We start from the raw sequence: 57,671 nt of genomic DNA, 5'->3' as shown, positions 1-57,671 counted from the left end.
CGTTGACCACGATGTAGCCGCTCTTCGTCGCGACCAGCCCGGAGAGCTCCCGGAGCCGCTCGTCGGTGACCGAGCAACGCTTCTCGCCGGCCGCCGGGGCGTTCGAGGCGTCGGGGGCCGGGGCGGCGACCGCCGCCCCGGCGATCCCCACGGTCACCGTGAGCAGGCCGAAGGCAACCGTGATCGAGGAAACCGCGCGCCGCATGGGCTCAGTGTCGCATGTTCCGCTCACCGTTCGGACGACCCGGCGGCCCCTTACGGACGACGTGCGGCGACGGCGTTCTCCGCCGTCTCGAACGGCGCCAGCTCGGCGGCGAGCGCCGCACCGACCCGGACGTGCAGCAACGTGCCCTCGGCCAGATGGGCCGTGCTGAGCACCTCGCCCTGCCGGTGCACCCGCGCGACCAGGTCGCCCCGGTCGTACGGCAGCACCGCGCGGACCTCGACCGCCGGGCGGGGCAGGCGTGCCTCGACGGCGGCCCGCAAATCCTCGATCCCGCGCCCCGAGTGCGCGGAGACGAAGATCGCGTCCGGCCAGGCACGCTTGAGCCGCAGCAGCGTCTCCTCATCGGCGGCGTCGATCTTGTTGACCGCCAGCAGTTCGGGCAGCCGGTCGGCGCCGACCTCGGCGAGCACCTCGCGGACTGCCCGCACCTGCTCCTCCGGGTCGGGGTGGGTGCCGTCGACCACGTGCACCACCAGGTCGGCGTCGGCCACCTCCTCCAGCGTCGACCGGAACGCCTCGACGATCTGGTGCGGCAGGTGCCGGACGAAGCCGACCGTGTCGGAGAGGGTGTAGAGGCGACCGTCGGCGGCGGTGGCCCGCCGGGTGGTCGGGTCGAGGGTGGCGAAGAGCGCGTCCTCAACCAGCACGCCCGCGCCGGTCAGCCGGTTCAGCAGGCTGGACTTGCCGGCGTTGGTGTAGCCGGCGATGGCCACCGCGGGCACCGCGTTGCGGGAGCGGCGGGCGCGCTTGGTCTGGCGTACCGTCCGCATGGCCTTGATCTCGCGGCGCAGCCGGGAGATCCGGTGGCGGATGCGCCGCCGGTCGGTCTCCAGCTTGGTCTCACCGGGACCACGCACGCCCACGCCGCCGCCGGCGCCGCCGCCGCGACCGCTACCACCGGTCTGCCGGGAGAGGGTCTCACCCCACCCACGCAGCCGGGGCAGGAGGTATTCGAGCTGGGCCAGTTCGACCTGCGCCCGGCCCTCCCGGCTCTTGGCGTGCTGGGCGAAGATGTCGAGGATCAGCGCGGTCCGGTCGACCACCTTGACCTTGGTGCGCTGTTCCAGGTTGCGCAACTGGGACGGGGAGAGCTCCCCGTCGCAGATCACCGTGTCGGCGCCGGTGGAGAGGACCACCGCGCCCAGGTCGTCGACCTTGCCCCGACCGATGTAGGTGGCCGGGTCCGGGCGGCTGCGCCGCTGGATCAGCCCCTCCAGCACCTGCGAGCCGGCGGTCTCGGCGAGCGCGGCCAGTTCGGTGAGGGAGTTCTCCGCGTCGGTCACCGTGCCCTCGGTCCAGACCCCGACCAGCACGACCCGTTCCAGCCGGAGTTGGCGGTACTCGACCTCGGTGATGTCGGTGAGTTCGGTGGAGAGACCGGGCACCCGACGCAGCGCCTGACGCTCCTCCAGTTCCAGCTCGCCGGTGGTGGCGTCGAGTTCCTCGTCCTCGACCGGGACGAAGCCCTGCTGCTCTCGCAAACCGCTCTCCTGTCCGTTTTGGTAGGTACGAAGCAATCGTGACACGCGTACGGCCCCGCCGCACCTGCTATTTTCCCGTCCGCCGATGGATCACGCGCGGCCCGTGTCACCCTTCTCCGGGCCGAGTGTCGGTCCGATCCGGCGAACCGGTAGAAATGCGGGGTCGGCGGCACCGGGGCCGTCGAGCCGTTACCGGAGGAACCCTGTGGCCATCACCCGACTGCCGAGCGCCGGATTCTCGATCACCATCCGGATCGCCGTGCCCGCCGACGCGTCGTCGATCGGCCGGCTCACCACCTGTGTCGGGGAGGCCGGGGCCATCGTCACCGCGCTGGACGTGGTCGACTCCGACCCGAACCACGTGGTGGTCGACCTGACCTGCGACACCGCCGACGCCGGCCACGCCGACCAGGTGGTCCAGGCGTTGACCGAGCTGGACGGCGTGGACGTCCGCAAGGTCTCCGACCGGACCTTCCTGCTGCACCTGGGCGGCAAGATCGAGGTCAGCCCGAAGGTGGCGCTGCGCAACCGGGACGAGCTGTCCCGCGCGTACACGCCGGGGGTGGCCCGGGTCTGCCAGGCGATCGCGGAGAACCCGGCCGACGCCCGCCGGCTGACCATCAAGCGCAACACGGTGGCCGTGGTCAGCGACGGCTCGGCCGTGCTCGGCCTCGGCAACCTGGGCCCGGCCGCCTCGCTGCCGGTGATGGAGGGCAAGGCGGCCCTGTTCAAGCGGTTCGGCGGGGTGGACGCCTGGCCGGTGGTGCTGGACACCCAGGACACCGACGAGATCGTCAACATCGTCCGGGCGATCGCGCCGGCGTACGGCGGGATCAACCTGGAGGACATCGCCGCGCCGCGCTGCTTCGAGATCGAGGCCCGGCTGCGGGACCTGCTGGACATCCCGGTCTTCCACGACGACCAGCACGGCACCGCGATCTGCGTGCTCGCCGCGCTGACCAACGCGCTGCGCGTGGTGGGCAAGAACCTGTCGGACGTCCGGGTGGTGGTCTCCGGCGCGGGCGCGGCCGGCACGGCGATCATGAAGCTGCTGCTGCGCCAGGGCGTGGGCGACATCATCGCGTACGACCGGCAGGGCGCGCTGCACCGTGGGCTGTCCGACCTCAACCCGGCGTGGCAGTGGCTGGCCGAGAACACCAACCGGGAGAACTACTCCGGTGACCTGCGCGGGGCGGTGGCCGGCGCGGACGTCTTCATCGGGGTGAGCGCGCCGAACCTGCTCACCGGCGAGGACGTCGCCACCATGGCCAAGGACGCGATCGTCTTCGCGCTGGCGAACCCGGACCCGGAGGTCGACCCCCGGGAGGCGCGCAAGCACGCCGCGGTGGTCGCCACCGGCCGCTCCGACCAGCCGAACCAGATCAACAACGTGCTCGCCTTCCCCGGCGTCTTCCGGGGCATGCTGGACGCGCACGCCGAGGAGTTCACCGAGGAGATGGCGATCGCCGCCGCCCGCGCCATCGCGGACGTGGTCGGCGAGGACAAGATCAACCCGACGGTGATCGTCCCCAGCGTGTTCGACTCCCGGGTGGCCCCCGCGGTGGCCGCCGCCGTCCGGGCCGCCGCCCAGAACCCCGGCGCCACGGCTCCCCCGGCCGCCGATTCCGGCCCGGCCGACCTTCCCGAGATCGCCGCCGCCTCCTCCGCCACCCCCTGACCGGTCCGGCTCCACCCGGGCTCCAGGTGTTTGTGTGTCTGCAGGGGACCCTTCCTCGTCGAAAACGAGTAACAGGGGTCCCCTGCAGAGGTCCTGGTCGCCCCCGGCGGTCCGCGCGGTGGATCAGAGGAGCGTGCCGGTGGCCACCAGGAGGGCGGGGCCGGCGAGCCAGCAGGAGTGCGGCTCGATCGTGACCGTCAGCCGGCCACCGGGGACGTCGACCGCCACCACACCGGTCTCCCGGCCGGCGTCCCGCAGCGCCACGGCCGCCACCGCGCAGGCCCCCGTGCCGCAGGAGAGCGTCTCGGCCGATCCGCGCTCGTACACCCGCATCAACACGTGCCCGTCGGTGCCGTCGACCGGCTCGCCCGGACTGGTGAACTCGACGTTCACCCCGGCCGGGAAGAGCGCCGGGTCGACCCCGGGCGGACGGGTGAGGTCGAGGGTGGCCAGGTCCAGCCCGGCCGGCAGCGCGCAGACCAGGTGCGGGTTGCCGACGTCGACGGCGGTGCCGGGCAGGGTCAGCCCGCCGAGTGTGGCCACCCCGGCGTCGTAAAGGTCCGGGCGGCGCATCTCGACGGCGATGGACTCCCCGTCCAGGCGGGCGCGGACCACGCCGGCCCGGGTCGCCACCGGCAGCAGGCCGTCGGCCGGGGCGGCCAGCCCGCTGGCGACGAGGTAACGGACGAACACCCGGGCGCCGTTGCCGCACATCTCGGCGAAGGAGCCGTCCGCGTTCCAGTAGTCCATGAACCACTCGGCCTCGCCGGCCTGCCCGGCGCCGTCCGGGTGTTTCGCGGCCCGGACCACCCGCAGCACGCCGTCACCGCCGACGCCGCGTCGCCGGTCGCAGAGCGCGGCGACCCGCTCGGGGGTCAGCGTCAGACGCCCGTCCGGGTCGGGCAGGATCACGAAGTCGTTGCCGGTGCCATGGCCCTTGGTGAACTCCACGCCCCCATCATTCCGCAGCGGCCCACGGCGTCCGGCGGGTGCTCACTCCGCCGAGGCCCGCACCACCGCACACGCCGCCCCGACCAGGTCCGGGGCGGCGGCGTCCAGCCAGTGCACCCGGGGGTCACGACGGAACCAGGAGCGCTGCCGGCGGACGAACCGGCGGGTCGCCCGGATCGTCTCGTCGTGTGCCTCGGTCTCGGTCGACTCGCCGGCCAGGAAGCGCAGCACCTGCTGGTAGCCGAGCGCCCGGCTGGCCGTACGTCCCTCGGGCAGGCCGTGGCCGACCAGCTCGCGGGTCTCGGCGACCAGCCCGTCGGCCCACATCCGGTCCACCCGGCGGGCGATCCGCTCGTCCAGGACGGCGGTGTCCAGGTCGACGCCGAGCTGCACGGACGGGTAGAACGGGGTCGGCTCGGGCAGCGAGGCGGCGAAGGGCGCGCCGGTCAGCTCGACGACCTCCAGCGCCCGGACGATCCGTCGCCCGTTCCCGGGCAGGATGGTCGCGGCGGCGGCCGGGTCGGCGGCGCGCAGCCGCTCGTACAGCGGGGCCGGGCCGACGGCGGCCAGCTCGGCCTCCAGGCGTCCGCGCAGCTCCGGGTCGGTGCCGGGGAACTCGAACCGTTCCAGCACCGCCCGGACGTAGAGGCCCGAGCCGCCGACCAGCAGCGGGACCTTTCCCCGGGCGAGGATGTCGTCGACCGCCGCGCGGGCGAGCCGCTGGTACTCGGCGACGCTCGCCGGTTCGGTGACCGGCCAGATGTCGAGCAGGTGGTGCGGGACGCCCTCGCGTTCGGCCGGGGTCAGCTTGGCGGTGCCGATGTCCATGCCCCGGTAGAGCTGCATCGAGTCGGCGTTGACCACCTCACCGTCGAGCGCGTGGGCCAGGGCGATGCTCAGCGCGGACTTCCCGGCGGCGGTCGGCCCGACCACCGCGACGACGCTCACGCCCGCTCCCAGTCCGCCACGAGGTAGGCCACGCCGTAGGGGGCGGTGTGGTGGGTCAGCTCGCCCCGCCAGTCGCCGCCGGCCGCGCGCACCGCGCCGGCCAGCACCTGCCAGGGCGCCCGGCCGGCGACCCGCAGCTGCGCCGAGAGCCCCGGGTCCAGGCCGCCCAGGGCGGCGGTGTCCGCGCCGGCCAGGGCCAGGGCGACCCCGTCGTCGTACGGCTGGGCCCGCGGGTCGTCGTAGCCGGGCGCCTTCTGCCCCCGGCAGGCCGACCCGTCCCCGAGCACCAGCAGCGCGGTGCGCGCCCCGTCGGCGTCGGACAGCTCCGCCCCGAGCCGGGCGCACTCGTCGGGCGTGGCGTCGACGGCGACGGAGTGGGCGAACCGGGGCAGGTCCGTGCCGGAGCGACCGACCAGCCACGCGCCGATGGTCAGGCTGAGCGGGAGGTGGGGGCCGCCGGCACAGTTGACCTTCCACAACCGGATGTACCGGTCGACACCGTACGGACGGAGCGAACCGTGGTCGGCGGGCCGGAACCGGGTCGTCCGGGGCCCGGAGCCGATCAGCAGGAGCTGCTCCGGCCGGGCGTCGAGCAGCCGGGCGACCGCCGCGTCGCAGGCCGCGCGGAGGTCGTCGAGTTCACCGGCGGCCGCGCCGGCGACCTCGGGCACGAGCAGCGGCGGATGCGGGCAGACGGCGGCGGCGACCAGGGACACGGGGCAACCGTATCGGCCGGGCGCGGCCGACGCCCCGGGGCCCACGGGGAACACCGGCCGCGCCCGGGTCCGGTGGGCTGCCGGCCTGGTCGCCCCCGCTGTCCGCCGGGCCGTTCCGGTACGCCGTACCGTACGGGGTACGTCAACAACCGAGAAGCCGACCGTCGAAAGACGACGGTCCGGGGTAGGACACCGTATGGTCACGGTCGGCGATAGGCGCTCGACGCGGACCCGGTGGGACCTGTGACAATGCCGGGGGAGAAACTTGCTGCGCCGTGGCGGCGATCACGGGACTGTCCCCGTCGACGCCGGGAGAACGAGGATGGGCACATGAGCGACTGGACTGCCTTCGGACGGGTGGACGCGGACGGCACCGTGTACGTCAAGACCGCCGAGGGCGAGCGGGTGGTCGGATCCTGGCAGGCCGGAGCACCGGAGGAGGGGCTGGCCCACTTCGCCCGCCGCTTCGCCGACCTGGTCACCGAGGTCGACCTGGCCGAGGCCCGACTCAACTCGGGGGCGGCCGACGCCAGCGGATCACTGACCACGGTCCGCCGGCTGCGGGATTCGCTGGCCGAGGCGCACGTCGTCGGGGACATCGACGCGCTCGCCGCCCGGCTGGACAAGCTCGCCGCGCTCGCGGAGGAGAAGGCCGGCGAGGCGCGGGCGGCCCGCGACGCCGCGCGGGTCGAGGCCGTGGCCCGTAAGACCGCCCTGGTGGAGGAGGCCGAGAAGCTCGCCGCCGAGTCCACCGGGTGGAAGACCGCAGGCGACCGCCTCAAGGAGATCCTCGACGAGTGGAAGACCATTCGTGGGGTCGACAAGAAGACCGACGGTGAGCTGTGGAAGCGGTTCGCCGCCGCCCGGGACGGGTTCACCCGGCGTCGGGGCGCGCACTTCGCCTCCCTGGACTCGCAGCGCAAGCAGGCGCAGTCCGCCAAGGAGCAGCTGGTCGCCGAGGCCGAGTCGGTCAAGGGCTCGACCGAGTGGGCGGCCACCGCCAACCGGCTCAAGGAACTGATGGCCGAGTGGAAGGCCGCGCCGCGCGCCTCGAAGGAGGCCGAGCAGAAGCTCTGGGAACGGTTCCGGGCGGCTCAGGACGAGTTCTTCACCCGGCGGAGCGAGGTCTTCTCGGCACGGGACAACGAGCAGCGCGCCAACCTGGAGCGCAAGCAGGCCCTGCTGGCCGAGGCCGAGGCGCTGGACGTCGACGCCGACCCGCGCGGCACGCAGGCGAAGCTGCGGGAGATCCAGGCGCAGTGGCACGAGGCCGGGCGGGTGCCCCGGGACGCGGCGGCCGGCCTGGAGCGGCGGATGCGGGCGGTGGACGACCGGGTCCGTGAGGCGATGGACTCCGCGTGGCGGCGTACCGCGCCGCAGGACAACCCGCTGCTGGCCCAGATGCGCGCGCAGGTCGCCGAGGCCGAGGAGCGGCTGAGCCGTGCCCAGGCCGCCGGGGACGCCAAGCGGATCCGGGAGGCCGAGCAGGCGCTCGCGTCCAAGCGGCAGTTCCTCCAGCTCGCCGAGCAGGCTGGCTGACCAACCGTCGACCGCCCCCGTGTGCCCCGGAGTCCGGGGCACACGGGGGCTTCGTCGTTCGCCGGCTCCGGCACCGGGCCGGTAGGCCCCCGCCCGCCGTAATGTTGACGGCCGCAGCGTCGGCGGCGCGACGTTGACGGGCGCGATCGGCGGCGACCAGAATGAGCGTGGAGCCAGGGCACCCCGCCACGCACACGTGGCCATCTTCCGCACGGCAGGTCCGGGCACGGATCCCTCGGAATGGAGCTCTGGCAATGTCCCGTACCCTCCGTCGCGGCATGCTCGGCGGCGTTCTCGCCGCCGTGGTGACCGCGACCGTCGGCGTGCTCGTCGCCGCCGCCCCCACCCCCGCGCCGGCCGTCACCGCGAACGCCGGCACCGGCACCGGTTACCTGCACACCGACGGCAACCGGATCGTCGACGCCACCGGCGCCACGGTGCGGATCACCGGCATCAACTGGTTCGGCATGGAGACCGACAACAAGACCTTCCACGGTCTCTGGTCCACCAACCCGTGGCGCAACCAGATCGACACCATGGCCCGCCTCGGCTACAACACCCTGCGGGTGCCGTACTCGAACGACGCGCTGAAGCCGGGCGCGACCGCCAGCGGCATCAACGACTTCGTCAACCCCGACCTGGTCGGGCTCTCCCCGTTGCAGATCCTCGACCGGGTGATCGAGTACGCCGGTGGCAAGGGGATGCGGATCATCCTGGACCGGCACCGGCCGACCGCCGGTGGCCAGTCGGCGCTCTGGTACACCTCGACGGTCTCCGAGCAGACCTGGATCGACGACTGGAAGATGCTCGCCCGCCGGTACGCCGGCAACACCACCGTCATCGGCGCCGACCTGCACAACGAGCCGCACGCCGAGGGGACCAACCCGAACGCCACCGGTGCCTGTTGGGGCTGTGGCGTCCCGGCCCGGGACTGGCGACTGGCCGCCGAGCGGGCCGGCAACGCGATCCTCGGCGTACAGCCGAACTGGCTGATCTTCGTGGAGGGGGTGAGCTGCCCGAGCGGCGGCCTCTCCAACGTCTGGGACGGCGACCCCAGCAACGACGAGGACTGCGGCTGGTGGGGTGGCAACCTGTCGAAGGCCGGCGAGTTCCCGGTCCGGCTGAGCGTGCCGAACCGGCTGGTCTACTCGCCGCACGAGTACGCCACCTCGGTCTACGAGCAGGCCTGGTTCGACGCGCCCGACTTCCCGGCGAACCTGCCCGGGATCTGGGACAGGTACTGGGGTTACCTGTACAAGCAGAACATTGCTCCGATCATGATGGGCGAGTTCGGCAGCACGCTCGCCGACCCCCGGGACAAGGTCTGGCTGGAGCGGCTGATGGCCTACACCGGCACCGGGGTCAACGGGATGTCCTTCACCTACTGGTCGTGGAACCCGAACTCGGGGGACACCGGCGGCATCGCCCTGGACGACTGGACCACCATCAACACCACCAAGCAGGCGATCCTCCAGCCGTACCTGATCGCCCCGGTCGGTGGCGGCCCCTCCCCCACCCCGACCGGCGGCCCGTCGTCCCCGCCGCCGGGCGGCGGGTGCACGGTCGCGTACCGGACGACCAACACCTGGCAGGGCGGCTTCCAGGGTGAGCTGACCGTCACCAACACCGGTGGCGCGGCGGTCAACCCGTGGCGGGTCACCTGGTCCTGGCCGAGCGGGGTCACCGTCGCCAGTGGCTGGAACGCCACGGTGACCCAGAGCGGTGGCACGGTGACCGCTGCGGCGCCCACCTGGACCCCGTCGCTGGGTGCCGGCGCCTCGGTGACGATCGGCTTCACCGCCAACGGCCCGACCAGCACGCCGAGCGCGGTCACGCTCAACGGCACCGCCTGCTGACCGTTCCTCCGGCGGCGGCCGTCACCGGCTCCCGGTGACGGCCGCCGTCGCGCGTTCCCCGGCGGGACCGACCGGCGGGTGGGCCCGGGCCAGGGCCAGGGCCAGGGCCACCGCGCCGACGACCCATGGAATCGACACCAATCGGTGATCGACTTGTGACGCGGTGTTTACATCGGGGGGCGGTTGTGTTTGTATCGGGAAAGCGCTTACCTGACCGGTCGAAGCGTAGTGCGGGAGCTGGAAACGTTCGTTCAGCACGAGGACAACCGTCCCCCCGGTCACCGGCCGACCCCCGACGTCGCCTTGGGCACGACGTCCCACCGGTCCGCCGGGCCGGGTGTCCACCGCTCCAAGAAGGGAAGCAACCATGCTCGCAGGACGGCGTCGCCTGACGCTGCTCGCCACCACCGCCGGTGCCACCGCGGCGCTGGTCACCGCCGGTATGCTCACCTCCGTCACCGCCCAGGCCAGCCCCACCGCCGGCACCGAGTCGGTGCCGCAGCCAGCCTCGACCGCCCTGGTCGGCTGGGCCACCCAGAACGGCGGCACCACCGGCGGCGGCAGCGCCCCGACGACCACGGTCACCAGCGCCTCGGCGCTGACCAGCGCGCTCGGTTCCAGCAGCGCGGCGGTGATCCGGGTCTCCGGCACCATCTCCTGCTCCGGCATGCTGCGGGTCCGGTCGAACAAGACCATCCTCGGCAACGCCGGTGCGACCATCTCGGGCTGCGGTTTCAACATCAACGGCGACCGCAACGTCATCATCCGGAACCTGACCTTCCGGGGCTGGAACGACGACGCGATCAACGTCCAGGAGTCCGCCACCAACCTCTGGATCGACCACAACACCTTCACCGGCGGCAGCGACGGCGCGGTCGACATCAAGCGCGGCTCGGACTTCATCACGGTGTCCTGGAACCGGGTCTACGGCCACGACAAGTCGATGCTGCTCGGGCACAGCGACGACAACGCCAGCCAGGACCGGGGGCACCTCCGGGTGACCTACCACCACAACTGGTTCGACGGCAGCGGCCAGCGCCACCCGCGGGTCCGCTTCGGCAACCCGGTGCACGTCTACAACAACTACTACTACAACAACGGCGGCTACGGGGTGGCGTCCACCGAGGGCGCCGGTGTGCTCGTCGAGGGCAACTACTTCGAGAACGTCGACGACCCGTACCACCTCGGGGAGGGCAGCTCCGGGCCGGGCACCCTGGTCGCCCGGAACAACCACTTCGTGAACTCGGGCAGCGGGCAGGCCGGCGGCAGCGTCGCCAGCATCCCGTACGCGTACACGCTGGACACCCCGAGCAGCGTCAAGTCGATCGTGACCGCCGGCGCGGGCGCCGGCCGGATCTCGGTCTGATCCACCCGGAAGGATCGGGGCCCCGCCGAGCGGCGGGGCCCCGGTCGCGTCGGCTCAGTGCGCGGCGCAGCCGGTGGCCGGCGCGGGCGACGCGGCCGGCGCGCCGACCGTGGGCAGGCCGAGCAGCACCCCGGGGGTACGCGGCGCGAGCCCCGCCTCGGCGGCGTCGCCGGCCCGGGTGCGCCGGTGCGACACCGGCTCGCCGTCGGCGTTGAGATGGTGCGGGGCGGCGTAGGTGACCGTGGTGTGCACGATGTCGCCGGGACGGACCGTACCGGCCAGCGACCCCGCGTCGAAGTGCACCAGCCGACCGTCGCGGGCCCGGCCGGACATCCGGCCGGTGCGCTCGTCCTTGCGGCCCTCACCGACGGCGACCAGCACCTCGACGGTCTCCCCGACCAGCTTGCGGTTCTCCGCCCAGGTGATCTCCTCGACGCAGGCGATCAGCCGCTCGTAACGCTCCTGCACGACCTCCTTGGGCAGTTGCCCGTCCATCGTGGCGGCCGGGGTGCCGGGGCGCTTGGAGTACTGGAACGTGAACGCCGAGGCGAACCGGGACTCGCGGACCACGTCGAGGGTGCGCTGGAAGTCCGCCTCGGTCTCGCCGGGGAAGCCGACGATGATGTCGGTGGTGATGGCCGCGTCCGGCATCGCCGCACGCACCTTGGCGATGATGCCGAGGTAGCGCTCGGCCCGGTACGACCGGCGCATCGCCTTCAGCACGTCGTCCGACCCGGACTGCAACGGCATGTGCAGCGAGTGGCAGACGTTCGGGGTCTCGGCCATCGCGGCGATCACGTCGTCGGTGAAGTCCTTCGGGTGCGGGCTGGTGAACCGGACCCGCTCCAGGCCCTCGACGTCACCGCAGGCGCGCAGCAGCTTGCCGAAGGCGTACCGGTCGCCGAACTCGACGCCGTAGGAGTTGACGTTCTGCCCGAGCAGGGTCACCTCCAGCACGCCGGAGTCGACCAGGGTGCGGACCTCGGCGAGGACGTCGCCGGGGCGGCGGTCCTTCTCCCGGCCGCGCAGCGAGGGCACGATGCAGAACGTGCAGGTGTTGTTGCAGCCCACCGAGATGGAGACCCAGCCGGCGTACGTCGACTCGCGCCGGGTGGGCAGCGTCGAGGGGAAGACGTCGAGGGACTCCAGGATCTCCACCTCGGCGGCGGCGTTGTGCCGGGCCCGCTCCAGCAGCACCGGCAGGGAGCCGATGTTGTGGGTGCCGAAGACCACGTCCACCCAGGGGGCGCGGCGGACGATGTCACCGCGGTCCTTCTGGGCCAGGCAGCCACCGACCGCGATCTGCATCCCCGGGTTCCGGGTCTTGACCGGACGCAGGTGACCCAGGTTGCCGTAGAGGCGGTTGTCGGCGTTCTCCCGGACCGCGCAGGTGTTGAAGACGACCACGTCGGGGTGGTCGTCGGCCTCCGGGGCGCGCACGTAGCCCGCCTGCTCCAGCAGACCGGAAATGCGTTCGGAGTCGTGCACGTTCATCTGGCAGCCGTACGTACGCACCTGGTAGGTGCGCGGGCTGCCCACGGCTGCGGTAGTCATGACGGTGACAGCGTATCCGGGCCGGACCGACCGGCCCGAACCGAGGAGGAACCATGTGCCGGAGCATCAAGACCCTGCGGGAGCCGTACGTCCCGACGGTCACCGACGCGGACGTGCACGCCGCGGCGTTGCAGTACGTCCGGAAGATCTCCGGTTTCCGCGCGCCCGCCGCGCACAACGCCGCCGCGTTCGAGGCGGCGGTGACCGCCGTCGCCGCCGCCACCCAGACGCTGCTCGACCAGCTCGTGGTCCGGGGCGCCAGCCGTTCCGGACCGTCCCCCGCCACCGACTGACCCCGGTCGCCCGCCACGGCCGCCCGGTGCTCCGGGCCACCCGGGGCTCGGGCCGTCCCCGTCCCGGGTGTTCCTCGGCGATCCGCCGCGACGACGCCGGGGCGGCCTCCGGTCAGGCCGCCGCGAGCGCGGGCACCACCGAGTCGGGGGCCCACCGCGAGCGGTGACACTGGGACCAGCCCCGGCAGCCCGGGTGGGACAGGGTGCACAGCCGCTGGTCGGTGAGTTCCTCGCCGTCGTCGGTCTCGCGGACCTCGAAGTGCACCGGACGGATCGTGCCGTCCGGGGTGACCAGCAGGTGCCGCCCGGCGTCGAGGGTGTCGTCGCGCAGCACGCAGGGGCGGTCCAGCAGGCGGGCGAGCGCCGCCACGGTGGTGTGCTCACCGACCCCCTCGGGCACCCCGTAGCAGTCCACGACGGTGGCGAACTCCCCCGGCGCCTGCCACACGTCGCAGATCACCGCGTACACCGGGAGCCGACCGGGGTCGGCCGCGGCGAGCGGCATCACCACCCGACCGAGCGCCTCCGCCAACGCCGGGTAGACCTCCACCGGTCGTACCCGGTCAATTCTCCAGCTCCACAGCTCGGTCATGCCGCCTCCGCACTGTGCTCGTCCCCAGGGGCCTCCGGTTCGGGCCTTACTGACGATGGTGGAGGTGATTTGGCCCGAGGCGGGGGCAAGTTACCGGTCTGTGACCATTCCGGGCAAAATTTCCACGCCCCCGCCCACGGGAGATGACAGAAACCTGACATTCCATCAGGTATGGTGCCGCGTCCGCACCCCACACTGCACGCCGGCCACGGTTACGCCCCACCCGCGGTCACCGGCGGTCGCCAGGTGTCAGCGGAGGACGATCCGGTGGTCGCCCCCGGGGAGGAGTTCGCCGATCACGGTGGCGCCGGGCAACTCGCCGGCGACCAGCAGGCCGCCGGAGGTCTGGGCGTCGGCCAGCAACAGCCGGTCCTCCTCGCCGACCCGGCCGAAGTCCGTCCACGGGGTCACCCACTCCAGGTTTCGGCGGCTGCCGCCGCTGACGTAGCCGTCCCGCACCGCCTCCCGCGCCCCGGGGAGGTAGGGCACCCGGGCGGCGTCCAGCGCCACGGTCAGCCCGCTGGCCCGGGCGAGCTTGCTGGCGTGGCCGAGCAGCCCGAATCCGGTCACGTCGGTGCCGCAGCGCACCCCCGCCGCGACCGCGGCCCGGGCGGCGTCCCGGTTCAGGGTGGTCATCGTCGCCACCGCCTCGGGGAAGCTCTCCCCGGTGGCCTTGTGCCGGGTGTTGAGCACCCCGACCCCGAGCGGCTTGGTCAGCGACAGGGGCAGTCCGGCCCGCCCGGCGTCCAGGGTGATCAACTCCTCGGGGCGAACCACCCCGGTCACCGCGAGACCGTACTTGGGGCCGTCGTCGTCGACGCTGTGCCCACCGGCGAGGTGGCAGCCGGCCGCTCGGGCCACGTCCTGCCCGCCGCGCAGCACCTCCCGGGCCAGCTCGATCGGCAGCGCCTCCCGAGGCCAGCAGAGCAGGTTGAGCGCGAGCAGCGGGGTGCCGCCCATGGCGTAGACGTCGGAGAGGGCGTTGGTGGCGGCGATCCGGCCCCAGTCGTACGCGTCGTCGACCACCGGGGTGAAGAAGTCGGCGGTGCTGACCACGCCGGTCCGCTCGTCGAGCCGGACCACGGCCGCGTCGTCCCCGTGGTCCAGGCCGACCAGCAGTTCGGCGGTGCCGCCGGTCGGGCCGAGACCGGACACCATCCGCTCCAGCTCGCCCGGCGGAATCTTGCACGCACAGCCACCGCCACGGGCGTACTCGGTCAACCGGACCGGTTCCATCCCTGCCTCGCCTTCCCCCGGCCGAACCGGGCATTGCCCCGACCCCACGCGCCTGCCGCGCTGGTCGGGGGCCCTTTGCCCGGTTCGGACCCGTCCGCCCGGACGCCAATGTGCCGGATCTCCGACTTCGCGCCACGATAGCTGCCGGTGTTACCGCTCCGTGACCCGCTGAGTTGCGTTCTGCCATGCCGGCCCGCCTAGAGTTGCCCCACCGGAGGTCGCCCGATCTCCGCGCCCAGGCGATGACGAGGGACGGTGGACGACGGTGACGACGGGCGAACCGCTCATCGTGCTCGATTCGGTCAACAAGTGGTTCGGTCCGCTGCACGTGCTGAACGACGTCTCGCTCTCGGTCGGCCGGGGCGAGGTGGTCGTGGTCATCGGCCCGTCCGGCTCCGGCAAGTCGACGCTGTGCCGCGCGATCAACCGGCTCGAACCGATCACCTCCGGCACGATCACCTTCGACGGGCAGCCGCTGCCCGCCGAGGGCAAGGCACTGGCGAAGCTGCGCAGCGAGGTCGGCATGGTCTTCCAGTCGTTCAACCTCTTCGCGCACAAGACGATCCTGGAGAACGTCACCCTCGGTCCGGTGAAGGTCCGCAAGGAGAAGCCGGCGGCCGTCCGGGAACGGGCGATGGCGTTGCTCGACCGGGTCGGCATCGCCAACCAGGCGGACAAGTTCCCGGCCCAGCTCTCCGGCGGCCAGCAGCAGCGCGCGGCGATCGCCCGCGCCCTCGCCATGCAGCCCAAGGCGATGCTCTTCGACGAGCCCACCAGCGCGCTGGACCCGGAGATGGTCGGTGAGGTGCTGGAGGTGATGACCTCACTGGCCCGCGACGGCATGACCATGGTCGTGGTCACCCACGAGATGGGCTTCGCCCGGCACGCGGCCAACCGGGTCATCTTCATGGCCGACGGCCAGCTCGTCGAGGACGCCTCCCCGAACGAGTTCTTCGCCAACCCGCGCAGCGAGCGGGCCAAGGACTTCCTCTCCAAGATCCTCACGCACTAGGCGTCCGTCCGGAGCGCGCCGTTCCCCCGGCAAGCTCAGTCGAAGAAGGAGAAGATCATGCGGTTCAAGCGCGTGGCGGCGGCAGCCATGATGGCGTCGCTCGCCCTCTCGGTCGCGGCCTGCGGCAAGGAGGGCACCCCGACGCCGAGCGGCGACGGCAACTCCCCCGGTGCCGGCAACGCCGACACCTGCCAGACCTCGGGTGTGACCTTCACCCCGAAGACCGACGCCGCCGTCGCCGGCAGCCCGACGTTCGACAAGATCAAGAGCGCCGGCAAGGTCGTCGTCGGCGTCAAGTTCGACCAGCCGTTCCTCGGCTACAAGGACGCCCAGGGCACCCGGTGCGGCTTCGACATCGAGATCGCCCAGTACGTCGCGAGCACGCTCGGCGTCGACCCGGCGAAAATCGAGTACAAGGAGATCGCCTCCGCCAACCGGGAGACCGCGATCAAGGGTGGCGAGGTCGACTACTACGTCGGCACCTACTCCATCACCGACAAGCGCAAGAACGACATCTCGTTCGCCGGCCCGTACTTCGTCGCCGGCCAGGACCTGCTGGTCCGCAAGGACGAGACCGCGATCACCGGCAAGGACACCCTCAAGGGCAAGAAGGTCTGCTCGGCGACCGGTTCCACCCCGATCCAGAAGGTCCGGGACGAGGGGCTGACCGAGCCGGAGAACATCGTCGAGTTCAAGACCTACTCCGAGTGCGTCTCGCAGCTGCTCGACAAGAAGGTCGATGCGGTCACCACCGACGACGCCATCCTCAAGGGCTACGCGGCGCAGGCCAGCGGCGAGCTGAAGGTCATCGGCCAGCCGTTCAGCACCGAGAAGTACGGCATCGGCCTGCCCAAGGACGACAAGGCGTTCCGCGACTACGTCAACGACCAGATCCAGGCCGCCTTCACCGACGGCACTTGGCAGAAGGTCTACGACGGCACGCTGGGCAAGTCCGGCTCGCCGGCCAGCCCGCCCACCCTCGAGCGGTACTGACCTGCGTTCGTGACGCGGTGACGGGCGGGAAACTCCCCGCCCGTCACCCGCGCTGAGGACTGAGAGCGAGAGGCATGGGCGAGTTCTTCCGCGTCCTGACGGACAACAAGGACCTGTTCGTCGACGGCTTCACCAACACCGTCAAACTGTTCCTGATCGCCGCCGTGGGCAGCCTCGTCCTCGGCATGCTGCTCGGCGCGATGCGGGTCTCTCCGGTCCCCGCGCTCCGGGCCTTCGGCGCCACCTACGTCAACCTGATCCGGAACACCCCGTTGACCCTGGTCTTCGCGTTCCTCGTCTTCGCGGCGCCGAAGCTCGACGTCAACATCGACTACTTCGAGAGCGCCACCATCGCGCTGACCGTCTACACTGCGGCCTTCGTCTGTGAGGTGGTCCGCTCCGGCGTGAACACCGTCGCTCCGGGCCAGGCCGAGGCGGCGCGGGCACTGGGCATGACCTTCGGTCAGGTACTGACCCTGATCGTGATGCCGCAGGCGCTGCGGGCGATGGTGCCGCCGATGATGAGCGTGCTGATCGCGATGCTGAAGAACACCACCATCGCCGCCGGTTTCTCGGTGCTGGAGGCGGGCGCGATCCCGGCGTACATGTCCGAACGCGGTGAGCCGCAGTTCGCCGTGCTGCTCTGGATCACCATCGGCTTCCTGATCCTGATCCTGCCGCTGGTGGCCCTGCAACGATTCCTCGAGCGCAAGTGGGCGGTAGCGCGATGACGTCGGTGCTCTACGACCTGCCCGGGCCGAAGGCCCGCCGGCGCAACGCGATCCTCGGCGTCGTCTCGACGGTCGGCATCGTCGCGCTCGTCGCGTTCGTGATCTTCCGGTTCAACGAGACCGGCCAGTTCGAGGCGCGCAAGTGGGAACAGCTCCAGTACGCCTCGGTGCAGCGGGAACTCCTCGCCGGCCTCTGGGCCACCCTCAAGGCGGCTGGTCTCGCGACCGTACTGGCGCTGCTTTTCGGTGCGGTCTTCGCCAGCGCCCGGCTCAGCGACAGGTGGCTCCTGCGGTCTCCGGCAACCTTCGTGGTGGAGCTGTTCCGGGCCATCCCGCTGCTGATCCTGATCTTCTTCGGCTACTACGTGCCGTTGCAGTACGGCTGGCCGATCGACAAGCTCTGGGCGCTGGTCATCGGGCTGACGCTCTACAACGGCTCGGTGCTGGCGGAGATCTTCCGCGCCGGCATCAACGCCGTGCCGCACGGGCAGTCCGAGGGCGCGTACGCGATCGGGATGCGCAAGAACCAGGTGCTGCGGCTGATCCTGCTGCCGCAGGCGTTCCGCTCGATGCTGCCGGCGATCGTCAGTCAGCTCGTGGTGCTGCTCAAGGACACCGCGCTCGGGTTCATCATCACGTACCCGGAGCTGCTCTTCGTCGGCAAGCAGGTCGGTGGGCGACTGTCGTTCGGCCTGCCCTACGTGCCGACGTACCTCGTGGTCGCCGCGATCTACATCAGCATCTGCGGCCTGCTCTCCTTCTTCGCCTGGTGGTTGCAGCGCCGGCTGAGCCGGATGCCCCGTACGGCCGGCAAGGTGCTGCCCGCCCAGGACGCCGGAGCGGAATCAGCCCGCGCCGTCTGAGGGACGTGCCTGCGGAAGGGGCGGACGGCGGCTGCCGTCCGCCCCTTCCGTGTCGGCGCTCCCGTCCACCATGATCTGCCCGCCCGACCCGACCCATGGCGACCCGCCGACGCCGCCGGATCGCACCCGAGCCGGCACCGCATTCGCCAATCAGTCACGGATCGTGTCGACAATCTGACACTCTGCTAGTGCCATCGATGGAACTTCCACCAAGATGGTCGCTGACATTCAAGTTTGTCGATGGATTGTCGCCGGCGTCGTTCGCCGACGTTCGGAACGTGACCGGACCCGGCGGACGGACGACCAGAACGGGGTGGCACATGACACGCGTCAGGAAACTCGGGATGTCGGCGGCGGCGTTCGCCATGACCGCCGGGGCCCTGTTGGCCCCCGGCTCGCCGGCGCAGGCGGCGAGCTGCTCCGTGGGCGGGAACATCGGGGTGAACGGCGGCTCGGGTTGGGCGACCTGCACCGGCGTGACCAGCGCCCGAGTCTAGGTCCGCTGCGAGGAGAACAGCGGCGCCCAGTACACCGCGTACGGTCCCTGGGTCGGTGCGGGCGTGCAGTCCCGCGCCCGGTGCCACGAGTACGCCTGGGTCGTGACGGTCGGGGCGCAGTACACCTGATGCCGCGGCCCCGGCGTCACGCGCCGGACGACCTCCCGGTCGCGATCGGCTGACGGGGCGCCGGCCACGGGGCGTCGCCACCGTCCACCGCCACGATGGGGCACCCGTTCCTCGGGTGCCCCATCCGCGCGTCCCCGTCGAATCGGCCTGCCGCCGTCAGCCGCCGGGCCGAACCCCCGGTCAGCGGGCGATCTCGGTGACCCGGGACTCGCGGACCACGGTCACCCGGATCTGCCCCGGGTAGGTCAGCTCCTCCTCGATCTGCTTGGCCACGTCCCGGGCCAGCACCGCCGCGCCGATGTCGTCCACGTCGTCCGGCTTGACCATCACCCGGATCTCCCGGCCGGCCTGCATCGCGAAGACCTTCTCCACGCCGAGCTTGCCGGCGGCGATCTCCTCGATCCGCTCCAGCCGCTTGACGTACGCCTCCAGGCTCTCCCGCCGGGCCCCCGGCCGCCCGCCCGAGCAGGCGTCCGACGCCTGGGTCAGCACGGCCTCGATGGTCTGCGGGGGCACCTCGTTGTGGTGCGCCTCGATGGCGTGGACGACCTCCTCGCTCTCGCCGTACTTGCGGGCCACGTCCGCGCCGATCAGCGCGTGGCTGCCCTCCACCTCGTGGGTGAGCGCCTTGCCGATGTCGTGCAGGAAGGCGCACCGCTTGATGGTCGGCACGTCCAGCCGCAGTTCGGCGGCCATGATCCCGGCGATGTGCGCGGTCTCCACCAGGTGCTTGAGCACGTTCTGCCCGTACGACGTCCGGTAGCGCAGCCGGCCGAGGAGGGTGGCCAGTTCCGGATGGATGTCGGTGATGCCGACCTCGACCAGGGCGTCCTCGGCGGCCCGCTGGCAGAGCTCGTCCACCTCCTGCCGGGCCAGGTCGTGCACCTCCTCGATCCGGTGCGGGTGGATCCGCCCGTCCAGGACCAGCTTCTCCAGGGTGAGTCGGCCGACCTCCCGGCGGACCGGGTCGAAGCAGGAGAGCAGCACCGCCTCGGGGGTGTCGTCGATGATCAGGTTGACCCCGGTGACCGACTCGAAGGCGCGGATGTTGCGTCCCTCCCGGCCGATGATCCGCCCCTTCATCTCGTCACCGGGCAGGTGCAGGACGCTGACCACGCTCTCCGCGGTCTGCTCGCTGGCGACGCGCTGGATCGCGTCCACCACGATGTGCCGGGCGCGCTGGTCGGCGGTGTTGCGGGCGTCCGACTCGATGTCCCGGACCAGCAGCGCCGCCTCCCGCTTGGCAGACGTCTCGATCGCCTCGATCAGCTCCGCACGGGCCGCCTCGACGGTCAGCCCGGCGACCCGCTCCAGTTCCCGGCGCCGCTGCTCCTCCGCCTCGACGAGGGCCTGTTCCCGGTCGACCAGTGCGGCCTCCCGGGCAGCCAGGGCGGCGCTGGCGGCGGCCAGCTGACGTTCCCGCTCGGCGAGCCGTTCCACCTCCTCGGTGTGCAGCCGCTCCCGCTCGTCCATCCGGGCCGCCCGCCGCTCGACCTCGGCGGCCTGCTCCCGGGTGGTGGAGGCGAGCACCGCCACCTCCCGCTCGCCGCTGCGTCGGGCCGCTGCCCGCAACTGCTCGGCGTCGGTCTCGGCCTGCTTGTGGGCGCGTTCCAGGACGGTGTCCGCCTCCAGCCGGGCCGCCTCCAGCACCCGGCGCGCCTCGTCCCGGGCGGCGGTCGCCTCGGCCTTGGCTCCGGCGGCCTCGGCCCGGGCCGCCGCTGCGGCGGACTTCGCCACGTCGGCGGTGGAGTGGGCCTCGTCGGCGGCGGTACGCAGCGCCGCCAGCGACTGTTCCTGGCGGTCCTTCTCGGCGGCGAAGGCCGGGTCCTCGGGAGCGGGCGCCGCGCCGAGCCGGCGCAGGGTCCGGGCACCGAGGACGACCGCGCCGGCCACCACGAGGGTCAGGAGCACGACCACCCCGAGCAGGACGACGTCGAAGGCACTCATGCCGGCACCCCGTGGGGACCACCGCTGATCCTCTGCCGCCCCGTCATGGCCGCCTCCCCTGAACCGTCGACGCCGCAGCGGTCACGTGCCGGTGGGCACGCACCTGCGGCTCCTAGACGCCCGACCGGAGCGACTGGCCATGGGTAGGTCTCCGTCGGCGGTGACCCCCCTTGGTCATCGCCGACGGCCGGGTGCAGTTGTCTCGCCGACGTCGGACCGGGCGGTCCGACGCCGTCGTATGGCCAGACGAGCTGGCCGAAGTGATGCTGTTCTGTTACACGATCTATGTTGTGCGCTTAGCCTGCGCTGGTCGGGCAATGTGAGCCTGTAAGGCGAGGCTAGGTGCCGAGAGGCCTTCCGGTCAAGGACTCATGATCAAAATAGGCGGACAGAGGGCAGTCGAATGGTCACGCCACGCTCATCCATTATCGGGCATAGCGCAGCGAAGCGGGCAGCAGTCCCGACCGGGGACCGCCATCACGACTACTGATCGCACATGCCACATCACGCAAGCCATCCAGTCGTCCTCGATCCCGTCGTCGGGCACCCTGAGCCTTCCATCCCCATGGCGATCATGACGATGGCGGGACCGGAAACCGGTTGCCGCTGCCGAACATCATGATCAGCCAAGCGAAGGATCGGCGTCGGGATCGGGCGTGAGGGCGTCGGGGTCGATCTGGTCGGCGAACTCGGCGGCCTCCGCGCTCTGCGCGGCCAGGGCATCCTTCACCGCCCGGATCGCCAGACCCGGCGGGTAGCCCTTGCGGGCGAGCATGCCGACCAGCCGTCGGAAGACCGCGTCCGGCTCGCCCCGGGCAGACCGCAGCTTACGGTCCACCAGGGCGCGCGCCGTCTCCGCCTCGGTGGCCTCGTCCAGTTCGCCGAGCGCCGCACCGGCGACCTCGTTGTCCACCCCGCGCTGACGCAACTCGTTGGCGAGCGCCCGCCGGGACAGTCCCCGCCCGGCGTGCCGACTCGACACCCAGGCCCGGGCGAACGCGGCGTCGTCGATGATGCCGACCTCGTCGTACCGGTCGAGCACCTCGGCGGCGGCCTCCGGGGAGATGCCCCGGCGGGCCAGCGCCCCGGCCAGTTCCGCCCGGGTCCGGGGCCGGACCGCGAGCTGGCGGAGGCAGATCTCCCGGGCCGCCTCCGCCTCGTTGCGCGGCTCGGCGCGGGGCGGGTCGTCGGACGAGGAGGATTCGTCCGACAGGTCAGCCGGCCAGGTGCCGTCGTCGACCGGGTCGGCGGCCGCGTCCGGTCCGGAACGACCCCGGCGTCCCCGCCGGGGCCGTGCGGGGAGGTCACCCGTCCGGGGAGGGATGGCGTCCCAGCCCCGCCCCGAACGGGCCCGTCGTCCCACCACGCGGCCGGTCAGAAGTCGACCGGCGGCAGCTCGGGGCCACCGGCCGCGTCGCCGGCCCCGACACCCACGCCGAGCTTCTCCAGGATCTTCTTCTCGATCTCGGCCGCCACGTCCGGGTTCTCCCGGAGGAACTCGCGGGCCTTCTCCTTGCCCTGGCCGAGCTGGTCACCGTCGTAGGTGTACCAGGCACCGGACTTGCGGATGATCGACTGCTCGACGCCGACGTCGATCAGCGAGCCCTCCCGGGAGATGCCCTTGCCGTACATGATGTCGAACTCGGCCTGCTTGAACGGGGCGGCGACCTTGTTCTTCACGACCTTGACCCGGGTGCGGTTACCGACCACGTCGGTGCCGTCCTTCAGGCTCTCGATCCGACGGACGTCCAGCCGGACCGACGCGTAGAACTTCAGCGCCCGACCACCCGTGGTGGTCTCCGGCGAGCCGAACATGACACCGATCTTCTCGCGGAGCTGGTTGATGAAGATCGCCGTGGTGCCGGTGTTGTTGAGCACACCGGTGATCTTCCGCAGCGCCTGGCTCATCAGCCGCGCCTGGAGACCGACGTGGCTGTCGCCCATCTCGCCCTCGATCTCGGCGCGCGGCACCAGGGCGGCGACCGAGTCGATCACGATGATGTCGAGCGCGCCGGAGCGGACCAGCATGTCGGCGATCTCGAGGGCCTGCTCACCGGTGTCGGGCTGGGAGACCAGCAGCGCGTCGGTGTCGACGCCGAGGGCCTTGGCGTACTCCGGGTCGAGCGCGTGCTCGGCGTCGACGAAGGCGGCGATGCCGCCGGCCCGCTGCGCGTTGGCGACCGCGTGCAGGGCGACCGTGGTCTTACCGCTGGACTCGGGACCGTAGATCTCGACGACCCGACCCCGGGGCAGACCGCCCACGCCGAGCGCCACGTCGAGCGCGATCGAGCCGGTGGGGATGACCGCGGTCTGGATGACCGGCCGCTCCCCCAGACGCATCACCGAACCCTTGCCGAACTGCTTGTCGATCTGCGCGAGAGCAAGGTCGAGTGCCTTCTCCCGGTCGGGCGTTGCCGCCATGGTTACCCCTGCCTTCGCCGGCGTCTTTCCTGAGCTTCTCGTCACGCGGACACGCTAGGCGCTGGGTCCGACAAGAACCAGCCGACCGGCCGTGGCCTGTGGACGAGCACCCCGCTGTGGACAATAGCCGAACACCTGTACGAGACGGCAAGCGACACACCCACGTGACGAAAGGGCAGCTCAGCGCAGTCGCGCGGGCACCCGGTCCGGGTACGCGGCGCACACGGCCCGCCACACCACGTGGGTCTGCTCACCCGAGGCGAGCGCCTCGTCGATGGTCCGCCCGCCGAGCTGGGCGAGGACCTGGTCCCGGGCGATGCTGCCCGCGTAGCCGGCCCCGAACGCCTCCTCGAGGCGGCTCCAGAAGTCGGTCAGCCGCACCGCGTTCCCCCGTTCCGCATGTCAGTCCTCCTCGGGCGCGGACACCGTCGCCGGCCGCAACGCTAGCGCCACCAACGGCACGACCGCGACCGCCGCGAGCAGGGTCAGGACCGGATAGCCGGCCACCTGCACGACAAACCCGCTGGCCGCGCCGGCCGCCGCACCGGCCAGTCCCATGGTCAGGTCGGACAGGCCCTGGACGGTGGGGCGTTCGGCCACCGGCACCGACTCCGACAGCAGCGTGGAGCCGGCGACCATGGTGGCCGACCAGCCCAGCCCCAGCAGGACCAGGCCGACGGAGAGCAGCACGGTGTGGTGCCCGGCGGTGCCGGCCACCGCGCAGGCGGCCAGCAGCAGGGCGGTGCCGGCGAGGATCACCGGTCGCCGGCCGACCCGGTCGGTGAGCCAGCCCACCAGCGGGGCGAGCGCGTACATCCCGGCGATGTGCAGGCTGAGCACGATGCCCACCACGTGCAGCACGTCGGCGTCGGCGTGCGACTCGCCGATGTGCACCGGGGTCATCGCCATCACCCCGACCATGACCAGGTGACCCATGGCGACCGCGGCGATGCCCAGCCGGGCGGCCGGTCGCTGCCGCACGACCCGCCAGGCCGACCACATGCCGGCGGCGCGGCGGGTCGCCGGCGTCGGCGGCGCGACCACGGCGCCGGCGGTCGGAGCCGCCTCGGCCACCGCGAGCCGGCGGGCGGTGAGCAGCGGGTCGGGACGGAGCAACGCGAAGATCACCACGGCGGCGCACCCGAAGGCGACGGCGCTGAACGCGAACGGCCCGGCCAGCGCGGGCAGCCCCCAGCGGCTGGTGGTGCTGTCGGCGAGATCGGCGAAGTTCGGCGCGGCCACCGCCCCGATCGTGGTGGCCCAGACGATCAGGGAGAGTTGGCGGCCCCGGCGGGCCGGTTCGGCGAGGTCGACGGCGGTGTAGCGGGCCTGGAGGTTGGCGGCGCTGCCACCGCCGAAGAGGAGCATGCCGAGGAAGAGCAGCGGCACCGAGCGGGTGGTCGCGGCGGCCACCACCAGCAGCCCGCCGAGCGCGCCGGTCAGGTACGCCAGGACCAGGCCGGGCCGCCTGCCGTACCCGGTCATGATGCGGGTGATCGGGACGGCGAGCAGCGCGCCGCCGACCACTCCGGCGCTCTGCGCCAGGCCGGCCACGGCGGCGCCCGCGATCCGCTCGGCGAGCAGCGCGCCGACGGAGATGCCGATGGTGACCCCGACGCCGCCGATGATCTGGGTGACGAAGAGCAGCCGCAGGGTTCGTCGCTGGATCGGGGCGACGTCCGGGCGCAGGGCGACCGGGGCGGTGAGGTCGGTGGTCATCGCGACTCCTCGGGAGGGGGCGGTCCCCATCCTGGCCTACCCGTCGGGGCGTCCCGCCCCCGCCGTCCCGCTACCGGTCGAGGCTACGGCCGATGATCTCCTTCAGGACAGCGGTCGGCGACCCGGTTCTGCAGCTCGGTCGTCCACCATCTGGCCTTCGACGTCAACCGGTCAGGGCGCGGGCGGCGACGGTGAGGTCGGCGACCAGTCCCTGGTAGGCGATCTCCTGGTTGTCGGCACGCAGCACGGCGGAGGGGTGGATGGTGGCGAGGAGCCGGGCCGGCGGCGCGTCGGCGACCCGGCCGGCGGAGTCGACCGGCACCCGGGTGAAGTCCTCGGGATGCTGCGCCGAGGCGGGCCAGGGCAGCAGTTCGCCGCGCTGGCGGGTGACCCGGAACGCCGGACCGAGCAGGGCCTTCGCGGCGGTGGCCCCGAGCGCCACCACGATCTCCGGGCGGAGCCGGGCGAACTCGGCGACCAGCCAGGGCCGGCAGGCGGTGATGTGCACCCGGTCGGGCGTCTGGTGGATGCGCCGCTGGCCGCGTAGCTCGAAGCGGAAGTGCTTCACGGTGTTCGTGAGGTACAGCCCGGTGGGGTCGAGGCCGGCGTCGTCGACCGCCCGACGGAGCACCCGCCCGGCCGGCCCGACGAACGGGAGACCCTTCTGGTCCTCCAGGTCGCCGGGCTGCTCGCCGACGAGGACCACCCGGGCGTCCGCACCGCCCCGGCCGAAGACGGTCTGCGAGGCGTCCCGGTACAGCTCACAGCCCTGGCATGCGGCTGCGGCGGTCCGCAACTCGTCGATCGTGTCAGCGCGGGGCGGAATGAACCGCTGGGCACCCGGGGCGGTCTCGGTCTGCTCGGACATGGCGACTGTTGTACCCGGAGGCGCCTCGGTCACGCGGTGATCCCCTGGTCGGCCCGGCGCGTCGCGCCCGCAGCGGCCCGGGTGACCCGACGGCCGGCCGGGTGACCCGACGGCCGGCCCGGACGGCCGCGCGGTGGTCGACCCCGCCGGTCAGGCGGTGAAACCGGCCGGACGGGCGGGTCGGAGCGCGTGGGCGACCGCGTCGGCGAGCGTCGGGATCTCCGTGTCGTCGAGTGGGCTGACGGTCAGCCGGACGGCCGGCGGCGCGCCGATCCGGAACAGCCCACCGGGTGCGACCGCCCATCCGGCGTCCCGCAGGGCGGTCACCGCGCTGGTCTCGTCGGGAACCGGCAACCAGACGTTGATGCCGCTGCGGCCGTGGGCGGTGAGGCCGTGCCCGGCGAGCGCGGCGATCAGGGCGTCACGCCGCCGCTGGTAACTCTCCTCCGCCCGGGTGACCAGCTCGGTGGTCGCCGGGTCGGTCCAGAGGGCCAGCACCAGCCGTTGCAGCAGGGTGGAGACCCAGCCGGGGCCGACGCTCATCCGGCCGGCCACCCGGGCCACGGTCGTCTCGTCCCCGGCGAGCAGGGCGAGCCGGAGATCCGGGCCGTAGGGCTTGCTCACCGAGCGGACGAAGGCCCAGGACGGGGTCGCCCCGGCCAGGGGGTGCAGCGGCAGCCGGGCCAGCTCGGCGGCGTGGTCGTCCTCGACGAGCAGCACGTCGGGGCGACCGGCGAGCAGGGCACGCAACGCCGCGGCCCGGTCGGCCGAGACGGCGGCGCCGGTGGGGTTCTGCGCCCGGCTGGTGACGATCAGGGCCCGCGCGCCGAGGGCCAGCGCGTCCCGGACCCCGGCCTCGGTCGGGCCGTCGTCGTCGACCGGTACGGCGACCGGCCGCAGGCCCAGCGCGGCGACCAGGTCGAGCAGGTTGGCCCAGCCCGGGTCCTCCACGGCCACCGGGTCGCCGGGTCGCAGGTAGGCGTCGAGCAGGCGCTCGATGCCGTCGAGCGCCCCGCCGGTGACGGTGAGTCCGTCGACCGGGACCCCGTCGGCAGTGAGCCGCTCGCGTGCGGCCTCGGCCAGTTCGGGCAGGACGCCGGCCGGCGCGTATCCGGTGGGTGGGCCGATCCGGTCGGCGAGCCGGGCCAGGTGCGGGCCGAGCGGCGGCAGCAGCCGGAGGTCGGGCTGGCCCCGGGAGAGGTCCCGGACGCCGGGGCCGGGGGTCGGGTACCGGGCGGCCCGGCGGGTGGCGACCGGTGGACGGGGGCGGACCCGGGTGCCGTGCCGGCCGGCGGTCGCGACCAGGCCGCGTTGCCGCAGCTCCTGGTAGGCGCGGGCGACGGTGGCCGGGCTGACCGCGAGGGCGGCGGCGAGGGCGCGGACCGGGGGCAGGGCGCTGTCGGGAGGAAGCGCTCCGCTGCGGACACCCGACTCGACGCTCGCCGAGATCTCGGCCGCCGTGCCACCGGTGATCTGATAACGTACTGCCACAGTCTTCAGATCGTACTAGCACAAAGGCGGGATGTCACATGTACACGCCGACCGCCCGGACCACCCCCCACCGCTCGCGGGAGCGGATGAGCTACGACCGCGCCGCCGCCCACGCCGTGCTCGACGAGGCGTACCACTGCACGCTCGGCTTCGTCGTCGACGGCGAGCCGCGCCTGCTGCCCACCCTCCACGTCCGTGTCGGCGACACCCTCTACCTGCACGGCTCCACCGGCAGTCGGCCCCTGCTGGCCGCCCGGGGCCCGGACGGGCTGCCGGTCTGCGTCGGTGTCACCCTGCTCGACGGGCTGGTCTACGCACGCTCCCAGTTCCACCACAGCGCCAACTACCGCTCCGTGGTCGCGCACGGGGTCGCCCGCCTGGTCACCGACGCCGCAGAGCGGTCCACGATGCTGACCGCGCTGATGGAGAAGGTCGGCACCGGCCGCAGCGCGGAGAGCCGCCCGCCGAGCCGGAAGGAACTGGCCGAGACCGCCGTCCTGGCGTTGCCCCTGCGCGAGGTGTCGGTCCGCTCCCGCACCGGCGGGGTCCGCGACGACCCGGCCGACCTGGCCCTGCCGTACTGGGCCGGGGTCGTGCCGCTGCGGCTGACCCCGGGGCTCGCCGAGCCGGACGCCGGGGTCACCGCGCCAATCCCGGCGTACCTTCGCCCGTCCCGCTCACCGTGGCTCGAACCGGCACCGATGCGCGGCGCACACGTGGTGCTGGAGGCTCTCGACGGGTCCCACGCCGACGAGTTGTTCGACGCCACCGACGACCCGGAGGTCTGGCAGCACCTGACCGTCCCCCGGCCCACCGACCCCACCGGGGTGCGCGAACTGGTCTCGGACGCCCTGTCGGCTCACCACCGGGGCGAGCGGGTGCCCTGGGTGCAGCGCTGCGCGGTGACCGGGGCGGTGGTCGGCACCACCTCGTACTACGAGATCGACCCGGATCGTGGGGCGGTGGCGATCGGCCACACCTTCCTCGGTCGCCCCTGGTGGCGCACCGCCGTCAACACGGAGGCGAAACTGCTGTTGCTCGCCCGGGCGTTCGAGGAACTGGGGGCGCGCCGGGTGGTCTGGCACACCGACAGCCGGAACACGCGTTCCCAGCGGGCCGTCGAACGGCTCGGCGCGACCCGGGAGGGTGTGCTCCGGATGCACCGGCAGCGCCCCGACGGTTCCTGGCGGGACACCGTCCAGTATTCGATGGTCGTCGACGAGTGGCCGGAAGCACAGCGCCGCCTGTGGGAAAGGCTTCGCGCGGGGGCAGCGGTGGCGTGATGATGGCCGGCGTGCTGGGCATCACCGACTTCTGGACGTTTGTGCTGGGTACCGTGGCGATCGTTCTGCTCCCCGGGCCCAATTCGCTCTTCGTGCTCTCGGCCGCCGCGAGGCGCGGCGTGGGCACCGGTTACCGGGCCGCCGCCGGGGTGTTCGTCGGCGACGCCGTGCTCATGGTTCTCTCCGCAGCCGGGGTGGCCTCGCTGCTCACCGCGTACCCACCGCTCTTTCTGGTGATCAAGTACGCCGGGGCGGCGTACCTGGGCTACGTGGGGTTGACCATGCTGCGCGGCGCCTGGCGGCGCTGGCGCACCCGCCACGACCCGGCCGCACCGCGCCTGGTGGACGTCCCGGAGCCGGCGGCGATCCGCGCGCCGTTCCGCCGGGCCCTGGTGGTCAGCCTGGTCAACCCGAAGGCGATCCTCTTCTTCGTCTCCTTTTTCATCCAGTTCGTCGACCCGACCTACCCCTGGCCAGCGCTCTCCTTCCTGGCGCTCGGCCTGGTCGTGCAGGTGACCAGCGTGCTGTACCTGACCGCGCTGATCTTCGCCGGCACCTTCCTGGCCAGCCAGTTCCGGACACGTCGCCGGCTGGCTGCCACCGCCACCACCGGCGTCGCGGCGCTCTTCCTCGGCTTCAGCTTCAAACTCGCCACCGCCACCGCCAGCTGAGGTCAGGGCGGTCACCGCCGGCCGGTGTCCGGCAGGGTGACCACCGAGCGAGGTCCGGCGCGGTGACCACCGAGCGAGGTCCGGCGCGTTCACCGCCGGCCGAGGTCCGGCGCGTTCACCGCCGGCCGAGGACAGAGCGGCACTGCGGGCCGAGGGCAGAGCGGCACCGCCGGCCAGATCAGGTGCCGTCGCCGGATCCGCCGCCGATGCCGGGGCCGCCGGCGGTGCCGCCCAGCCCCTCCCCCGGGGCCACCGGGCGGTCGGGTGGGCGGCTGACGTGGGCCGACCCGGTGATCCGGGCCGACCAGTGGGCGTTCGCCGCCGCCTCGGCGTGCCGGTCGATGGCCTTCCGGAGCCAGCCGTCCACCACGCTGGTCCAGTCCTGCTGGCCGGCGTCGACGTGCCACGCCTTGAACCGGCTGATGCTCTGGTGGGTCACGCCGGCCAGGGCGAGCCGGCGGTCCATCCAGAGGATCACCTCCAGGGTCGCCGGATCCGCCACGAAGATCAGCTCCAACTCGGTGACGGGGCCGGCGTAGAGCGGCCCCACCCAGAAGTTGATCCGCTGGTGGACGGGGAGGGTCTGGGTCACCCCGGGCAACCGGCCGGCCTGGAGTCCGGCCTGGCGCAGGGTGAAACCGAGGGTGTCGAGGGCGGCCAGCACGTGTTGCTGGGTGGGGAGGGGATGGACGAAGACCGGCACCATCGCGCCCTGGTCCAGCAGGCCGTCCAGCGCCACCTCGGTGCGCAGCCCGGTACGGAGACTGAGCAACGGCACCCCGCCGAAGATGGTCACCGGTGTCTCCCACGGCAACGGCAACGCGAACGCCACCGACCGCCGCTGCCCGGCCGGCAGGACGAAACCGCCGGCCACCGCCGCCTGGTGGAACTGCACCAGACGGCGGGGCTGACCCGGATCCTCCGGCTCGACCGTGGCGACGAGCCCCAGCCGGATGTGCCCGACCGGCACGTCGGCCGACCCGGCGGTGAGCGTCACCCGCCCCGGCAGGCGCAGGCCAGGGCGGGTGCTGGGGTTGGTCACGGAGGTGTGCACGGTCAGCCCGGTCCCGCCGGACGCCGATGACACCCCCGTGAACCGCACCGTGGCCCTACCGCATCCGCCGCCCACGGGGCACCGGGTCGGTCTCGTCGTCGAACTCGCCGATGACCTCCTCCAGGAGGTCCTCCAACGCCACGAACCCGATCGGGCGGGTCGGGCCGCCACCGTTGCGCACCAGCGCGAGCTGCGCCTGCACACCACGCATCGCGGCCACCGCCTCGGTGACCGAGGCGGTGGCGGGCAGGGTGAACGCGTCGGTCATCAGTTCACCGGCGGTCGCCGACCGCCCGGTGGTGGTGACCCGGACGGCCTCCCGGACGTGTACCAGTCCCACCACGTCACCGTCGGGGTCGACCACCGCGAGACGGGACCGGCCGCTGTCCCGGGAGACCTCCTCGATCCGTTCGGCGGGGTCGTCCCGGCGGACCGTGACGATCTCCCCGAAGGGCTCCATCACGTCGGCCACCTTGGTGCCCTGCAACTCCAGCATGCTGGTGAGCATCTGGTGCTGCTCGGCGCCGAGCAGCCCGTGTTCCCGGGACTGCTCCAGCAGCATGCGCAGCTCCTCCGGGCCGTGCACCTGGGCGAGCTGGTCCTGCGGGTTGACCCGGACCAGCCGGAGCATGGCGTTGGCCACCGCGTTGAGCGCGGAGAGCACCGGCCGGGCCACCCGGGCGAAGGCCCGGAACGGCAGCGCCAGCAGCAGTGCCGACCGCTCCGCGTCGGTGATCGCCCACGACTTCGGTGCCATCTCGCCGACCACCAGGTGCAGGAAGGTGACCAGGCTCAGCGCGAAGACCAACGCGACGACGTGGCTCGCCGTCGTCGGCAGGCCGACCGCGTGCAGCAACGGGCTGAGCAGGTGCTCGATCGCCGGTTCGGCGAGCGCGCCCAGGCCCAGCGTGCAGAGGGTGATGCCGAGCTGCGCGCCGGCCAGCATCAGGGACAGCTCGCGGACGCCGTCGAGCGCCGCGCGGGCCGCCCGGCCGCCGCCGGCCGCGGCCTGTTCCAGCCGGTACCGCTTGCTGGCCACCAGGGCGAACTCGGCGGCCACGAAGAAGGCGTTCAACGCCAGCAGCACCACCGAGGTGATCAGCGCGAGTCCGGTGCTCATGCCGCCACCTCGCTCGTGCCGATGACCCGCAGCCGGACGGAGTCGGCGACGTGCCGGTCCACCGCGAGCACCTCCACCAGGGCCCGGGGAGCGGGCTCGCCGTCCTCGGCGGGCAGCCCGATCTCCAACAGGTCACCCACCTCGGGCACCCGGCCGAGTTCCCGCATGACCAGCCCGGAGACGGTGTCGTACTCCGGGCCCTCGGGCAGCGCGATGCCGGTGCTGTCGGCCACCTCGTCGATCCGCCAGCGGGCCGGGACCACCCAGGACCCGTCGTCCTGCCGGGCCGGGGCCCGCTCGGGCGGGTCGTCCTCGTCCCGGATCGGACCGACCAGTTCCTCGGCGATGTCCTCCAGCGAGATCACGCCGGCGAACCCGCCGTACTCGTCGACCACGCAGGCGAGCTGCCGGTGTCCGACCCGCAGCCGGTCGAGCACCGTCGGCAGCGGCAGCGTCTCCGGCACCAGCAGCGGCGGTACGGCCACCGCGCTCACCGGCGTCGTCCCGCGTTCCGCCGGGGGTACGCCGAGCACGTCGGCGATCCCGACCACGCCGACCAGGTCGTCGACGCCCTCGGCGCCCCGCACCGGGAACCGGGAGTGACCGGTGTCGAGCAGCTCGACCACCCGTCTGACCGGCTCGTCGGCCCGGACGGTGTGCACGTCGACCCGGGGGACCATGGCCTCCCCGGCGGTCAGCTCCCGGAAGTCCAGCCCGCGGTCGAGCAGGTCGGACATGGCCGCGTCGAGGTGTCCCTCCTCGCGGGACTCGGCGATGATCTGCTCCAGGTCCTGCGGGGTCGCCCCGCTGGGCAGTTCCTCGATCGGCTCGATGCCGACCCGCCGGAGCAGTCGTACCGCGGACCGGTCGAAGAGCTTGATCAGCGGACCGGCCACGGCGAGGTAGATCAGGGTGGAACGGCTCAGGGCCCGGGCCAGTGGCTCGGGCCGGGCGATGGCGAGGTTCTTCGGGGCCAGCTCACCGAGAACCATCTGCACGACGGTCGCGATGACCAGGGCCAGCGCCACCGACAGCGGCAGGCTGACCGCCGTGGAGACGCCGGCCACGCCGAGCAGTTCGGCCAGTCCGGCACCGAGGAACGGCTCGGCGACGTAACCGACGAGCAGGGCGGTGACGGTGATGCCGAGCTGGGCGCCGGAGAGCATGAAGGAGAGCCGGCTGGTGACCTGCAGGGCTCGGGCGGCGGCGGGATCGCCGTCGTCGGCCATCTGCCGCAGCTTGCCGCGGTCGACGGCGACGTAGCCGAACTCCTGGGCCACGAAGTAGCCGGTGGCGGCGGTGAGAACGATGATCAGGATGAGTCCGACGACGATCAACACGGGAGGCTCAGGGCTCCCGACGTCGCGGGCAGGGGAAGCCGGGTCGTACCCGGCTGGCTACTGCTGCCCTCCTGGGCAGAAGAGTCGATCATGCGAGTCATTTTATCGGCCCGGGGTGTGCGCTGCCCGGATGTCGGGGGAAGCGTTTTCACCGGTTGGCGAGTTCGTCGACGTCGAGCAGGTCCCGATCGACCCGGCCGGACCGGTAGACGGCCCGGCTGATCATCTGCGCGGTGACCGGTGCGGTGGTCAGCTGAAAGAGCCCGACCAGCAGGATCATGCCGAGGTCGGTGGGGCTGCGCAGGCGGAGCGCCAGACCCAGCAGGATCAGCAGCACCCCCAGCACCTGCGGTTTGGTCACCGTGTGCATCCGGTCGAGGGCGTTCGGCAGGCGCAGCACCCCGACCCCGGAGGCCAGGCTGAACAGCGCGCCGGCCAGCAGGCAGACGGTGGCGAGCAGGTCGGCCAGGTCGGTGGCGCTCACGACTCCTCCCCGACGGCGAACCGGACCAGGGCCACCGAGCCGAGGAACGCCAGCAGCGACAGCACCACCAGCACCGGCAGGGTGGTGGTCTGCCGGTGCACCGCCGCCTCGGCGCCCACCGCGGCGATCATCGTGGCCAGCAGCAGTTCCGTGGCGACCAGCCGGTCGAGCAGGGACGGGCCGCGCACGATCCGGACCAGCGCGAGCAGCGCGGTGACGGAGAGCAGGACGGTCAGGACGACGATCATGGTCAGGTTCACGTGGCGGTTCCCTTCTCGGCGGGGGCGTCCAGCAGCCGGACCTCGGCGGGAGAGCCGACGGCACGGACGAGGCGGCACTCGACGTCCTCGATCCGCCGACGGGTACGGCACAGGTCCTCCGGTCCACGGACGTCGAAGACGTGGACGTAGAGCAGGCCGGTGTGCCGGTCGACGTCGACGATCAGGCTTCCCGGCACCAGGGAGAGCACCTCGGCGGTGAGGGCCAGGTTCAGGTCGGTACGCACCCGCAGCCGGACCGCGATGATCGCGCTACGCGGCCGGTAGCCGGGGCGGACGGCGATCCAGGCGACGTGGATGCTGGCCCCGACCAGTTGGACGACGAACCGCGCGCCGAAGCGCAGCAGCGGGCCGGGGCGGAGCCGGCTGTCCAGGGTGACCGGCGGCAGCGGGAAGAACACCAGCACCACCGCCGCGACGGCCACCCCACCGACCAGGTTGCCGAGGGTGAACCGCCCCCAGAACAGGTTCCAGATGAGCACCATCCAACCGGCGGCGATCAGCCGTTCCCGCCAGCGGGCGGCGCGGGCACGGCCGGGCGTCGCCCCGGGGATCATCGGCCGGTGGGGGCCGGGCGCGGGAACCGACGGGTCCGGGTTCACGGGGTGCCTTCGGGGAAGACGGCCCGGACGTACGGGGTGCGCCGGTAGAGGTCGTCCGCCGCGTCCGCGGTCACCGCGAAGATCGGCCCGGCGGCGAGGGTGAGCGTCACGCCGAGCGTCACCAGCGCCACCGTCGAGCCGACCATCAGGCGGGGCAGTGACGGAGCCTCGGCGGCCAGCCGGGGCGACCGCCAGAACGCGATGTTCCACACCCGGGAGGCGGCGTAGAGGGTGCAGAGACTGGTCACCGCCCCGGCGGCCACCACCGTCCAGGGCAGCGCGCCGCCCACCGCCGCGCCCGCCTGGAAGAGGCCGAGCTTGCCGAGGAAACCCGGGAACGGCGGGATCCCGGCGAGGTTCATGGCCGGGACGAAGAACAGCACGGCGATCAGTGGGGTGATCCGGGCCAGACCACCGAGGCGGCGCAGGTCGGTGCTGCCGGCGCGCACCTCGATCAGGCCGGCGACGAGGAAGAGCGTGGTCTGGACGGTGATGTGGTGCAGCACGTAGAAGATCGCGCCGGTGAGCCCGGCCACGGTGCTCAACGCGACCCCGAAGATCATGTAGCCGATGTGGCTGACCAGGGTGAAGGAGAGCATCCGTTTCAGGTCGGACTGGGCCACCGCGCCCAGGATGCCGACCAGCATGGTCAGCCCGGCCACCACCATCAGCAACGCGTCGGCCCGCCCGTCGGGGAAGAGCAGCGTCTCGGTGCGAATGATCGCGTAGACGCCGACCTTGGTGAGCAGGCCGGCGAAGACCGCGGTGACCGGGGCGGGCGCGGTCGGGTAGCTGTCCGGCAGCCACGCCGCCAGGGGGAAGACGGCGGCCTTGATGCCGAAGGCGAGCAGCAGCATCAGTTGCAGCGCCAGCCGCAGGTCCGCCGGCAGGGTGTCGAGGCGGCCGGCGAGCTGGGCCAGGTTGAGCGTGCCGGTCGCCGCGTACACAAGGCCCACCCCGCTCAGGAAGACCATCGACGCGAGGATGTTGACCACCACGTACGTCGAGCCGGTGCGGATCCGGACGTCGCTGCCCCCCAGGGTGATCAGCACGTAGCTCGCGGTCAGCAGCATCTCGAACCCGACGAACAGGTTGAACAGGTCACCGGCGAGGAAGGAGTTGGTGACTCCGGCGGTCAGCACCAGGTAGGTGGGGTGGAAGATGCTCACCGGGGTGCCCTCGTCGAGGTCGGACTGACCCTGACCGATGGAGTACAGCAGCACGCAGAGCGTCACCGCCGCCGAGACGGTCAGCATCAGGGCGGCCAACTGGTCGGCGACCAGCACGATGCCGGCCGGTGGCGGCCAGCCGCCGATCCGGACCACCAGCGGTCCTTCGGCGTACGCCCGGACGAGCAGCACCGCCGACACGGCGAGGGTGGCGGTGAGGACGACCACGCTGACCGCGCGCTGTGCCCGTGCCCATGGCAGCACCAGGGTCAGGGCGGCACCCAGCAGCGGCATCACCACCGGCAGCGGCACCAGGGCGGTCATCGGCGGCCTCCTGGACCGACGGCCCCGTCGTCGTCGGGTGGGCCGTCCCCGGCCGCGCGCTGCGGGCGGGGAGCGTGTTCCTCGGCCACGTGGCGGGGGCCGGACGCATCCGCCCCGACGGGGTGGGACGGCTCGGGCGCGTTCGGCGAGCGGTCCACCTGCTCGGCGTCGTCCCCCGGCCCCTCCCCGCCCGGGTCCCCCGGGGGCGGGGCGTCCCGGTCGGCGAGCCCGACGATCTGCCGGTCCTCCGGGTCGTCCCGCACCTCGTCGTGCGAGGTGAGCAGCCAACTCCGGTACGCCACGGCCAGCAGGAACGCGGACAGCCCCAGGGTGATCACGATGGCGGTGAGGATCATCGCCTGGGGCAGCGGGTCGCTCATCTGGTCCGCCGGGGTGGTGCCGGCCAGCGGGGCCTCCTCCGCCGGGCCGCTGAGCAGGATGAGCACGTTGACCCCGTTGCTGAAGAGGATCACGCCGAGCAGGATCCGGGTGATGTTGCGCTCCAGCAGCAGGGTGACGCCGGTCGCGACGAGCACGGCGACGATGACCGCCAGCACCAGCGTGGGGCCGTCTCCCGAGGCGGTCACCGTTGCCCGCCCCCCTGGTCGGCCGCCAGGCCCCGGGCCGCCTGGCCACCGGTCTGGATCTGGCGGTCCACCTCCGCGCCGAGCGTGCGCAGGACGTCCAGCGCCAGGCCGATGACGATGAGGTACACACCGATGTCGAAGAAGAGCGAGGTGACCAGGTAGAAGTCGCCGATACCGGGGACGCTCAGGTTGATCCGGCTGCTCTCCAACAGGTTCCCCGTGGTCAGCAACGCGACCACTCCGCTGCCCACGGCGGTCCCCAGCCCGACGCCCAGCACCGAGCCGGCTCCCACCGGCGCGGCGTCCTCCAGTTCGTACCGGCCGCCGGCCAGGTAGCGCAGGGTCAGCGCCAGCGCCGCCACCAGTCCGCCGACGAAGCCGCCACCGGGCGCGTTGTGCCCGGAGAAGAGCAGGAAGAGGGAGAAGAGCACGACACTGTGGAAGATCAGCCGGGTGACCACCTCGAAGACCAGCGAACGGCGACGTTCGTGCAGGGTCGGGCCGCCCCGGAGCCAGACCCGTTGACCCGGCCGGTTGCGGGCGGCGGACGGGCCCCGGCGACGCGGGCGGGGCCCGGTCCGGGAGCGCTCGAAGATCAGACTGGCCACCCCGGTGGCCGCCACCACGAGGACCGAGATCTCGCCGACGGTGTCCCAGACACGGATGTCGACCAGGATCACGTTGACCACGTTGTCGCCGTAGGCCTGCTCGACGGCGAGTCGGGGGAAGTCCGCCGAGACCGGCGGCAGGCGACGGCTGCCGGCCGCCACGACGGCCAGGCCGGCGAGGACCACGCCGACGGCCACCCCGATCCCTGCGCGGACCCACCGGCTGCGCCGCAGGGGACGAACCGAGAAGCGGGGCGGCAGCCGGCGCAGCGCCAGCACGAAGAGCGTGATCGTCGCGGTCTCGACGAGGATCTGGGTGAGCGCCAGGTCGGGCGCGCCGTGCACCACGAAGATCATCGCGGTGCCGTACCCGGTCACCCCGACCAGCAGCATGGCGGTCAGCCGGGTCCGGGCGGCCACGGCGAGCACCGCCGCCACCGTGACGATCAGGCCGACCAGTGGCTGCACCGGGCTGTCCCAGATCCGGGTGGGCACCGGCCAGGGCCGGACCAGCAGCATCGCCCCGCCCGGGAGCACCACCAGCACCACCAGGATGGTGCCGAGGTACTGCGGCAGCGAGCCGCGCTGGATCCGGCTGGTCAGCTCGATCGCGACCCGGTCGAAGACATGGGTGGCCCCCTCGTAGAACTCCGGTCCGGCGATCGGGGCCCGGACCCGGGCCAGCACCGGGGCGAGCGGGCCGCGCAGCAGGAAGATCAGCCCACCCGCCGCCAGCACCAGAAGGGACAGCCACAGGGCGGGCTGGGGGCCGGACCAGAGCGCCAGCGGATGGTCGCTGCCGGGAAACGCCGCGGCGTACGGCGCGAGCAGGGTGCCGACCGGTCCGGCGAGCGGCCCGAGGAGAAGCCCGGCCCCGGCCAGCAGCGCCGGAGGTAGCACGAGCGCGCCGGCCGGCCGCCCGACCGGCACCGGGTCGACGCCGGGCTTCGTACCGAAGGCGCCCCACAGGAACCGGGCGCTGTAGGCGACGGTGAGGGCCGAGCCGACCACCGCGACGCCGAGGGCGAGCGGGTCGTGGAGGAACGCGTACAGCACGGCTTCCTTGGCGACGAACCCGACCAGCGGCGGAGCCCCGGCCATCGACGCGGCGGCGAGGAGCGCGACGATCCAGAGCAGCGGCAGCCGACGTCGCAGCCCGGTCAGTTCGCGCAGGTCCCGGGTGCCGGCGACGTGGTCGACGGCCCCGACGACCAGGAACAGCGCCGCCTTGAACAGGGCGTGCGCCAGCAGCAGCGCCAGCGCGGCCAGCGCCGCCTCCCGGGTGCCCGCTCCGGTCACCGCCATGAGCAGGCCGAGCTGGCTCAGGGTCCCGAACGCCAGCAGCAGTTTCAGGTCGGTCTGACGCAAGGCCGCCCAGCCGCCGACGACCAGGGTCGCGAGTCCGGCCACGGTGGTGACCGGCCGCCAGGGTGGGGTGTGGGCCAGCACCGGGGCCAGCAGGCCGACGAGGTAGACACCGGCCTTCACCATGGCCGCCGCGTGCAGGTAGGCGCTGACCGGCGTGGGTGCGGCCATGGCCGCGGGCAACCAGGCGGTGAACGGCAGGACGGCCGACTTCGTCAGCGCCCCCACCAGCACGAGCAGGGCGGCGACGGTCAGGTACCCGCCACCGGGCGGCGCGGCCGCGATCTCCGACCAGCGGTACGTGCCGGCCGACTGCCCGATCACGACGAACCCGACGAGCATCGCCAGTCCACCCAGGGTGGTCACGGTCAGCGCCTGGGCGGCGGCCCAGCGGCTGGCCCGCCGCTCCGGGTGGTGCCCGATCAGCAGGTACGAGAAGACCGTGGTGAGTTCCCAGCAGACGTAGAGCAGGAGCAGGTTGTCGGCGAGGACCAGACCGAGCATCGCCCCGGCGAAGGCGACGAGGACACCGGCGAACCGGCCGAGGTCCGGCTCGTCCGGAGCGAGGTAGCCGGCGCAGTACACCAGCACCAGCGCGCCGACGCCGCCGACCAGCAGGGTCATCAGCCAGGACAGGGTGGTCGTCCGCAAGGCCAGGTCGAGCTGGAGCTGGCGGATCCAGGGGTGGTACTCGACCAGCGTGCCCCCGTCACGGACCGCCGGGGTCCGCGCGAGCGCCCAGACGAAGGCGGCGGCGGGCGCCAGGGCGAGCGGATAGCAGGCCCGGGGCCCCCACCACCGGACCAGCAGCGGCGCGAGCAGGGCCGCCACGAGATGGAGGATCAGCAGTACGAACACGCGTCCTCCCGGTAGGTGGCAGCGCCCGGCGGGGCACTCTCCGGCTACCAGGGATCACACGTCAGATGACGGGGCCTATGGGGGCTTTTGCGAAAAAAGCCCGGTTTACCACCCGGTCGGTGACTGCGGACCGGGCCGCTCGGCGGGGCGGGTGCCGGCCGCCACGGGCGACTCGCGCAGCACACGGTCCCGGCGGGACTCCACCAGCAGGTCCGGACGGCCGAGCTGGAGAGCCACCTTGTTGACCACGCGCTGCGCCGCCGCGAGGGAACGCACGCTACGCAACTGCCCCCGGCTCTCCCGGCGCAGGACGAAGTAGTGCACGGCGGCCCGCACCTGGGCACGGTCGGCGGCGCTGGCCTGCGCGGTCTGCACGACCAGCTCCCGCAGGCACCGGGCGAGCCGTTCGGCCAACTCCAACTCGGGGCCGTGCAGGCCGACCCGGACGGTGGCGAGATGACTGTCGACCTTGCGGATGAGCACGTCGGTGCCGGGTTCCGAGCCTCGCTCCACGGCCATCCGGCTCCCCTCCCCGACCCGGCGATGCGGGAGAAGTTACTGTATGTTTCCGTGGCCTAGCAAGCAGTTAAGTAAGACTTAACGCGCAAGAAGCCCATCTTGTCCCGTAAGAAGCCCAGCCGGACACCGTCCCGGCCCCGGGCGACGCGTGGGCGGGTCGTTGTCGCACCCACGCGGCAGGATGGGAGACGTGACGGAGATGCTGGCGGGGTTCGGCGCGCCGACCCGGGAGTGGTTCACCGCCGCCTTCGCCGCACCCACGCCCGCCCAGGCGGGTGCCTGGCGGTCGGTCGCGGCCGGACGGCACGCCCTGGTCGTCGCCCCCACCGGTTCCGGCAAGACGCTCGCCGCGTTCCTGTGGTCCCTGGACCGACTGGCCCGGGAACCGGCCCCGGACGACCGACGACGACGCTGCCGGGTGCTCTACGTCAGCCCGCTCAAGGCCCTGGCGGTGGACGTCGAGCGGAACCTGCGCACCCCGCTCGCCGGGATCCGGCAGGCGGCCACCCGTCTCGGGGTCACGCCCCCCGACGTCACCGTCGGAATGCGCACCGGAGACACCCCCGCCGACGAGCGCCGGGCCTTCGCGCGCACCCCGCCGGACATCCTCATCACCACCCCGGAGTCGCTGTTCCTGCTGCTCACCTCCGCCGCGCGGGACTCCCTGCGCGGGGTCGAGACGGTGATCGTCGACGAGGTGCACGCGGTGGCCGGCACGAAGCGCGGCGCGCACCTGGCGCTCTCCCTGGAACGCCTCGACGAGCTCCTCCCCCGGCCGGCGCAACGGATCGGCCTGTCCGCCACGGTCCGCCCGATCGACGCCTGCGCGCGGTTCCTGGGCGGCTCCCGGCCGGTCGACGTGGTGCAGCCACCGGCCGCCAAGACCATCGAGCTCAGCGTCCAGGTGCCGGTGGCGGACATGGCCCGCCTCGACGAGGTCGAGCCGACCGGGGACGACCTCGACGGTCCCGGTCCCCGGCGGGCGTCGATCTGGCCGGCCGTGGAGGAACGGGTCCTCGCCCTGGTCCGGGCGCACCGCTCGACGATCGTCTTCACCAACTCGCGGCGCAGCGCCGAGCGGCTCTGCGCCCGCCTCAACGAACTGGCCGCCGAACCCCCGCCGGCCGACGGCGTGGCGACCGGGGCGACGTCCGACCCGACCGTCGGGCCGGCTCCCGCGCCGTCCGCCCGACGGCTGCCCGCCGAGATCGTCGCCCAGTCCGGCGTCGCCGAGGGGGCCGCGCCGGTGATCGCCCGGGCCCACCACGGCAGCGTCTCCCGGGAGGAGCGCAAGCACATCGAGGAGGCGCTCAAGTCCGGGCAGCTGCCCTGCGTGGTGGCCACCTCCAGTCTGGAGCTGGGCATCGACATGGGCGCCGTCGACCTGGTGGTGCAGATCGAGGCGCCGCCGAGCGTGGCCGCCGGCCTGCAACGGGTCGGCCGGGCGGGGCACCAGGTGGGCGCGGTCTCCCGGGGCGTGGTCTTCCCCAAGCACCGGGGCGACCTGCTCTCCTGCGCCGTGGTGGCGGACCGGATGGCCGCCGGGGCGATCGAGGAGCTGCACCATCCGCGCAACCCGCTCGACGTGCTCGCCCAGCAGGTCGTCGCGATGGTCGCGATGGAGCCGTGGCAGATCGGCGACCTGGCCGCCGTGGTCCGCCGGGCCGCGCCCTTCGCCGAGCTGCCCGACTCGGCCCTGCACGCGGTGCTGGACATGCTCTCCGGGCGGTACCCGTCCACCGCCTTCGCCGAGCTGCGTCCCCGACTGGTCTGGGACCGCGCCACCGACGTGCTCACCGGCCGGCCGGGCGCGCAGCGGCTCGCGGTGACCAGCGGCGGCACCATTCCGGACCGGGGGCTGTTCGGGGTCTTCCTGGCCGGTGCGGAGCGCGCCGCCCGGGTCGGCGAGCTGGACGAGGAGATGGTCTACGAGTCCCGGGTGGGTGACGTCTTCCTGCTCGGCTCCTCGTCCTGGCGGATCGAGGAGATCACCCCCGACCGCGTGCTGGTCTCACCGGCTCCCGGACAGGCCGCCCGGATGCCGTTCTGGAAGGGCGACCAGGCGGGCCGCCCGGTCGAGCTGGGCCGGGCGATCGGCGGCCGGGTGCGGGCCCTGCTGCGGCAGGACGACGAGGCCGCGCTGGCGGCGCTACGGGGCGGCGGGCTGGACGACTGGGCCGCCGGCAACCTGATGGCCTACCTACGCGAGCAGCAGGCCGCCACCCGCTCCCTCCCGGACGACCGGACGGTGGTCGTCGAGCGCTTCCGCGACGAGCTGGGCGACTGGCGGCTCGCCGTGCACAGCGTCCTCGGCGCCCGGGTCAACGGGCCGTGGGCGTTGGCGATCGGCCGCCGGCTGGCCGAGCGGTACGGCGTGGACGCCCAGGTGATGCCCTCCGACGACGGCATCGTGGTGCGCCTGCCGGACACCGCCGACTCACCCCCCGGCGCCGACGTGGTGGCCTTCGACCCGGACGAGATCACCCAGCTGGTCGAGGAGTCGGTCGGCACGTCGGCGCTCTTCGCCGCCCGGTTCCGGGAGTGCGCGGCCCGGTCCCTGCTGCTGCCCCGCCGGGACCCGCGCCGCCGCCAGCCGCTCTGGCAGCAGCGACAGCGGTCCGCGCAACTGCTCGACGTCGCCCGCGAGTACGCCGATTTCCCGGTCACCCTGGAGGCGGCCCGGGAGTGCCTCCAGGACGTCTTCGACCTGCCCGCGCTGACCACGCTGATGCGGGAGCTGACCACCCGCCGGGTCCGCCTGGTCGAGGTGGAGACGGCCCAGCCGTCGCCGTTCGCCCGCTCGTTGCTCTTCGGGTATGTCGGCGCGTTCCTCTACGAGGGGGACGCCCCGCTGGCCGAGCGGCGGGCCGCCGCCCTGGCCCTGGACTCCGGCCTCCTCGGCGAGCTGCTCGGCCGCGTCGACCTGCGCGAACTGCTCGATCCGACGGTGCTCGCCGAGACCGACCGGCAGCTGCGCTGGCTGACCGAACAGCGTCGACCCCGCGACGCCGAGGACGTGGTGGAACTGCTCCGGGTGCTCGGCGACCTGACCGACGACGAGCTGGCCGAGCGGGGCGTGCCGGCGGACTGGCTGACCGGGCTCGCCGACGCCCGGCGGGTGCTGCGGCTGCGCATCGCCGGCCAGGAACGCTGGGTCGGGGTCGAGGACGCCGCCCGGCTGCGCGACGCGCTCGGCGTGGCGTTGCCGGTCGGGGTGCCCGAGGCGTACCTCACCCCGGTCGCCGACCCGCTCGGCGACCTGGTCGCCCGGTACGCCCGTACGCACGGCCCGTTCGCGGCGGCGACCTGCGCGGCCCGCCTCGGGCTCGGCGTCGCCGTGGTGGAGCAGGCCCTGCGCCAGCTCGCCGCGACCGGGCGGGTGGTCGCCGGCGAGTTCCTGCCGGAGAGCGCGGGCAGCCAGTGGTGCGACGCGGAGGTGCTGCGACTGCTGCGCCGCCGTTCCCTGGCCGCGCTGCGCCGGGAGATCGAACCGGTGCCGCCCCGGACGCTCGCCACCTTCCTGCCCCGCTGGCAGCAGGTCGGCGCGACAGCCCGGGGGGTGGAGGCGCTCGCCGCCGCGCTCGAACAGCTCCAGGGCGTGGCGGTGCCGGCGTCCGCGCTGGAACGGCTGGTGCTGCCGACCCGGGTGGCCGACTACTCCCCCGCCTTCCTCGACGAGCTCTGCGCCAGTGGCGAGCTGGTCTGGGCCGGTTCCGGGGCGATCTCCGGCGGGGACGGCTGGGTCACCCTGGCGTACGCCGACGCCGCGCCGCTGCTGCTGCCCCCGCCGGACGAGGCGCTGACCCTGACCCCGGCGCACCAGGCGGTGCTGGACGCGCTGGCCGACGGCCAGGCGCTCTTCTTCCGTTCGCTCGCCGACCGGGTGGGCTCCGGCGACGACGCGGCGCTCACCGCCGTGCTGTGGGACCTGGTCTGGGCCGGTCACCTCACCAACGACACGCTCGCCCCGCTGCGCGCGCTGCTCGGCGGGGCCGGGGCGCACCGGGCCCGTCCCACCGCCCCCCGCACCCGGTACCGTCGTCCCGGCCGGGTCGCGCTGCCCACCCGCAGCGGCCCGCCGACGGTGGCCGGACGCTGGTCCCGTCTGCCGGAGCGGGACACCGACCCGACCCGGCGGGCCGCTGCCCGGGCCGACCTGCTGCTGGAGCGGCACGGGGTGCTCACCCGGGGCGCGGTCGTCGCCGAGCAGGTGACCGGCGGGTTCGCCGCGGTCTACCCGGTGTTGTCCGCGTTGGAGGAACGCGGGGCGGCCCGGCGCGGGTACTTCGTGGAGGGGCTGGGGGCGGCGCAGTTCGCGGTGCCCGGCGCGGTGGACCGGCTCCGGGCCCTCGCCGACACCGCCGACGCCACGCGGACGCGTGGCGGGGCGCCGCTGGTGCTGGCGGCGACCGACCCGGCCAACCCGTACGGCGCGGCGCTGCCCTGGCCGGAGCGGGTGGTCGACTCCGGCGACGGTGCCACCCCGACCACCGGCCACCGGGCCGGACGCAAGGCCGGTGCCCTGGTCGTGCTGGTCGACGGGGAGCTGGTGCTCTACGTCGAGCGCGGCGGGCGGACGATCCTGTCCTTCGACGCCGACGGCGAGGTTCTCACCGGAGCGGCGAAGGCGCTGGCCGACGCGGTGCACTCCGGCGCGCTCGGCGCGATGTCGGTCGAGCGGGCGGACGGCGGGGCGGTGCACGCCTCACCGCTGCGCGACGCGCTCACCGCCGCCGGCTTCCGGGCCACCCCACGCGGCCTGCGCCTACACGGCTGACGCCTCGACGCCCGCACGCTGCCGTCGGCGGGCATGCCGGGTCTCGGGGCCACCGCAGGGGGCGGCGCCGACGGCCGGGCCCGGGCGGCGGGTCGCTCAGCCCAGGCCGGCGAGGACACTGTCGTAGCGCTTCCGCTGGTCCGCCTTGGTGGTGGTCCCCAGGTAGCTGAGCACCACGGTCCCCTTGCGGTACGCGTCGGTGCCCCACATGTCGGCCTGGTTCATCGCGTTCGCCTCGCTCGGGAAGACGTACACCGAGACGGCGTCGGTGACGAGCAGTTCGGCGCAGCCCAGCCCCGCGCCGTCCGGCCCGCAGTCCACCGAGCGGTCGCGGACGCCGGCGACCGGCAGCTTCGCGGCCCGGAAGGCGTCCACCACCTGCCGGGCGCTGGGCGCGCCGGCCGGACGGGTCGGCATGACGAAGGGTGGGGTGGAGCCGCCCCGGTCGCTGGGCGCGACCGGCGGCGGGGTCATCCGGCCGGCCCGGGGTGGACCGCTCGGGGTCACCCCGGCGCTCGGGGCCGTCCCGGCGCCCGGCGTCGCCGACGGTGCCGGCGGGGTGCCCTCCGCCGGGGTGGCCCACACGGGCGCGCTCGGCGAGGCGGCGCTGTCGGGCCGGTCGTCGGCGTCGTCACCGCAGCCGGTGAGGACGGTGGCGAGCACGAGGGCGGCGACGGTCAGGGTACGGGGTGCGGAGGTCACCCCTCGTAGTCTGCCGAACCGTCCCCGGCGGTGCGAGGGCCGGTCGACCGACAACCGTCCACCGACCGTCCCCACCGGAGGATCTAGGGTGGGAGCCATGGCGTTCGGCTGGGTGTCGTTTACCACGGACTACGGGCTCTCCGACGGGTTCGTCGCGGCCTGCCACGGCGTGCTCGCCCGCCTCGCGCCAGGGGTCCGCGTCATCGACGTGACCCACCTGGTGCCGCCGACCGACGTCCGGCACGGGGCGGCCGTGCTCGCCCAGACCGTGCCGTACCTCCCCCCGGCCGTGCACGTCGCGGTGGTCGACCCCGGGGTCGGCACCAGTCGGCGCGGGGTCGCCGTCGAGGCTCCCGGCGGCCTGCTGGTCGGGCCGGACAACGGGCTGCTGGTGCCGGCCGCCGAGGCGCTGGGCGGCATCCGCTCGGCGGTCGAGCTGACCAACCCGGAATGGCTGGCCCCGGAGGTGTCCCGCACCTTCCACGGTCGGGACGTCTTCGCCCCGGTCGCCGCCCGGCTGGCCGGCGGGGCGCCGCTGGCCGGGGCGGGTCCCGCGGTCGACCCGGCCGACCTGGTCCGGCTGCCGGAGCCGGCGCTGGAGGTGACCCCGGCGGGGTTCACCGCCGAGGTGCTCACCGTCGACCACTTCGGCAACGTCCAGCTCGCCGCGCCCCCGTCGGCGCTGGCCGGCCGACCGGCGACGCTGCGGGTGGGCGGGCACGAGGCGGTGCACGGGCGGACCTTCGGCGACGCGCCCCCGGGCCAACTGGTGGTCTACGTCGACTCGGCCGGCCGGGTCGCGGTGGCGGTGAACGGGGGCCGGGCGGCGGACCGCCTGGGGGTGCGGCCGGGCGACCCGGTGCCGGTCCGGCATCCGGACTGAGCCGGTCCCCGCCTGTGACCACACCCTGCACTGTGGAATGCTCGGAGGGTGGGCGAGCAGTGGGTTCCAGCGACCTGTCCCTGCTGCGGGTTCCGGACCGGTGGCGGCACCTGTCCGGTCTGCTTCTGGACAGACGACGGTCAGGGTGACGTGGACGCCGAGGTGGTCCGGGGCGGCCCCAACGGCGACCTGAGCCTGTCCCACGCCCGCCTCAACTTCGCCATCTACGGTGCCAGTCACCCGCGCTACCAGGAGATGGTCCGCCCGCCCCGCCCGGACGAGCACCCCTGACCCCCGCCCCGGCGGCTGCCCGGCCCCGGACCGTGACCGGCCCCGGACCGACCGGGCCGGACGGCCGGGGCGACCCGTGGCCCCGGTCCCCGTGCCCGGGGCGGTGCGGCGAGGCAGGATGGACGCGTGCCCGAGGGTGACACCGTGTGGAACACCGCCCGCGTGCTGGACCGCGCGCTGGCGGGCCGCCGGCTGACCGGGTCCGACTTCCGGGTGCCGCAGCTCGCCGCCACCGACCTCACCGGTGCGGTGGTGCTCGGCTGCGTCAGTCGGGGCAAGCACCTGCTGCTCCGGTTGACGTCCCCGGACACCGGCGGCGACCGGGACGCGACCTGGACGCTGCACTCGCACCTGCGGATGGACGGGGCCTGGCGGACGTACGCGCCGGGCGGACGGTGGACCGGCGGGCCGGCGCACCTGATCCGGGTGGTGCTGCGCACGGCCGACGCGGTCGCCGTCGGTTACCACCTGCACGAGGTCGCCCTGGTGCCCACCGCCGAGGAGGACGCGCTCGTCGGCCACCTCGGCCCGGACCTGCTCGGCCCGGACTGGGACGCGGCCGAGGCGGTCCGGCGACTCGCGAGCCGACCCGACCGGCCGATCGGGGAGGCTCTGCTCGACCAACGCAACCTGGCCGGTCTGGGCACCGTCTACACGGCCGAGGTGCTCTACCTGACCGGGATCAACCCGCTGACCACCGTGTCCCAGATCGAGGACCCGGGCAGGTTGGTGCGCCTCGGCCGACGACTCCTCTGGGCCAACCGGGGCCGAGCCGCGCGGGCGACGACCGGTGACACGCGCAGGGGTCGCAACCTCTGGGTCTACGGTCGGCAGGGGCAGCCGTGCCGCCGCTGCGGAACGGTGATCGTGCAGGGCCGACACGGCTCCGGGGTGACGGCCCGACTGGCCCACTGGTGCCCCTCGTGTCAGCCGGAACGCCCCCGACGGCACCGCCAGATTGACACGATTGGGTAATTCCCCAGCCCGGGGAGTCTGTCGCATGCTGCGATTACGCGCTCACCCACCGTCAGCGCGGCGCCACGGGTGCGACCTCCCCACACCGGGGTGGCGGTCGTCGTACCCCTGTCCCCGGGGGACACCATGGCCATCTTCCGCAGATCCCGCCCCGCCCGGACGGCGCCCGGGACGGTCCCGGCGGCCCGGAACACCGCCACCCCGCCCGCGCCCGGCCCGGCGGCCCCGCCGGCCGACGGGGTCGAACCGGTTCCGGACACCGTGCCGGACCCGCCGGCCGCCCTGGACCCGGAAGCCGTGCCGCGCTGTTTCGGCCCGGAGCCGAACGTCGCCACCAGCCCCCGTCCCCGGTTCGACGGCACCGGTCGGGTGATCCCCGGCACCGGCCTGCGCAAGTTCGTCGACGCGCTGCCCGGGACGGGCCCCGAGCGGGCGAACGCGCTGGGTGGCTACCTGCCGGTGGCGGTACCCGACACGATCAGCTACCCGGGCTGCGACTACTACGAGATCGGCCTCCAGGAGTACGTCCAACGCCTGCACCGGGACCTGCCGCCGACCCGGCTGCGCGGATACCGCCAGGTCAACCTCGGCACCGACCGGTACGGGCACAACACCGTCGGCCCGCCCGCGCGGGCGTACCACGTCGGGCCGATGATCGTGGCGTATCGCGACCGGCCGGTCCGGATCAAGTTCATCAACCAGTTGCCCACCGGGCGGGCCGGTGAGCTGTTCCTGCCGGTCGACACGACCGTGCCCGGGGCCGGGACCGGCCCGCTGGACGGGCCGGCACCGTATCCGCAGAACCGGGCGGTGCTCCGCCTCCAGGGGGCCCGGACCGCCTGGATCAGCGCCGGCAACCCCACCCAGTGGATCACCCCGGCCGGGGAGATCACCCCGTACCCGACCGGTCCCGGGCTGACCCCCGTGCCGGACATGCCGCCGCCCGGGGCCGGAGCCACCACGCTGTACTACCCGAACGACCAGAGCGGCCGGCTGATGTGGTTCCACGACAACACCCTCGGCCTGTCCCGGCTCACCACGCACTCCGGCCAGCTCGCCCCGTACCTGCTCGTCGACCCCGCCGAGGAAAGCCTGGTCGCCGACGGTGTCCTCCCCGCCGACCAGGTCCCGCTGGTGATCACCGACCGGACCTTCGTCCCGGACGACGCGCAACTCGCCGCCGAGGACCCGACCTGGGACCGGGGCCGCTGGGGCGCCTGCGGCAGCCTCTGGTACCCGCACGTCTACCAGCCACGGCAGAACCCGTTCCGCCCCGACGGACGGAACCCGACCGGCCGCTGGGACTACGGCCCGTGGTGCCGGCACCCGGAGGCCGCCGCCGTCCGGCACGGTCCGGCGCCGAACCCGTACCACGACCCGGTCGCCGCGCCCGACCAGCCGCCGCTGACCCCGGGCGTGCCGCACCCGTCGGCGGTGCCCCAGGTGTACGGGGACACCCCGCTGGTCAACGGCGTCGCCTACCCGTACCTGACGGTCGAGCCCCGGGCCTACCGGTTCCGGATCCTCAACGCCTGCCCGGACCGGAGCCTGAACCTCCAGCTCTACCGGGCCCGCTCGGACCAGCCGATGTGGCACGTCGACGGCAGTCTCGCCGACGCCGGGGCGGGCGAGGTGCCCATGGTCGAGGCGGTCCGCGGCCCCGGCCACCCGGCGCACTGGCCGACCGACGGGCGGGACGGAGGCGTCCCGGACCCCCGGGCGGTCGGCCCGGAGATCATCCGGATCGGCAACGAGTGCGGGCTGCTGCCCGCCCCGGTGGTGCTGGCCAACCGTCCGGTCGGCTACCGGTACGACCGGCTCGACCCGGCCGTGCTCAACGTCGACGGGCACACCCTGCTGCTCACCCCCGGCGAGCGGGCCGACGTGGTCGTCGACTTCGCCGCCGTGCCCCCGGGCAGCACGCTGATCCTCTACAACGACTGTCCGGCGCCGCTCCCCGGCGGCGACCCCCGGTACGACCACCACGCCGGATCACCCGGCGCGGTGCCCGGGTACGGCCCGGACACCCGTACCCTGCTCCAGTTCCGGGTGGCCGGCGCTCCGGCCGACCGGTACGACCTGGACCGGCTCCGGGACCGGCTGCCCGCCGCGTACGCGGCCAGCCAACCGCCGCCGATCGTGCCGCAACCGGCCTACGACCGGGCCTTCGGCACCCGGACCGAGCGGGAGACGACCGTCCCGGTGCACGCCACGTCGGTCAGTTTCACCCCGGTCGGCGCGACCGCCCCGGTCGTCCTGCCGGTGGCCGACCGGGCCGTCCGGCAGGTCTTCGAGCCGGGCCACGGCCGGCTGACCGGCCGACTCGCCGCCCCGCTCCCCCGTCCCGGTGGTGGTGTCGGGAGCCCCGTCGCCCGCTCCGACCCGCCCGACGGTGACCCGGTCACCCGGGAACCGGACGACCCGCCCACCGAGATCCTGTACGCCACCGACCCGGCCGTGCCGGTCGGGTCACCCGCCGACGGCACCCAGCTCTGGCGGATCCGGGGCGAAGGTCAGCTGACCCAGCCGTTGCACCTCGGCGGCGGTGACGTGCAACTGGTCAACCGGGTCGCCCGGGACGGCACCGTCCGCCCGCCGGCACCCGACGAGCGGGGCTGGAAGGAGACCGTCCGGGTCGACCCGCACGAGGACGTGGTGGTGGCGGTACGACCCGTCCCGCCCGGTCTGCCGTTCACCGTCGGCGACTGTCGCCGCCGGATCGACCCGACCCGCGCCGACGCCCGCCCGGTCGACCTGGGCTGGGAGTACCACTGGCACAGCCAGCTCGCCGCCCACCGGGACCAGGGCATGGACCGTCCGTTGGTGGTGCGGGTCTCCCCCCGGGCACCCACCGGGCTGACCGCCACCCCGGTCCCGGGCTCGGCCATCGCGCTGCCCGCGATCGCGCTGGCCTGGACCGGCAACGGCGACCGCCCGCCGGCCACCCGGCACCGGCTGGAACGGGCCACCGACGCCACCTTCGCCGGGCCGGTCACCGTCCTGGCCGTGGCCGCCACCGCGACCCGGTACGTCGATGCCACCGTCACCCCGGGCGTCACCTACCACTACCGGATCCGCAGGGAGAACGCGGTGGCCTGTTCGGCCTGGTCGAACGAGGTCATCGCGGCGGTCCGGCTCGCCGCGCCGACCGGACTGGGCGCGGTCGTCGCCGCCGCCGCGCCGCTCCGGATCGCGGTGCGCTGGACCAACCGCTCCTTCGCCACCGGCGTCGACGTGCAGCGGGCCACCAACCCGACCTTCACCAGCGGACCCGGCACCACGGCGGTCGGGGTCACCGACCGGTACCTGGACCCGACGGTCGCCCCGGAGACCACCTACTACTACCGGGTCCGCACCACCTACCTGGGCACCGCCTCGCCCTGGTCCACGGTCGGGGTGGTGACCACCCCGCCGGTGCCGAGGACCCCGACCACGGTGATCGCCACGGCCTGCGCGACGGCCCCGGAGAGCGCGACGGTGATCCTGCGCTGGACCTCCGGCACCGCCACCGGGGCGGGCTACGGGTTCGTCGTCGAACGCGCCGCCGACCCGGCCTTCTCCCAGGAGCTGACCACGTTCACCGTCTCCGGACGCGGCTTCACCAACACCGGCCTCGGACGCGGGGTCACCTACTGGTACCGGGTGCGGGCGTTCAACGTGGTGGGCAGCTCGGCGTTCACCGGCCCGGTGCCGGTGACCACCCCGGACCGGTCCGACGGCACCGGGGCGGGCTAGTGGCTCGGACCGGTCCGGCGGCACCGGGGCGGGTCAGTGGCGCAGGCCGGTCCGGCGGCACCGGGGCGGGTCAGTGGCTCGGACCGGTCCGGCGGCACCGGGGCGGGTCAGTGGCGCAGGCCGGTCCGGCGGCACCGGGGCGGGTCAGTGGCTCGCGGCCCGTTGCGGGTCGCCGACCGCACGCAGCTCCGCCAACGCGGACGCCACCCCGTGCAGCAGGTCGGTCGCCTCGGTCAGCCGGGACGCGGCCGGGTGGCCGCCACCCGGTCGGGCGTCCTCGGCGACGTAGCCGGCCGCCGCGACGACGAGCCGCTCGTACGCGGCCACCCCGTCGTTGAGCTGCCCGACCAGGATCCGGTGGGTCTCGGCCAGCGACTCGCGGGCCGGTGACGGGGCGAGCCGCACCGCCCGTTCCACACTCGCCACCCGCTCGGCCAGGTCCCGCAGGGAACGGTCGGCCGCAGCCGCTTCGAGCACCGCCGGGTCGGCCAGCCCGGTGAGCCGGCCCGCCATTCCGGCGAGGGTCAACGCGGCCCGGTCCAGCCGGGCCCACGGCTCCGCCGCGGCGGTGCCGCGCAGCGCGATCCGGGCCCGGGCCCGGCGCACCTCGGCGAGCAGGTTCGGACCGGCCGGGAGCCGCTCCACGGTGGCGACGAGTCGGGCCCGGGAGCGGGCCGCGGCCTCGGCCGGGTCGAGCGGGGGCGGAGCCGGCCGCGCCGCGTGGGCCCGCAGGTCGATCCAGCGCCAGGCGGCCAGCATCAGGGCGCTCCCCGCCGCGCCGGCCCACGCCGCGTCGGGCAGGCCGAGCCCGGCGTACGGGGTGAGGACCGCCGCCGCGCCGCCGAGCCCGCCGGCCGTGACGCTCCACCGTCGGGCGGACCGGCGCAACCGGTGCAGCCGACGGAAGTACCGTGCTCGCTCGTCTGCCACGCCTGCCTCCTCGACCCGGCCGCTCATCCGGCGGCGGTGGTGTCCCCGGTGCCCCGGTCGCGGCCCATGCTGGCCCGGATCTCGTCCAGCCGGGCCGCCGCGGCCGGGTCGGCGGCCGGTGCCGCCTGCTCGACGCCGGCCTGCTGCTGCCGGCCGGCCAACTGCTCGCCGGACATGCTGGCCCGGATCTGCTCCAGCCGGGACGACCCGGCCGTGTCGAGCGCGGACTTCTGGATCTCCAGCATCCGGCCCTCGACCGAGTTCCCGGCCAGTTCGGCACGGCCCATCGCGTTGGCGTACCGCCGCTCGATCCGGTCGCGCACCTCGTCGAGGCTGGGCGTGTTGGCGGGTGCGGTGAGGGCCGACATCGACTCCAGCGAGCGGGCCACGCTCTCCTGCATCTTGGCCTGTTCGAGCTGGCTGAGCAGCTTGGTGCGCTCGGCCAGCTTCTGCTGGAGGATCATCGAGTTGTTCTCCACCGCCCGCCGGGCCTGGGCCGCCGCACCGATGGCCTGGTCGTGCAGGGTCTTCAGGTCCTCGGCGGCCTGCTCCGCCGAGACGAGCTGGGTGGCGAGGGTCTGCGCGGACTGCTCGTACTTCGTCGCCTCGGTCTCGTCGCCCTTGCCCCGGGCCTGGTCGGCCAGGACGAGGGCCTGGCGAGCCATGCCCTGGAGGCGCTCGACCTCGGACATCTGCCGGGAGAGCTTCATCTCCAGCTGGCGCTGGTTACCGATCACCGCCGCGGCCTGCTGCACCAGCGCCTGGTGCTGGCGCTGCGCCTCCTCGATGGCCTGTTGGATCTGCACCTTCGGATCGGCGTGCTCGTCGATCCGGGCGCCGAACAGCGCCATGAGGTACTTCCAACCCTTGACGAACGGGTTCGCCATCTCCGCGGTATCCCCTCAGTCGCGTCGCTGCGCCCGGTGACTCGTGCCGGACGGACCGCCCGGCACGCCGGCGGCGTATCCATCGTCGCAGCCGGGCGCCAGTGGCGGCGGCCTTGGCGCGGACCGGACGACCTGCTGATCAACCCTACGCGGCCGACGCCAGGTCGACCACGCGGCGATCGGGCCGGTCAGGCGGCGCAGACCACATCCCGTTCGGCCGGGCGGACCCGGGTGGTGCGCAGGGTGGCCTTCAGCGGCGAGTCCTGTCGGACGGCGACCGAGACCGGACCGTCGGCGGTGACCTGTCGGACGCCCTGCGGGGCGACCTTGCGGACCGTCGGGCGGCCCACCGGCTCGGCCGCCTCGTCGGCGACCGGCACCAGCACGCCCGGCATCTGCTCGGCCAGCGCCACCGTGTCGCTGACCTCGCGGAGGACCTCGGAGAGGCGGGCGCCGAGCGCGTCGCAGATCGCGGCCAACAGTTCGCTGGAGGGTTCCTTGTGGCCGCGTTCGATCTCGGAGAGGTAGCCCAGGCTGACGTTCGCGGCCGAGGAGACCTCGCGCAGGGTGCGGTGCTGACCCTGCCGGCGTGCCCGCAGTGCGTCACCGATCACCCGGCGTAGCAGGACCATCGCACCTCCTTGACAGGACCTCTGCCCGGCGACCGGATCGCGCCGGGCGCCGTCAGGCGTCCCGACACCGATTCCGCTCCGTCGGAGCCTTCCCGCAACCGTACCCGCTGTGGGCCCCCACGACATACCACCCCGCCCGGACTCCTGCCCCGCCGCGGTCAGCAGGCAGCGCTGGCGGCGGCCTCCCCGGCGGCCACGATCCGCTCGGTGAGCAGCCGCAACGCCTCGTCGACGGCGGTCGACCGGATCCGGTCGCGGCCACCGTCGAGGTCGAGTTCGCGGACCGCCGTCCCGTTCGGGCCGGCGACCGCGACGAAGACCAGCCCCACCGGCTTGCCGTCCTGCGGCTCCGGGCCGGCCACCCCGGTGGTCGACAGCCCCCAGTCGGCGGCGCACCGCGCTCGCCCGCCCTCGGCGAGCGCGACCGCCACGTCCGGGTCGACCGGTCCGCGGTCGGCGAGCAGCCCCTCGGGTACGCCCGCGAGGTGGGCCTTCAACTCCGTCGCGTACACCACCAGCCCGCCCCGGAAGATCCCGCTCACCCCGGCGATCTCGACGATCGACGCGGCCAGCGACCCGCCGGTCAGCGACTCCACCGTCGCGAGGGTCTCCCCCCGTTCGGAAAGCCGGTGCACGACCCCGGCCGCGGGACTGGTCACCGGCCGGCCGGCCGCGCCGCGCTGCCCCGTCGTGTCATCGCTGCCTACCACCATGTCCGCATTCCTTCCCCCGAAGTGCCCGGACGAACCGGCGAGGGCGACGGTTCACCGCGGCACCCGGCCGCACCGACGGTTCACCGCGTGGTACGCAGCCGCATCGCGCGGGCGACGTAGTCGAAGCCGGTCAGCACCGTCACGGCCACCGCGGCGGCCATGATCCACGGGCCGACGGCGGCCAGGTCGCCGGGCACCGGCCAGAGATACCAGACGATGGCGAGGATCTGCAGCGCGGTCTTGGCCTTGCCGCCCCGACTGGCGGCGATGACCCCGTGCCGGATCACCCAGAACCGGATCAGCGTGACCCCCAGCTCCCGGGTGAGGATCACCACGGTCACCCACCAGGGGAGCACCGCGTACCAGGAGAGCAGCAGCAGGGCGGCCCCGGTGAGCGCCTTGTCGGCGATCGGGTCGGCGACCTTGCCGACCGAGGTGACCAGGGCGAACCGGCGGGCGATCCAGCCGTCCACGAAGTCGGTCGCCGAGGCGAGGGCGAAGACCAGGCAGGCCGCCACCCGCCAGTCGGCGTGGGTCATCTCCGAGACGACCACCAGCGCCATGAAGACCGGCACCAGCAACAGCCGCAGCGCGGTCAACGCGTTGGCCGCGTTGAGCACCGGCACCGGGGCCACCACGGCCGGCGGGGTCGAGTCGGCCGTCCCGGTCACGTGGACGCCCCGATCCGGCGTTCCCGGTACCGCACCACGTGGCTCCCCCGCTCCGTCAGGGCCCGCCGTCACCGTGCCGCGCCGGGCGCCGCCGAGATCATCTCATCCGGTACCGCGATCAGGTCCACCCCTTCGGTGCCGGTGACCGTCGCCCGGACCAGATCGCCCGGCCGCAGCGCCGCCAGGTCGACCCCGCCCTCCGACGGGGCGACCAGCGTGGTGGAGCCGTCCACCTCGGGGGCCTGGTGGGCCGCCCGCCCCTCGACCACGCCGCCGTCGACCGAGTCGACCAGCACCTCGACGGTCGAGCCGAGCCGTTCCTCGGCGCGCTGCGAGCAGAGTTCGTCGGCGAGCGCGCTGAGCTTGTCGTACCGGCGTTTGACGGTGGCGGCGGAGAGCTTGCCGGGCAGGTCGGCGGCCTCCGTGCCGTCCTCGTCGCTGTAGTCGAACACGCCGATCGCGTCGAGCCGGGCGGCGGTGAGGAAACGCACCAGCTCGTCGACGTCGCCCCGGGTCTCGCCGGGGAAGCCGACGATGAAGTTGCTCCGGGCGCCCGCCTCCGGGGCCAGCTCGCGGGCGCTGGCCAGCAGCTCCAGGAAGCGGTCGGTGGAGCCGAAGCGGCGCATCCGGCGCAGCACCGGCTCGCTGGAGTGCTGGAAGGAGAGGTCGAAGTACGGCGCCACACCGGGAGTGGTGGCGATCGCCTCGACGAGGCCGGGACGGGTCTCGGCGGGCTGGAGGTAGCTCGCCCGGACCCGGACGATGCCGTCGATCGCGGCGAGCTGGGGCAGCAGCTTCTCCAGGGCCCGGGGATCGCCCAGGTCCTTGCCGTACGACGTGGAGTTCTCGCTGACCAGCACCAGCTCGCGGACGCCGGTCTTGGCCAGCCACTCCGCCTCGGCGAGCAGCTCGTCCGGCGTACGGGAGACGAAGGCGCCCCGGAAGGCGGGGATCGCGCAGAACGCGCAGCGCCGGTCGCAACCGCTGGCCAGCTTCAGCGAGGCGACCGGGCCGGTGTCGAGCCGACGCCGCAGGATCTGCCGCAGGTGCGCCGGGGTGTGCGCGTCGGTCTCCGGGGCCTCGGTGCGGACTCCGGTGCCGTGTCCGGGCAGCGACACCGCGCTGTCCCGACGGGCCACCGGGGTGAGCGGCAACAACTCACGCCGGTCACGCGGGGTGTGCGCGTCGACGGCCTCGCCATTGACCACCGAGGTCAGTCGGGCGGAGATGTCCGGGTAGTCGTCGAAGCTCAGCACCGCCTGCGCCTCGGGCAGGCTGCTGGCCAGCTCCCGCCCGTACCGCTCGGCCATGCAGCCGGCCGCGACCACCTTCGCACCGGTGTCGGCGGCGGCCAGCAGGGTCTGGATGGAGTCCTGCTTGGCCTTCTCCACGAAGCCGCAGGTGTTGACCACCACCACGTCGGCCCCTTCGCCGTCGGTGGTCACCTGCCAGCCGTCGGCGTGCAGGCGGGCGGCCAACTCCTCCGAGTCGACCTCGTTGCGGGCACAGCCCAGGGTCAGCAGGGCGACCCGGCGACCGTCAGCGGAAGGGGAGGTGGCAGACACCACCCGAGGGTACCGGGCGGGACGGGGTCACCCGTCGACACCCGGTGCCGCGACGGGCCCGGCACGCCGCCGAGCCACCCGCCGTCGGTCACGCCACCACCGTGGCGGCGAGTCGGACGAGCCGGTCGAGGAGAAAGACCTCGGTGCCGCCCAGGCCCACCGAGCAGAAGACGGTGACGTCGTCCCGGTCGGCCCGTCCGGCCGTCGCGCCGGCCAGCACCGCACCCAGCTCGGCCAGCCGACCGGCGTACGGCGGCCGGGCGGCGAGCATCGGCGGCTCGTACGCGCCGGCCTGGGCGGTCGAGTCGGTGACCAGCACGTCGGCGGTGTCCAGCAGGTCGATGCCGAACTCGGCGCGCCCGTGCTGCTTGAACCCCACGGCGTTGACGTGGGTGCCCGGGGCGAGGTCGCGGGCGTCGAGCACCGGAGTCGGGCTGGTGGTGGCGAGCACCACGACGTCCCGGTCACGTACCGCCTCGGCGGCGGTGGCCACCGCGCGGGCCGGCACGCCCAGCTCGGCCCGGACCCGCGCGGCGAACCGCTCCCGGCCGGCCGGGGTACGGCAGTACACGGTCACCTCGCGCAGTCCACGGACCGCGGCGGCGGCCCAGACCTGGGTCCACGCCTGCCCGCCCGCCCCGATCACGCCGACGGTGGACGCGTCCGGCCGGGCCAGCGCGTCCACCGCGACCCCGCCCAGTCCACCGGTACGCCGGGAACCCAGCTCCGCCCCGACGGCGACCGCCCGGACCGCGCCGGTCCGGCCGTCGTGCAGCACGACGAGTTGCTCCGCCTCGGGGTGGCCGAAGGTGTCGTAGGAGCGGAAGCCGTACCACTCGCCGGTGAGGTGGCCGGCGGTGAGCACCATCCGGCCCCCGCCCAGCGGGGCGGACGCGCGGGGTGGGGCGACCAGTCGTCCCTCGTACGCGGCCAGCAGGGCGGCCCGCATGGCGTCGACCGTGCTGGGCGCGTCGAGGACGGCGGCCACCTCCCGGTCGGTGAAGAACAGCGTCATAACCGCCAATCCTTGAACATGAAGGCAGCTTCAGGTCAACCCGTGGCATCGATCATCCGCTCCGGCCCGGCCCCGCGCAACGGTGCTACGGTCGACGTCGACACCCCGACCCTGGTGTCCCGGACGAGTGGTGGGCGTACCCGGTAACGCGAAGACGCCCCCGGACAGGTGGTCCTCAACTCGTCCGGGCTGTCCCGGGCATAACTGACAGGGGTGACGTCATGGCTTGGCTCGCACTGGTGGTGTCCGGGCTCCTGGAGACCGCGTGGGCGATCTCCCTCGACCGCAGCGCCGGATTCAGCCGCCCCGTTCCCACCGTGGTCTTCGCGGTCACGCTGGTGCTGAGCATGGCCGGGCTCGCGTACGCGCTACGGGAGATCCCGGTCGGCACCGGATACGCGGTCTGGGTGGGCATCGGCGCGGTGGGCACCGCGACCGTCGGCATCCTGGCCCTCGGCGAGTCGTCCAGCCTCCCCCGGCTGGCCTGCCTGCTGCTGGTGGTGGCGGGCGTGGTGGGGCTCAAGGT

51 protein-coding genes and 1 riboswitch (2 of these 52 running past the window's edge) are annotated in these 57,671 nt (G+C 73.6%); of the genes, 18 read left to right on the top strand and 33 right to left on the bottom strand.

All coding sequences use genetic code 11. The features are described 5' to 3' along the window. On the bottom strand, positions 1-205 hold the start of the coding sequence (locus QSK20_RS05045; RefSeq protein WP_285787373.1) for a hypothetical protein. Its footprint begins 1,427 nt before the window's first position; the window shows 205 of its 1,632 coding nt (coding positions 1-205); the start codon lies at positions 203-205; the stop codon falls past the left edge of the window. A gap of 50 nt (positions 206-255) precedes the next feature. Next, positions 256-1,707 carry a GTPase HflX gene (gene hflX / locus QSK20_RS05040; RefSeq protein ID WP_285787372.1) on the bottom strand — a complete coding sequence of 484 codons (1,452 nt, stop codon included), beginning with the start codon at positions 1,705-1,707 and terminating at the stop codon, positions 256-258. Between the two features lie 205 nt (positions 1,708-1,912). On the opposite strand from hflX, the gene QSK20_RS05035 reads away from it, so the two are divergent. Next, positions 1,913-3,385 carry an NAD-dependent malic enzyme gene (locus QSK20_RS05035; protein WP_285787371.1) on the top strand — a complete coding sequence of 491 codons (1,473 nt, stop codon included), beginning with the start codon at positions 1,913-1,915 and terminating at the stop codon, positions 3,383-3,385. A 123-nt stretch (positions 3,386-3,508) separates the two neighbouring features. On the opposite strand, the gene dapF is transcribed toward QSK20_RS05035, so the two are convergent. The 3 genes from dapF to QSK20_RS05020 are packed head-to-tail and all read right to left on the bottom strand — an operon-like array spanning position 3,509 to position 6,000. Further along, a complete protein-coding gene (gene dapF / locus QSK20_RS05030) occupies positions 3,509-4,336 on the bottom strand; it encodes a diaminopimelate epimerase (protein WP_285787370.1) in 828 nt (275 codons plus the stop codon). A gap of 42 nt (positions 4,337-4,378) precedes the next feature. After that, positions 4,379-5,398 (bottom strand): tRNA (adenosine(37)-N6)-dimethylallyltransferase MiaA, encoded by a 1,020-nt coding sequence (gene miaA, locus QSK20_RS05025; protein ID WP_502888861.1) that lies wholly within the window; start codon positions 5,396-5,398, stop codon positions 4,379-4,381. After that, positions 5,281-6,000 (bottom strand): class III extradiol dioxygenase subunit B-like domain-containing protein, encoded by a 720-nt coding sequence (locus tag QSK20_RS05020; protein WP_285787368.1) that lies wholly within the window; start codon positions 5,998-6,000, stop codon positions 5,281-5,283. The genes miaA and QSK20_RS05020 overlap by 118 nt, the downstream gene beginning before the upstream one ends. Positions 6,001-6,330: 330 nt before the next feature. Between QSK20_RS05020 and QSK20_RS05015 the strand changes: the two genes are divergently transcribed. The 3 genes from QSK20_RS05015 (at position 6,331) to QSK20_RS05005 (ending at position 10,761) form a co-directional block, all read left to right on the top strand. Continuing rightward, the gene (locus QSK20_RS05015) at positions 6,331-7,539 is read left to right on the top strand and encodes a DUF349 domain-containing protein (RefSeq protein ID WP_285787367.1); all 1,209 of its coding nucleotides are present in this window, start codon (positions 6,331-6,333) and stop codon (positions 7,537-7,539) included. Positions 7,540-7,793: 254 nt separating this feature from the next. Then, positions 7,794-9,395 carry a cellulase family glycosylhydrolase gene (locus QSK20_RS05010; protein ID WP_285787366.1) on the top strand — a complete coding sequence of 534 codons (1,602 nt, stop codon included), beginning with the start codon at positions 7,794-7,796 and terminating at the stop codon, positions 9,393-9,395. Positions 9,396-9,762: 367 nt separating this feature from the next. Beyond that, the gene (locus QSK20_RS05005) at positions 9,763-10,761 is read left to right on the top strand and encodes a pectate lyase family protein (protein ID WP_285787365.1); all 999 of its coding nucleotides are present in this window, start codon (positions 9,763-9,765) and stop codon (positions 10,759-10,761) included. 54 nt (positions 10,762-10,815) lie between these two features. Here the strand turns inward: QSK20_RS05005 and miaB are convergent, their stop codons facing one another. Beyond that, the gene (gene miaB / locus QSK20_RS05000; RefSeq protein ID WP_285787364.1) at positions 10,816-12,315 is read right to left on the bottom strand and encodes a tRNA (N6-isopentenyl adenosine(37)-C2)-methylthiotransferase MiaB; all 1,500 of its coding nucleotides are present in this window, start codon (positions 12,313-12,315) and stop codon (positions 10,816-10,818) included. 53 nt (positions 12,316-12,368) lie between these two features. Between miaB and QSK20_RS04995 the strand changes: the two genes are divergently transcribed. After that, positions 12,369-12,608 carry a DUF2277 family protein gene (locus QSK20_RS04995; RefSeq protein WP_285787363.1) on the top strand — a complete coding sequence of 80 codons (240 nt, stop codon included), beginning with the start codon at positions 12,369-12,371 and terminating at the stop codon, positions 12,606-12,608. 112 nt (positions 12,609-12,720) lie between these two features. On the opposite strand, the gene QSK20_RS04990 is transcribed toward QSK20_RS04995, so the two are convergent. Together QSK20_RS04990 and selD are read right to left on the bottom strand one after the other, a co-directional pair. After that, a complete protein-coding gene (locus tag QSK20_RS04990) occupies positions 12,721-13,200 on the bottom strand; it encodes a hypothetical protein (RefSeq protein WP_285787362.1) in 480 nt (159 codons plus the stop codon). Positions 13,201-13,449: 249 nt separating this feature from the next. After that, positions 13,450-14,436 (bottom strand): selenide, water dikinase SelD, encoded by a 987-nt coding sequence (gene selD / locus QSK20_RS04985; RefSeq protein ID WP_145833653.1) that lies wholly within the window; start codon positions 14,434-14,436, stop codon positions 13,450-13,452. 265 nt (positions 14,437-14,701) lie between these two features. On the opposite strand from selD, the gene QSK20_RS04980 reads away from it, so the two are divergent. From QSK20_RS04980 to QSK20_RS04960, 5 genes are all read left to right on the top strand, one after another. Continuing rightward, a complete protein-coding gene (locus QSK20_RS04980) occupies positions 14,702-15,448 on the top strand; it encodes an amino acid ABC transporter ATP-binding protein (protein ID WP_285787361.1) in 747 nt (248 codons plus the stop codon). Between the two features lie 57 nt (positions 15,449-15,505). Beyond that, positions 15,506-16,441 carry a glutamate ABC transporter substrate-binding protein gene (locus tag QSK20_RS04975; RefSeq protein WP_285787360.1) on the top strand — a complete coding sequence of 312 codons (936 nt, stop codon included), beginning with the start codon at positions 15,506-15,508 and terminating at the stop codon, positions 16,439-16,441. A 74-nt stretch (positions 16,442-16,515) separates the two neighbouring features. Further along, complete coding sequence (locus QSK20_RS04970) at positions 16,516-17,172, top strand: amino acid ABC transporter permease (protein WP_285787359.1); 657 nt, start codon at positions 16,516-16,518, stop codon at positions 17,170-17,172. Then, positions 17,169-18,035, top strand: coding sequence for an amino acid ABC transporter permease (locus QSK20_RS04965; protein ID WP_285787358.1), 867 nt, complete (start codon positions 17,169-17,171; stop codon positions 18,033-18,035). Before QSK20_RS04970 ends, QSK20_RS04965 begins: the two co-directional genes overlap by 4 nt. Before the next feature lie 320 nt (positions 18,036-18,355). Continuing rightward, entirely contained in the window at positions 18,356-18,532 is a 177-nt protein-coding gene (locus QSK20_RS04960; protein WP_285787357.1) for a hypothetical protein, read from the top strand. Between the two features lie 309 nt (positions 18,533-18,841). On the opposite strand, the gene rny is transcribed toward QSK20_RS04960, so the two are convergent. The 7 genes from rny to QSK20_RS04925 all read right to left on the bottom strand — a co-directional run bounded on the left by rny (position 18,842) and on the right by QSK20_RS04925 (position 27,107). Further along, complete coding sequence (rny, locus tag QSK20_RS04955; RefSeq protein WP_285787356.1) at positions 18,842-20,608, bottom strand: ribonuclease Y; 1,767 nt, start codon at positions 20,606-20,608, stop codon at positions 18,842-18,844. Positions 20,609-21,230: 622 nt separating this feature from the next. After that, entirely contained in the window at positions 21,231-21,974 is a 744-nt protein-coding gene (locus QSK20_RS04950; RefSeq protein WP_285787355.1) for a regulatory protein RecX, read from the bottom strand. A gap of 8 nt (positions 21,975-21,982) precedes the next feature. Then, complete coding sequence (recA, locus tag QSK20_RS04945) at positions 21,983-23,029, bottom strand: recombinase RecA (protein WP_088980099.1); 1,047 nt, start codon at positions 23,027-23,029, stop codon at positions 21,983-21,985. Positions 23,030-23,209: 180 nt separating this feature from the next. Then, positions 23,210-23,410 (bottom strand): DUF3046 domain-containing protein, encoded by a 201-nt coding sequence (locus QSK20_RS04940; protein WP_285787354.1) that lies wholly within the window; start codon positions 23,408-23,410, stop codon positions 23,210-23,212. Between the two features lie 21 nt (positions 23,411-23,431). Next, complete coding sequence (locus QSK20_RS04935) at positions 23,432-24,748, bottom strand: MFS transporter (protein ID WP_285787353.1); 1,317 nt, start codon at positions 24,746-24,748, stop codon at positions 23,432-23,434. Between the two features lie 163 nt (positions 24,749-24,911). Continuing rightward, positions 24,912-25,616 carry a UdgX family uracil-DNA binding protein gene (locus QSK20_RS04930; RefSeq protein ID WP_285787352.1) on the bottom strand — a complete coding sequence of 235 codons (705 nt, stop codon included), beginning with the start codon at positions 25,614-25,616 and terminating at the stop codon, positions 24,912-24,914. Between the two features lie 150 nt (positions 25,617-25,766). After that, positions 25,767-27,107 (bottom strand): aminotransferase class I/II-fold pyridoxal phosphate-dependent enzyme, encoded by a 1,341-nt coding sequence (locus tag QSK20_RS04925; RefSeq protein WP_285787351.1) that lies wholly within the window; start codon positions 27,105-27,107, stop codon positions 25,767-25,769. Between the two features lie 38 nt (positions 27,108-27,145). On the opposite strand from QSK20_RS04925, the gene QSK20_RS04920 reads away from it, so the two are divergent. Beyond that, positions 27,146-28,390 carry a bifunctional pyridoxamine 5'-phosphate oxidase family protein/GNAT family N-acetyltransferase gene (locus QSK20_RS04920; RefSeq protein WP_285787350.1) on the top strand — a complete coding sequence of 415 codons (1,245 nt, stop codon included), beginning with the start codon at positions 27,146-27,148 and terminating at the stop codon, positions 28,388-28,390. Next, entirely contained in the window at positions 28,390-29,061 is a 672-nt protein-coding gene (gene leuE / locus QSK20_RS04915; RefSeq protein WP_285787349.1) for a leucine efflux protein LeuE, read from the top strand. Before QSK20_RS04920 ends, leuE begins: the two co-directional genes overlap by 1 nt. Before the next feature lie 178 nt (positions 29,062-29,239). Here leuE and QSK20_RS04910 read toward each other — a convergent pair whose 3' ends face one another. From QSK20_RS04910 to QSK20_RS04865, 10 genes are all read right to left on the bottom strand, one after another. Then, entirely contained in the window at positions 29,240-30,163 is a 924-nt protein-coding gene (locus QSK20_RS04910) for a sporulation protein (protein ID WP_285787348.1), read from the bottom strand. Between the two features lie 7 nt (positions 30,164-30,170). Next, complete coding sequence (locus QSK20_RS04905; RefSeq protein WP_285787347.1) at positions 30,171-31,235, bottom strand: hemolysin family protein; 1,065 nt, start codon at positions 31,233-31,235, stop codon at positions 30,171-30,173. Next, the gene (locus QSK20_RS04900) at positions 31,232-32,575 is read right to left on the bottom strand and encodes a hemolysin family protein (protein ID WP_285787346.1); all 1,344 of its coding nucleotides are present in this window, start codon (positions 32,573-32,575) and stop codon (positions 31,232-31,234) included. The genes QSK20_RS04905 and QSK20_RS04900 overlap by 4 nt, the downstream gene beginning before the upstream one ends. A gap of 148 nt (positions 32,576-32,723) precedes the next feature. Next, complete coding sequence (gene mnhG, locus QSK20_RS04895) at positions 32,724-33,059, bottom strand: monovalent cation/H(+) antiporter subunit G (RefSeq protein WP_285787345.1); 336 nt, start codon at positions 33,057-33,059, stop codon at positions 32,724-32,726. Beyond that, positions 33,056-33,307: an MrpF/PhaF family protein gene (locus tag QSK20_RS04890; protein WP_502888860.1), complete on the bottom strand. Its 252-nt coding sequence runs from the start codon at positions 33,305-33,307 to the stop codon at positions 33,056-33,058. The genes mnhG and QSK20_RS04890 overlap by 4 nt, the downstream gene beginning before the upstream one ends. 8 nt (positions 33,308-33,315) lie before the next feature. Then, complete coding sequence (locus tag QSK20_RS04885) at positions 33,316-33,939, bottom strand: Na+/H+ antiporter subunit E (RefSeq protein ID WP_502888846.1); 624 nt, start codon at positions 33,937-33,939, stop codon at positions 33,316-33,318. Then, entirely contained in the window at positions 33,936-35,432 is a 1,497-nt protein-coding gene (locus QSK20_RS04880; RefSeq protein WP_285787343.1) for a Na+/H+ antiporter subunit D, read from the bottom strand. Before QSK20_RS04880 ends, QSK20_RS04885 begins: the two co-directional genes overlap by 4 nt. Continuing rightward, positions 35,429-36,019, bottom strand: a complete 591-nt coding sequence (locus QSK20_RS04875) for a Na(+)/H(+) antiporter subunit C (protein ID WP_352232275.1) — start codon at positions 36,017-36,019, stop codon at positions 35,429-35,431. The genes QSK20_RS04880 and QSK20_RS04875 overlap by 4 nt, the downstream gene beginning before the upstream one ends. Beyond that, positions 36,016-38,850 carry a Na+/H+ antiporter subunit A gene (locus QSK20_RS04870; protein WP_285787342.1) on the bottom strand — a complete coding sequence of 945 codons (2,835 nt, stop codon included), beginning with the start codon at positions 38,848-38,850 and terminating at the stop codon, positions 36,016-36,018. Before QSK20_RS04870 ends, QSK20_RS04875 begins: the two co-directional genes overlap by 4 nt. Before the next feature lie 105 nt (positions 38,851-38,955). After that, on the bottom strand, positions 38,956-39,369 hold the full coding sequence (locus tag QSK20_RS04865; RefSeq protein WP_285787341.1) for a hypothetical protein: 414 nt from the start codon (positions 39,367-39,369) through the stop codon (positions 38,956-38,958). A gap of 199 nt (positions 39,370-39,568) precedes the next feature. Here QSK20_RS04865 and QSK20_RS04860 point away from each other — a divergent pair, with 199 nt between their 5' ends. Next, complete coding sequence (locus QSK20_RS04860; RefSeq protein ID WP_502888858.1) at positions 39,569-44,146, top strand: ATP-dependent helicase; 4,578 nt, start codon at positions 39,569-39,571, stop codon at positions 44,144-44,146. Between the two features lie 96 nt (positions 44,147-44,242). Here QSK20_RS04860 and QSK20_RS04855 read toward each other — a convergent pair whose 3' ends face one another. Beyond that, on the bottom strand, positions 44,243-44,848 hold the full coding sequence (locus tag QSK20_RS04855; protein WP_285787339.1) for a hypothetical protein: 606 nt from the start codon (positions 44,846-44,848) through the stop codon (positions 44,243-44,245). A 97-nt stretch (positions 44,849-44,945) separates the two neighbouring features. On the opposite strand from QSK20_RS04855, the gene QSK20_RS04850 reads away from it, so the two are divergent. From QSK20_RS04850 to QSK20_RS04835, 4 genes are all read left to right on the top strand, one after another. Beyond that, positions 44,946-45,731: an SAM hydrolase/SAM-dependent halogenase family protein gene (locus QSK20_RS04850; protein ID WP_285787338.1), complete on the top strand. Its 786-nt coding sequence runs from the start codon at positions 44,946-44,948 to the stop codon at positions 45,729-45,731. A 48-nt stretch (positions 45,732-45,779) separates the two neighbouring features. Beyond that, on the top strand, positions 45,780-46,022 hold the full coding sequence (locus QSK20_RS04845) for a CPCC family cysteine-rich protein (RefSeq protein ID WP_285787337.1): 243 nt from the start codon (positions 45,780-45,782) through the stop codon (positions 46,020-46,022). Positions 46,023-46,148: 126 nt separating this feature from the next. After that, positions 46,149-46,997, top strand: coding sequence for a DNA-formamidopyrimidine glycosylase family protein (locus QSK20_RS04840; protein WP_285787336.1), 849 nt, complete (start codon positions 46,149-46,151; stop codon positions 46,995-46,997). Between the two features lie 126 nt (positions 46,998-47,123). Beyond that, a complete protein-coding gene (locus QSK20_RS04835; RefSeq protein ID WP_285787661.1) occupies positions 47,124-50,732 on the top strand; it encodes a multicopper oxidase domain-containing protein in 3,609 nt (1,202 codons plus the stop codon). A gap of 144 nt (positions 50,733-50,876) precedes the next feature. Here QSK20_RS04835 and pspM read toward each other — a convergent pair whose 3' ends face one another. From pspM to QSK20_RS04800, 7 genes are all read right to left on the bottom strand, one after another. Next, a complete protein-coding gene (pspM, locus tag QSK20_RS04830; RefSeq protein ID WP_285787335.1) occupies positions 50,877-51,662 on the bottom strand; it encodes a phage shock envelope stress response protein PspM in 786 nt (261 codons plus the stop codon). 23 nt (positions 51,663-51,685) lie between these two features. Continuing rightward, a complete protein-coding gene (locus QSK20_RS04825) occupies positions 51,686-52,549 on the bottom strand; it encodes a PspA/IM30 family protein (RefSeq protein WP_285787334.1) in 864 nt (287 codons plus the stop codon). A 188-nt stretch (positions 52,550-52,737) separates the two neighbouring features. Continuing rightward, the gene (locus tag QSK20_RS04820; protein WP_088980118.1) at positions 52,738-53,181 is read right to left on the bottom strand and encodes a helix-turn-helix domain-containing protein; all 444 of its coding nucleotides are present in this window, start codon (positions 53,179-53,181) and stop codon (positions 52,738-52,740) included. A gap of 158 nt (positions 53,182-53,339) precedes the next feature. Then, positions 53,340-53,894 (bottom strand): CinA family protein, encoded by a 555-nt coding sequence (locus tag QSK20_RS04815; protein WP_285787333.1) that lies wholly within the window; start codon positions 53,892-53,894, stop codon positions 53,340-53,342. A gap of 80 nt (positions 53,895-53,974) precedes the next feature. Further along, positions 53,975-54,565: a CDP-diacylglycerol--glycerol-3-phosphate 3-phosphatidyltransferase gene (gene pgsA / locus QSK20_RS04810; protein WP_285787332.1), complete on the bottom strand. Its 591-nt coding sequence runs from the start codon at positions 54,563-54,565 to the stop codon at positions 53,975-53,977. Positions 54,566-54,633: 68 nt separating this feature from the next. Next, entirely contained in the window at positions 54,634-56,133 is a 1,500-nt protein-coding gene (rimO, locus tag QSK20_RS04805; RefSeq protein WP_285787331.1) for a 30S ribosomal protein S12 methylthiotransferase RimO, read from the bottom strand. 85 nt (positions 56,134-56,218) lie between these two features. Then, positions 56,219-57,145, bottom strand: coding sequence for an ornithine cyclodeaminase family protein (locus QSK20_RS04800; protein WP_285787330.1), 927 nt, complete (start codon positions 57,143-57,145; stop codon positions 56,219-56,221). A 96-nt stretch (positions 57,146-57,241) separates the two neighbouring features. Next, a riboswitch (guanidine-III (ykkC-III) riboswitch) is annotated at positions 57,242-57,309 on the top strand. A gap of 57 nt (positions 57,310-57,366) precedes the next feature. Between QSK20_RS04800 and QSK20_RS04795 the strand changes: the two genes are divergently transcribed. Further along, on the top strand, positions 57,367-57,671 hold the 5' portion of the coding sequence (locus QSK20_RS04795) for a DMT family transporter (RefSeq protein ID WP_285787329.1). 10 nt of this gene lie beyond the right edge of the window; only the first 305 of its 315 coding nucleotides appear in the window; its start codon is at positions 57,367-57,369; its stop codon lies off the right edge, out of view.

It is taken from the genome of Micromonospora sp. NBRC 101691 (assembly GCF_030269285.1).
Classification (GTDB): Bacteria; Actinomycetota; Actinomycetes; order Mycobacteriales; family Micromonosporaceae; genus Micromonospora; species Micromonospora echinospora.
The sequence above is the reverse complement of the archived record's forward strand: the minus strand, read 5'-3'. Positions and strand labels throughout refer to the sequence as shown.

Bases quoted from the DNA above. Each gene is read 5' to 3' on its own strand.
- QSK20_RS05010 (WP_285787366.1), top strand. From the start codon at position 7,794: ATGTCCCGTACCCTCCGTCGCGGCATGCTCGGCGGCGTTCTCGCCGCC.
- QSK20_RS04995 (WP_285787363.1), top strand. From the start codon at position 12,369: ATGTGCCGGAGCATCAAGACCCTGCGGGAGCCGTACGTCCCGACGGTC.
- QSK20_RS04905 (WP_285787347.1), bottom strand. From the start codon at position 31,235: ATGAGCACCGGACTCGCGCTGATCACCTCGGTGGTGCTGCTGGCGTTG.
- QSK20_RS04800 (WP_285787330.1), bottom strand. From the start codon at position 57,145: ATGACGCTGTTCTTCACCGACCGGGAGGTGGCCGCCGTCCTCGACGCG.
- QSK20_RS04880 (WP_285787343.1), bottom strand. From the start codon at position 35,432: ATGACCGCCCTGGTGCCGCTGCCGGTGGTGATGCCGCTGCTGGGTGCC.
- QSK20_RS04970 (WP_285787359.1), top strand. From the start codon at position 16,516: ATGGGCGAGTTCTTCCGCGTCCTGACGGACAACAAGGACCTGTTCGTC.
- recA (WP_088980099.1), bottom strand. From the start codon at position 23,029: ATGGCGGCAACGCCCGACCGGGAGAAGGCACTCGACCTTGCTCTCGCG.
- QSK20_RS04865 (WP_285787341.1), bottom strand. From the start codon at position 39,369: ATGGCCGTGGAGCGAGGCTCGGAACCCGGCACCGACGTGCTCATCCGC.
- QSK20_RS04850 (WP_285787338.1), top strand. From the start codon at position 44,946: ATGGCGTTCGGCTGGGTGTCGTTTACCACGGACTACGGGCTCTCCGAC.
- QSK20_RS04860 (WP_502888858.1), top strand. From the start codon at position 39,569: ATGCTGGCGGGGTTCGGCGCGCCGACCCGGGAGTGGTTCACCGCCGCC.
- QSK20_RS04960 (WP_285787357.1), top strand. From the start codon at position 18,356: ATGACACGCGTCAGGAAACTCGGGATGTCGGCGGCGGCGTTCGCCATG.
- QSK20_RS04965 (WP_285787358.1), top strand. From the start codon at position 17,169: ATGACGTCGGTGCTCTACGACCTGCCCGGGCCGAAGGCCCGCCGGCGC.
- QSK20_RS04930 (WP_285787352.1), bottom strand. From the start codon at position 25,616: ATGTCCGAGCAGACCGAGACCGCCCCGGGTGCCCAGCGGTTCATTCCG.
- QSK20_RS04990 (WP_285787362.1), bottom strand. From the start codon at position 13,200: ATGACCGAGCTGTGGAGCTGGAGAATTGACCGGGTACGACCGGTGGAG.
- miaB (WP_285787364.1), bottom strand. From the start codon at position 12,315: ATGACTACCGCAGCCGTGGGCAGCCCGCGCACCTACCAGGTGCGTACG.
- QSK20_RS04815 (WP_285787333.1), bottom strand. From the start codon at position 53,894: ATGGTGGTAGGCAGCGATGACACGACGGGGCAGCGCGGCGCGGCCGGC.
- QSK20_RS04975 (WP_285787360.1), top strand. From the start codon at position 15,506: ATGCGGTTCAAGCGCGTGGCGGCGGCAGCCATGATGGCGTCGCTCGCC.
- QSK20_RS05015 (WP_285787367.1), top strand. From the start codon at position 6,331: ATGAGCGACTGGACTGCCTTCGGACGGGTGGACGCGGACGGCACCGTG.
- QSK20_RS05005 (WP_285787365.1), top strand. From the start codon at position 9,763: ATGCTCGCAGGACGGCGTCGCCTGACGCTGCTCGCCACCACCGCCGGT.
- leuE (WP_285787349.1), top strand. From the start codon at position 28,390: ATGATGGCCGGCGTGCTGGGCATCACCGACTTCTGGACGTTTGTGCTG.
- QSK20_RS04820 (WP_088980118.1), bottom strand. From the start codon at position 53,181: ATGGTCCTGCTACGCCGGGTGATCGGTGACGCACTGCGGGCACGCCGG.
- selD (WP_145833653.1), bottom strand. From the start codon at position 14,436: ATGGAACCGGTCCGGTTGACCGAGTACGCCCGTGGCGGTGGCTGTGCG.
- QSK20_RS04825 (WP_285787334.1), bottom strand. From the start codon at position 52,549: ATGGCGAACCCGTTCGTCAAGGGTTGGAAGTACCTCATGGCGCTGTTC.
- QSK20_RS04935 (WP_285787353.1), bottom strand. From the start codon at position 24,748: ATGACCACCGACCTCACCGCCCCGGTCGCCCTGCGCCCGGACGTCGCC.
- rny (WP_285787356.1), bottom strand. From the start codon at position 20,608: ATGAGTGCCTTCGACGTCGTCCTGCTCGGGGTGGTCGTGCTCCTGACC.
- QSK20_RS04835 (WP_285787661.1), top strand. From the start codon at position 47,124: ATGGCCATCTTCCGCAGATCCCGCCCCGCCCGGACGGCGCCCGGGACG.
- QSK20_RS04890 (WP_502888860.1), bottom strand. From the start codon at position 33,307: ATGATCGTCGTCCTGACCGTCCTGCTCTCCGTCACCGCGCTGCTCGCG.
- QSK20_RS04920 (WP_285787350.1), top strand. From the start codon at position 27,146: ATGTACACGCCGACCGCCCGGACCACCCCCCACCGCTCGCGGGAGCGG.